Genomic DNA, 56494 nt, shown 5'->3' on the forward strand with positions numbered 1-56494 from the left:
CGGCAGCGGCACCACCGCGTCGCACATGGCCGAGGATCTGGGCAAGAGCTCGCTCCGTTCGGAAGACCTCAAGGATGAATCAAAGAAGCGGCTGAAGGTCCTCAGCCTGACCGACAACCTCGGCTGGATCATGGCCGTTGGCAACGACGTTTCGTATGACCAGATCTTTGTGCAACAGCTGATGAACTACGGCCGCCCCGGCGACGTCGTGCTCGCCATCAGCGGCAGCGGCAACAGCCCGAACATCCTCACCGCCGTCGATTGGGCCAATCGCCACGGGCTCATCACGTACGGCCTCACCGGCTACGGCGGCGGCAAACTGAAAGCCATGCAACAGCACGGCATCCACGTCGACCTCAACGACATGGGCATGGTGGAAAGCCTGCACCTCTGCGTCTTCCACTGGGTGCTAAACGACGTCTTCGCCCGCATTAACAGCGAAGGCCGTTACGCCAAGAAGTCGTCAGGTGCGTAGCACGAACCCCTTGGTTCGTGCGAGCGGATGGATACCAGTTTTACAACACCTCTGCGCGCTTTCGAGATTCTCTCTAAGCCTAGACCGTGACAAGGCTTGCGCGGAATTTTTGCTCAAATCTGGCATTTTCTCACAACAGTCGGGTTCCGCTCGTTTTTAGAACTTGCGCGTTTATCTCTCTGCTGAAGATAATTCTAGGGAACGAGTTGCGGCCAGTCGCTCGTCCCTAAATCGACAATTGGCCTGCCGAGATCCCACAACAGTTTCGCGACGGTCTAACAACATACGGATAAAACAGCGCCAGCCCGCCCGCAAAGTACCGACTGAACTGCACCGGACCACTGCCAATGGGCTCGGCTTTTACTCTCACGAGGCAAGTTTTGCTGTAGCGATCGCGCAGCGACTGCCGGTCTTCATCGATACCGCTCCAGACCAGATCCCAGGAGATGTAAAACGGCATGATCGCGCGCATCGTGAGCAGAAACAAAGAAGGCCGTTCGCCTCGCAGGTTCACGATTTTGCAGCCCATCAACCAATAGCCCGGCGTGCGAAATCGCGACCGTTTTAGCGGCACTTCAAACACCCAAATAAAAACGATCGCCAGGAGCGAATACAGGGGTGGAAAGATCAGCTGCGACACCATCCCGACCATTATCAGGCCGATCGTCAACGCCAGGCCATCGACTAGCAAGATCACAATCCGCGGCCAAAAGCCGATGTAGTCGCCGGGCGCATAAAACACGCCGTCGCCAAGAGAACGATCGACATAGGCAGGCATGCTAGTCTCGTCGTTGAACTTACGAAGTTGACCTCGCGATTATACATACAATCTATTTGCTTAGCATTTCGTGATGATTGCAGGTAGATTGCACCTCAGGGCTATCGGCGAGAGCTATTCATGCGAACGATGCTAGTTGGGCAGTGCGGCCGCCTAGTGCTCGCCTTTCTGGGGATTCTCCCGGCGATTTGCGCCGCGCAGCAAACAGCTCCTACGATTGTTTGTCCAGCCTTGAGTGACGAGGACCGGACGAGTAGCCGGCCGGTGGCGCTGATGGTGCACGGCACGCTGCAGCCGGCCGCGGCGGGAACTGGCCTGGAATTGCGCGTCCACGAAGTGTTGTTCGGTAACGATCCGGGGCCGGTCATTCCTTTTCCCAAGTTGAGCGAGTTGCTCGAGCGCGGTGAGCCTGGTTTTTCGGAACGGGGATTCTCGAAGCAGCAGCCAAGTGGCGTGTTCAGTTTGCAGAGCACGCTCGACAGCAAGCAGTTGGGCTTTGGTTTTGATCGCTACGCGCACAGGCATCAGTTTCTGCCACCGGAAGAGCTGGCTACGGCGCGGGTGATTGCGACAGTTCGCCTGGACCGGCTGGTGCTGGGCTCGCGCGCGATCGTCGTCGCCAGGCCCCGCGATCCGCCGGACGGCAAAATCGCGAACGCGGGCCCGCTCAGCGTTATTCCGCAATGGACTCCGGTGAAGGAGACCGATGCTCCTCCCGAAATCGCTAGCCGAAAGCAAACGATCGTCGTCGAGCGCATCCTCTCGGGTGGCCTGGAACCCGGGCAAGAAATCAAGACGACCTTGGCCGCCAAAAGCTCCCCCGTACCGCTGAGTGGAGCGGGGCCGTTCATCTATTTCATCATGGACAACAAGCTGGGCGTGCATGACCTCGCCGCCGTCTGGGATCTTGCGCGCGAGCCGCAAGTTGTCGCGGCGCTCGCTCGGCGGGAACAATATCCGCGGTCGCGCGAAACTGTCGCGGGCCAAAAAATCGATTGCCGCGAAGTGCAATTTATGGGAACGCCGGCCGAGGCAATTGCCCTGCTCGGCTCGTCGTCTAACATCGCGCGCCGGTTAGCCAACGCCCGTTTGCTGAACGGACAAGCCGATATCAAAGCAGAGGTCATTCGCGCGATCGAATCGCATCTGCTGAGCGATGATTGGGATGTCGCCGATCCTTACTTTCAGCAATGGCGTTTGCTGCGGATTCTACAGTTGCTCGAAGGCGAAGAACCGCTCGAACATATTCGCCTCGCTGACTTGATGCTCGAGCGCGCCTTTGCGGGTGATTCGTTTCCGCAGCCCGTTTCCGCCAAGGTTGCGCGGGCTGTGGTACAGCCGCAACAGGAACCCAGCGACCCGTATGCAAAATTCGACGCAGGCCAAAATCACAGTCTGGCCTGGCTGCTCCTCGCGCTTCCTCCCGAGCAAGTTGCCTCGCGATATTTGGACCGCTTGAAGCGCTTGCGCGAGATGGCTTCATATGGCTGGGGGCAAGAGGCGCAAGGCATTATCGATCGACAACAGTTGAACGACTACGTCGCCTTGCCCGCTGCGCTCGCGCGGACCGAGCACTTGAAACCGCTGGCAACGTGGAAGTCCTCCGAAATAAAATTGACGCAACACGACCTGCGCGAGCTCCGCTTCGCGCCGAACAATCGCACGCTGGGCCTCCGCTCCGAGCGCGACGAACGGCTGATTTGGGATTCGACCACCGGTCAACTCGAGCAGCACACCAAGCCGGTGCGCGAGTACCAACAGCCGGTCCCTGCGAATGGAGCCGCTCGCAACACCACGTTCGCAACCGCGGAGAATGGCGAACGCTGGACGTTTAAGAAGATGGGCTTCGAACCAGCCCATGGCCGATACAAACAAGATTATGTCCCCAGGTCTGCCTGGATCGAGGTTCAGGCGAATGCCCCCACCGAGACAGGGGCGCGGATTCAAACCAAGGTGCCCATGCGGCCGTCCGAATCCAATCCCCTCTGCGGCTTGGTGCCGGGGGGCAAGTTCATTCACTTGCGAACCAACATCTACGACGGCCGCAATCTGCAGTTGATTTCGGCTGCCGACGTGCTGGGAGGCGTGACTTGCATTCAATTCAGCGCGACCGGCGACCGCTTCGCCATCTGCGCCCAGGGCGCGCCTGTGTCGCAAGTTTTTTTCCCACGCTCGATCGATCCCGATGAAACGTTCTTTCGTTCCCAGCCTGATTGGCGCAGGCTATCACCCGCCAAGATCATCCGCGTACACGACACGCAAACCGGCGACACGCTATTCGCCGTGAAGTCGCCCTACGACGTCACGCACATCGCCCTCTCCCCCGACGGCAACCGCGTCGCGGCGATGAGCAAAGACCTGGAGCTTTCGGTTTGGCAGTTGGTGAAGTAGTGAGTCTGCCACTCACCACTGCAGTCCTGGATTCAACTGTCGATAGATCGTCCGATACTCATCAGCTGCTGAACCCAAATGTTCATCGATTGAACCAGGAACAATTGAGTACTCATCGCCGAACCGTTGCACGCGCGCGAGCCAAGCGTCGATGGATGGCCCCAAGTAGATAATGTTTTCGATCCAGGCTGGATTGGGATGAATCGGCCCCGCGACATCCGGGCCATGCATGTAGAGTGCAGTACCCACATGCAAAGGTGAGTTATCTGTAACGATGATTTGATCACCCCAGCGCGAACTGGCAATCCAGGTGTATCGCAACTCGCGCCATTCCGGGAGATTCTCGATGTAATCGTCCCAAAAGTAGGCACCGCTGGTGCGCCATTCATTCCGTGGGAAAAGCTCGAAAACGAGATCATCTTCACGGGACTTCATCAAATTGTCTCCATACGCAAAAAAGGCCCGCGAACTTCATTCGCGGGCCTTCGATTTTCTTCAACGGATACTAAGCAAATCGCTTAGTACATGTCGTGGTCGCCGCCGTGACCCTTCTTCTTGCCGTGGTCGTCTTTCGGCTTTTCGGCGATCAGGGCGTCGCTGGTGAGGAGCAGCGTGGCCACGCTCGCGGCGTTGGCCAGAGCGGTGCGGGTCACCTTCGTCGGGTCGATCACGCCGGCCTTGACCAGGTCTTCGTAGACGTTGGTCAGGGCGTTGTAGCCTTGGTTGCCCTTGCTTTCGACGACGCGTTCGCACACGATGCCGCCGTCTTGGCCGGCGTTGGTGGCGATCATCATCAGCGGAGCGCGGCAAGCACGCAGCACGATGTTGTAGCCGACGAGTTCATCGGTGGCCAAATCATCGCCGGCCTTCACTTGCGAAGCAGCGCGGAGCAGAGCCACACCACCGCCCGGCAGGATGCCTTCTTGAACTGCAGCGCGGGTGGCGTGCAGGGCGTCTTCGACGCGAGCCTTCTTTTCCTTGACTTCGCTTTCGGTCGCACCGCCAACGTTGACCTTGGCAACACCGCCCGAGAGCTTGGCCAGGCGTTCTTCCAGCTTTTCGCGATCGTAATCGCTGGTGCTGTTGCCGATTTCGCGGCGGATCTGATCGATGCGGGCCTTGATGTCGTCGCTCTTGCCGGCGCCTTCGATGATCGTCGTGTTGTCCTTGTCGATGATCACCTTCTTGGCACGGCCGAGGTCCGTGATCGGCAGGTTTTCGAGCTTCACGCCGAGGGCTTCGAAGATCGGCTGAGCACCGGTGAGGATGGCCACGTCTTCGAGCATCGCCTTACGACGATCGCCGTAACCGGGGGCCTTCACGGCGGCGATCTGGAACGTGCCACGGAGGCGATTGATGACGAGCGTCGCGAGGGCTTCGCCTTCGACGTCTTCAGCAATGATCAACAGCGGGCGGCCTTGCTGCACGACTTGTTCGAGAACCGGGATCAGTTCCTTGATGTTCGTGAGCTTCTTTTCGTACACGAGGATGTAGGGGTTCTCGAGAACCGCTTGCATCGTGTTCGGATCGGTCACGAAGTAAGGAGACAAGTAACCACGGTCGAACTGCATGCCCTCGACCCATTCGGTCTCGGTCTGCAGGCTCTTGCCTTCGTCGACGGTGATGACGCCGTCCTTGCCGACCTTTTCCATCGCATCGGCGAGGAGCTTGCCGATTTCGCGATCGTTGTTGGCGGCGATCGAGGCCACATTGGCCATCTCGCTCTTTTCCTTGATCTTGATCGAAGCCTTTTGCAGCTTCTCGGTGATGTCGGCCACGGCCTTTTCGATGCCGATCTTGAGCTGCACCGGATTTACACCAGCGACGACGGCCTTCAGGCCTTCGTTGAAGATGGCTTCGGCCAGCACGGTGGCGGTGGTGGTGCCGTCGCCGGCGACGTCGCTGGTCTTGCTCGCGACTTCGCGAACCATGCGAGCGCCCATGTTTTCATAGACGTCTTCCAGGTCGATTTCCTTGGCCACAGTCACGCCGTCCTTGGTGACGGTCGGGCTGCCAAAGCTCCGTTGGACGATGACGTTGCGGCCCTTGGGACCGAGGGTCGTCTTCACGGCCTTGGCCAGCTTGGCAACACCGCGGCGGATAGCTTCGCGGGCTTCCTGATCAAAAGCGATAATCTTGGGCATTGAGAAACTCCAGTAGGATAGGCTTCTAGCCTGTCCGGAAAATGTGCGGGTGTATTGGTAGAAATGAGGCAGGGCGGACAGGCTGGAAGCCTATCCTACGGAACTAGTCTTCCAGAACGGCCAGGATGTCTTCTTCGCGCATCAGCAACAATTCGTCGTCACCAACCTTGAAATTCTCACCGGCCCAAGCCGTGAAGATGACGCGATCGCCAACCTTGACTTGCAGCGCGCCACGCGAGCCGTTGTCGAGCAACTTGCCGTTGCCAACGCTTACGACCACGCCACGCTGGGGCTTTTCCTTGGCAGCGTCCGGCAGCAAGATGCCGCCCGCGGTCTTCGATTCGCCGGCGTCGCGCTCCACCACCACGCGGTCGCCCAGCGGTTGCAGCTTCAGTTGGGCGGGGGCCTTCTTCTTGTCTTTCGTCGCAGTGTCTTTGGTCGCGGCAGCCATTGCTCAAAATCTCCGAATCAATCGTAAGGGAAGACGTATCGGTGAGAATGACAGTCGCCGGCAAACCTTTGCAGCGAGGACGCTGGAAAGGTACAGGCAGACTGCCAGAATTTCGCGGAAAGCGGATAGACCGCGACAGTTAAGCAAAGTGCGCGCCAGATCGCACTTATTTCACGTAACATATTTCACTGCTGGCACTTACAGACTTCTGTCCGAAAAGCCTGGCGCTCCCCAGCAGCGAATTTGGCAGCGACGATCCGGAGGGGAAGATGCCGGCTGTCAGTTTGACAAAGGCAGGAGGGAGCCTCGTCCGTCCGCCTTTTCCCCAGCTTCCAGTCTCTAGCCCCTGCCATCTCACTTCGCCCGCACGTCATACACCCGCAGGCTTTCCTGGTCCCGGATATACATCCGGCCGCCAGTGACGATCGGGTGAGCCCAGGCGGGTTTGCCATGACCATCGAGCTTAAACTTGCCGTGCTCGACGTACTTTTCGGTGTTCACTTCGGCCAGGGCCAGTTCGTGTCCTTCGCCAAGGAGATAGAGCATGCCATCGGCGACGCAGAGCGAGCCCTTGCCACTGGCCCGGTTTTGCCAGGCGATGTCGCCGGTCGCGAAGTTCATGCAGATCAGCGCGCCACCGCCGTTGCTGTACATGAAGTCGCCGACCTTCACGATGCCGCCGTGATGGCAAGCCATTTTCTTCTCGAAGTACACCTCTTCGGCTTGCTGCGTGCTCCCCGCCGAAGTGACCTTGGTCAGGCCGCCACCCGTACCGTACGAACTCGAGGCAAACACCAGGTTGCCATCGATGATCGGCGAGCAGCAGTTGGCCGTGCCGTTGGCCGGCGCGGCGTAACTCCAGAGCGGCTTGCCTTCATTCAGCGTCACGCCGAAGACGCTCTTATTGGCGAACTGCACGATCTGCCGCACGCCGTCGATGGTCGCCACTTCCGGCGATGAATAGTGCGCGCCCTCGGTCACGCCACCACTCTGCCAGATGACTTTGCCGGTGAATTTGTTGAGCGTCAGCAGCGTGCCACCCTTGCCGCCGGGCGTGACGACGACCATGTCGTCGACAATCAGCGGCGATTCGGAATAGCCCCAGCCGGGCGTGCCGCCGCCGAAATCAGCTCGCAGATTGACGTGCCAGATCGTCTTGCCGGTCGCGGCTTCGAGGCAAGCGACGTCGCCATTGCCACCCTCGACATACACGCGATCGCCGTCGACCGTCGGCGTGCCGCGCGGGCCATCGCCCATGCCATTGCGATAACCACCGATCGCGCCGCGGAGCTCTTCTGCCGACAACTCGCCGTCGCCAGCGATCTTGTTTTTCACGTAATAAGCGGTCAATTCTGCAGCCGAAATCACGCCATCGCGGCCCGCTTCGAATTTGATGAACGCCGCCGTCAGTTCTTCGGCCGAGAGGAGATCGCCACCCTTTTGAGTGGCCGGATCCTTCACTTCGATTCGCCCAAAGTGCCGCTCCAGAGCGCTCCCTTTCACTTCATCCTTCGACAGCCGACCGTCGCCGTCCTTATCGAGCGCTTTCAAATGTTCCGCAGTTCGAGCTGTGGCGATGGCATTTTCATCGGCCCCTTTGACCTGAGAATCGATTCGTTCAAACGTATCGCGCAGGGCGTTGCCCGCTTCGGCGTATGTCAGCTGACCGTCGTTGTTCTTGTCGAGTTCCTTCAGCAGTGCCGCCGAGCGTTTGGCGGCAATGGCTTCGAGGTCGCCGCCGGTGGCCCGATCGTATTTGTTCCAATCCCAGCCGAACTTGGCGATGGCTTCGAGTTCGTCGATCTTGCCATCCTTGTTGCGATCGAGTTGCTTCACCTCATTGTCGAGCTTCGTCGTCAGCACGGCAGCGACGGGAGCGGGCTGCACCTGCCACAAGGTTTTGCCATCCTTCGCATCGAGACACATGATGTGCTCGACGCCATTGATATCCCCCTGCGTATAAATCCGGCCACCCTTGATGGCGATCGACGAATAACCGACGCCCACCGTATCGACCTGCCACAGCAGCGGCGGACCATCCTTGGGCCATTCTTTCAGCAGCCCTTTGTCGAGGCTAATGCCATCGCGATTCGGCCCGCGCCACTGCGGCCAATCGCCGGCGGCGTAGGGAACCTGCGCCATTGCGGGAGCAAACGACAAACCAAGAGCGAGCAGTGCCAACGAAGAGCGGAAGAGGCGTTTCATGCGAACAAATCTCCGGGCGGGGTAAGGCTGGCTGGGAGCTGAAGGGTAGGCAGTTGAATTGTGCGGATCAGGCAACGGCGATGCAAGCGAGAATCGTTGCAATCGGCAAAAAGAGAACCAGCCGAGAGTGGGGAAGAATTTGTAGTAGGTTTTCGATGTCCTATTCCATCCGCATTACTCTCTCTCCTCGGTACTCCGGGGAGAGGGAACCGGAATACCCTCATGTGGCTGAACTACTACGAATACTCTCACGAATACGCCAACCGTGATGCCGTGGGAACGATCGAGATCAACGACACCTACGTCACGCGACGGAAGCCGGCATGGCTGGTGCTGCTGAAACTCACCGGCCTGGCCGCGATGATTGCCATGGCCGTGGGCATTGCCTATCCATCGCTGCGACAAGCCTTGCCGGCGGTGCAATCGGCTGCCGTCATCGCGGGTGCGATTCTGATTTACTCCGGCTTGGCGTTTTTCTTTCGCCCCGAGCCGAACACCGACAACCTCGGTTACTGCGGCGGCATGCGCGATAATCCCTGGAAGCTCTCCGACGATTTCAACCGCGGCTTACTCGATCTGCACATGGTTCTCGGGCCAGGCCGTTATGCATCCGAAACGCTGCTCGACCTGTGTGTGCTCGTCGGCATCGCCGGCGGTGAGGAAGTGATCGACGAACAATCCTCGCCGCTCGAATCGAATGAAGCGCGCGAGCCCATGCAGTTGGAGATTGTCACGCTCAAAGCCAATCGCTTTGAGGAATGATCGACAGCGAGGTTACTTGCCTAGTGATTGCGCCACATCAGTGCGATAGGCACTCAGCGCCGGCCAAATGCCGACGATGATCGACAGCACCACCAGCGCCGGCACGATCAGCCATTCGACGGGAAAATAAACCTTCTCGCTCAGCGACGGTAGCACGCGTTCGAACGGATAGAAAAACGGCTCGCCAAAGCCGTGAAAGCCGATCGCAAAGCCGGTTTGGATTTCAATCCACGGGCTCGCAATCAAACACGCCAGGTGGCCAAACAGCCAGCCGATCGCACAGCCGCCGAGTGAGAGCAGCACCGCTTCGTACAAGATCACGCGGCTCACGGTGTAGCGATCGGCGCCGAGCGCCCGCATCACCGCGATCTCATGCCGGCGGTCGTTCATCGAATTGTAGATGCTCACCAGAATACTGATGCCCGAGACGACGCAAATGACCGATGTCAGCGCCAGTAGCGTGAACTGCACGGGCCGCACCAGAAATTCAAACATCCCGACAATCACTGCCACCGGGGCGACGGCTTGAGCGCCGTTCTTCTTGTCTTTGTTAATCGCGCCCTCCAGGTACAAGCCTTGCTTCATTTCGGTCTTGATGAGAAGGGCGGTTACTTCGCGCTGTTCCGTCGGCAGCGGATCTGGATCGGGCTCGCGTTCGAGCATGCCTTTTTTGCGCTGGTTATTGAAGAACTTCTGCCTCTCCTCTTCGTCCGACAGTTGCTCGCGCGGTTCGCCTGGATTCTTGCGAGCTTCACGCGGATCGACCACCGACTTGGCGTGATCCTCCATCAAGTAAAAGCCTTCCATGTTCACATACACGCCCTTGTCGATCGGCGTGCCGCTGCCTTTCAAGATGCCGACGATTGTGAACTTTCGTTCGTGCGAATGGCCATCGACCGCGCCGTGCGCGGGAGAGAACTGATCGCCCACTTTCAGGTCCATCTCGCGGGCTACGTGCGAGCCAACCACGGCTTCGAAGTAACCATGCTCGACACTGCGGTGCTGAAAGTTCCGCCCCTGCGCGAACTCGTATTTGCGGTTGTTTTCCAGGTCCCACACGAGATCGTTGAACATCGCGGGTGTCGTCCCCACCACGCGAAACCGGCCGTAGTAATCGCCGAGGCAAACAGGAATCACCAGATCGCACTGCGAACCATATTCGCCGTTCCGATTCAGGCTGTTCCAGGTCACGTCGATCTGCTTTTCACCGGTCAGCGCACTTTCAATCGCCAACTGCTCGACGCCCGCAGCGATGCCAAAGTTGGCGAGCTCTGCCGTTTGCCACAGCTGTTCGTGACCGCGCAGCTTCAACGAATCCTTGAGCAGCACCGCGCGATCGCCACGTTTGAGAAACTCCATGTAGTAGTCGTATGAAACGTTCTCGACAGGCGCGCTGAGATAAAAAACCGTATTAAGGACGAGTTGCTCTTTGCCACCCTTCGCACCAACGATCAGGTTGTAGCCGAGGCTGGCGTTGCTATAGAACGACTTCGACAGCACGCCGTGAATCGTCAGCACCGCGACCACTAGCATCACGCCCAGCGCCATCGACAGGCAGGTGAGCGCCGATGCCACGCCGCGCTGCAAAATGCTTCGCCAGGCAATGGTGAATAAGCTCATGAGTTTGTTCTCAATTTCGGAATGCAGAATGTAGAACGCAGAATGCAAAATAAAAGGCAAATACAGAGTGCGTTGTTTTTCATTCTGCCTTCTGCATTCTGCCTTCTGCATTCACCCGATTCACATCTTCTAGCTGCACCACGCGGTCAAACTGCTTCGCCACTTCCGGCGAGTGCGTCACCAGCAGCAGCGAAATGTTTTCCTCGCGACAAGTATCGCGAATCAAATCGACAATCATCTGCTGATTGCGCGGATCGATATTCGCCGTCGGCTCATCGGCTAGCAGCAGGCTCGGTTTGTTCGCGAGCGCCCGCGCCACGGCAACGCGTTGTTGCTCACCCACCGACATCGCCCGTGGCTTGTGATGACTCCGATGCTCAAGGCCGACGCGCTTCAGCAGTTGTTTCGCTCGCGCCGGATCCTTGCGGCCGCGGACAAACGTCATCCCCAGCAAAACATTTTCGTAAGCGGTAAAGCCGCCGAGCAGATTGAACGTTTGAAAGACATAGCCGATCTTGTCGGCTCGCACTTTGTCGACTCCCGCTTCTGACAGCGCGGCGAGGTTGATCTTATCGAGCCAAATTTCGCCACTATCGGCCCGGCTGATACCAGCGATGGTATGCAGCAGCGTCGTCTTGCCGCAGCCGCTCCGGCCGACGATGACAATTTGCTCCGCCGTCTCCACGCGAAAATGCGGGATCTCGAGAATCGGCAGCAGGCCGCCTCCCGGTTCAGAAAACGCTTTTTTGACGTTGCGAAGTTCAAGCATGATGCAGACAGCAAAAGAGACCGGCAGGCGGAAACCTAGTCAGTTATTGATATACGATAGCAAAAGCAATCCATTTTCGAAACACCGGCAACGACCTACGTGTTGACCGACGCCACCTTTTTTCCTCGCCGATTCCAGAACTCACTCAGGTGGAAAAAGAACATCTGCACGCCGAATAAGCAGTCATTTGCCAGCGGCAGGCGGTCAAAATCGCCGGCCTCCATCGCTGCCATCAGCGTGGTTCTGAAAAAGCGAAAAAACGGTTCGTCCATCGTTTTGCACATGGCCCGCGTGGTCTGATTCGCCGGCTTCTTGCCGCCGTAGCGAATCGTCACGCGATTGTTCACTGCATAGATTTTCTTCCACTGTGGATAGTCACGACGTGCCAAGCCAGCGAACGAAACATCGGCGCCACAGTCGGGTTTCTGAGGATCGAAGCTTCCCGTCTCGAAGCCGATTTCGACAAAGCCTTGGTAGCCCGAACCAAGCAGCGCCACGGCAGTGACTTGGCCTTCTATCTTACGCGCGAGCAACTCGCGAACTCCTTTTTTCATCAGCGAACGAATGGCTTTCTCTTCTTTGACAAGATCGATTTCAAAGGAGTCCTTTGGCCGCCGGTGATTATGAAAAGGGATTCGGTGTTTCGCAGGATGGCCGAGGAGCAACTCCACGCACTTGGCACGACCACGCTTTTGGGCGGCCTCCAGCGGGATCACCTTGCCGAAGCTTTCGATGCCGGTATCGGCGCCGGCGGCCAGCAGAATGCTGAGCAACTTGTCGTTCCCGGCATCTGCCACGACGTGGAGCGGAGTTTCGTAACGATCGACCTTCTTACCATTGGGATCGCAACCTGCATCGAGCAGCGCCCGCAACGTATCCTCTCTTCCCGCCCGACAAGCCGTCACCACAGGGTCAGCCTCCGCGGCAAATTCGTCCGTCACCAGCGATAGCAAAAACTGCAACAACTCGCCCGTCGGGTTGGCACACGTCGCGAAAAAATCGAGCGGTTGCCTGGCGTCGCCCCGTTCCCAGCGCAGCAGCTTGGGATTGGCTGCGACTAGTTTGCGAACGGTCTTGAGATCTCCTCGCTCGAGCGCTTTCCAGAACGCCTCCATCTCCGGCACGGTCGCCCACAGTGAATTCCAGTGCATCGGGCAACTCGTGAAGGAAGTGGGTGGAATTATCTCGACCTTATTTTACCTCAGTCGATGCTGCGAAGTTCTTCAGTCGCCCGGCAAACTCCTCGGGAATCGCCGCTGCGCGCATCGGCTGCCCCGGTGATGCCGCAATACAAGCCAACCGCAGCGCGCCTCGCGCCACGAGTTGCGATTGGTGAAAAACTTCAAACACGAGGCGCACACTGGTGTGCCTGATGCGTTCGACCTGGACTGCAATCTCGAGCTCTGCCGCCAGCGGAATCGGCGCGAGCAGATCGCACTCAGCCGACACGCGCGGCCAGCCATGCGACAAGCCATCGTCGCTCTGCCACAACATTGGAATCTGCAAGTGGCGAAACAGCGCTTGCTCGGCTTCTTCGAAATAGCGCAGCAGTTGAGCAAAGTGCAAACCGCCGCTCAGATCGGTTTCCGAAAAGGCGACGCGACGGCGGTGATGGAAAACAGAAGCCGATTCGGTATTCAACGTTATTCCATTTCGCTGTTGTCAAAGATGAGCTTGCGGCCGGCTTCGCGCAGTTCGTTGAACTGCGGGCGATCGTTCTCAAACATGTCGGCAATGTGCCCGAGTTCATAGCGACGCAAAATCGTCGTGAAGGCCGTCGCTTTCGCCTTGTCAAACAGTTCACTGTCCTCGCTGCTCGGCTCTCCACTGTGCGATTCCTCTTGTGCGAGCGCCGCCGCTTGTTCGGCGATGTGCTCGGTCGGCATCACCGCATACATGAGCCTGACCTCGACTGGAATTTCGTCACGCAACTGCAGCACCTTCGCCCGCACCATCTGCTTATGAAAACTTTCGGCAATCACCAGCGGATCAATGCTACCTCGCGCGGCCTGATGGGCGGCAAACGCCTCCTCCAACAGTCCCTCGAGATCGCGCTCGCCCGCCACAATCTCTTCGTGAATCCGCGCATGCGAGATCGCGAAGAAAATTCGGAGCATTTCGGAGGAGTCGAGAAACATTAGTGGCCTCGGCGAATTTCGGAGTTGAGCTACGACAAGTCTCGTGCAAACGCTACCAGATCAACGCGCTCTCGCCAGCCGTGGTTCAGCCAGAAGGTCTTCCCCATTTCGTTATCGGCAATGAGAAAGATCGTACAGCGCTGGATGCCTTCCGCCGTGAGCAACTGCAGGCAGTGATCGACGATCGCCCGGGCCAGGCCGCGGCGGCGAAACTGTTCGGCAACGGCCAGATGATAGAGATAGCCGCGCCGGCCGTCGTGGCAGCAGAGAACCGCCCCGGCCAGTTCACTGCCGATCCACGCTGCCGTGCCGAGGCCAGGGTTGCGGCGCAGAATGCGTTCGTACTCTTCTCGAGGTTCATTCGTCCGCACACCCGGCGCGCTGTTCCAAAGCTGCATCACGGCGTCGTAATCGCCCGCCGTAAGCTCGCGCAATTCAAACGGCAAAACATTTTCAGCGGCCTGTGGCATGCGTTTCGCTTTCAGCGGCGAAGTCCCGTAGGCGAGTTACTCCGTAACTCGCAACAGCCTCGGGGCGAGTAATGGCCATATCTCGTTTTCAGCCTGTTTTCAGGCCGAAAACCGATTCGAACGTCGCTCGTCCAACGCCTGTTGCAAGTCACGGAGTGACTCGCCTAAGGTTTCCAACCAAGTTGATCTTGTAACTTTTTCAATTCTGACACACATTGCTTTTATCGCAATTGGCTGAGGAACCTGCGGCCCCGCAAATCCGCTCGTTACTAGTCACTTGCTCAGCGAATCCACGGCAGCGACTGCAAAGGAATTGTGCTCGCCTGTCGAGAGTCGGTTGTACCCAGCAAGGAAGCTTACAGGACAAGCAGCATGCTGCTTGGTTCGCGCTGATTGTTTGTCAGTTGCGCGACCTTGGCTTCCGCTTTCAAGGAGGAAAGCCATGTCCGCGTTTCCCGCGCTCATTCTTCTGGCCCTGTGCTCTGCCGATGCTGACACCGTGCTGGTGCAGTTTCATTCGACCAAGTGCGGTCCCTGCCGCGCCATGCATCCCGTCGTCGAGCAACTCAACGCCGCCGGCTATCCGCTGCAAAAAGTCGACGTCGACGAGCAGCCGCAGTACGCCGAGCAATTCAAGATTCGCAGCCTGCCGACGTTCGCCCTCTTCAGCCGCGGCCGCGAAGTCAATCGCGTCGAAGGCTCGTCGAATTTCAACGAACTGAGCGGCCTGTTCCACTCAGTCGGCTATCGGCCCAGCGGCGCGACGCAACAAGTCGCAGCCCAACCACCAGCCGCGCAACAACCGCTCACTAATTCGGAAGTGCAATACACCAGCGCTCCTGCTGGACCGGTTCAACAGCAACCGTCGCAGATGGCGCAAATGCAACCGGCGCCTGCCAACTACAACGCTCCCGTCGCGCAACCGGCCGCTCGCGGAGCAGCCGGCATTTCGCCGCAACAACGGGCCGGCTGGGCCACGGTGCGATTGAAGGTCGAAGATAGCCGCTACAGCGATTTCGCCACCGGCACGATCATCGATTGCCACGAAGACGAAGCCCTCGTCCTCACCTGCGGCCACGTCTTTCGCGACTCGAAAGGCCAGGCCAAGATCACCGTCGACCTCTTCGCACCCGGCGCGACACGCCCCGTCGAAGGAACGCTGCTGACCTACGAAGCCGAAGACCGCGACATCGCCCTCGTGAGCATTCATCCGGGCGTCGCCATCGAGCCGGCGCCGATCGCCCCAGCCGGTTACGCGGTGCAACCGCGCGATCGGGTCTTCACCATCGGTTGCGATAAAGGCGCTGCCCCCAGCCTTCGCAACAGCTTCATCACGCCCAATCGTTACATGGGTGCACCGCGGTTCACTGCCGATGGTGCTCCCGTCGAAGGTCGCAGCGGCGGCGGGCTCTTCACCGAAAGTGGTCTCTTGATCGGCGTGTGCAACAGCGCCAATGCGAAAGAAAATCACGGCTTGTATGCCGCGCTCGCCACGGTTCACGGTCAGCTCGATCAAATGAATCTCTCGGCGATCTATCAAAAGGATGCCGGAAAAGTTGCTGCCGCGAGCTTCGAACAATCGATTGCTCCACCAGCACCCGCGCCGCTCCCGAACATGCCGGCCACGATGCCGAATAGCTTGTCAGCGACCATGCCGCGCAATAACGTCGCTACCATGCCGCGCAATAACGTCGCTACCATGCCGCGCAATAACGTCGCTACGATGCCGCCAGCCAACTACGCCGCACCGACCGCGCCGCCGTCGCTTGCGGGGCAGGATGACTCGGAAGTGATCGTCATCGTCCGCTCGAAATCGAACCCGGCGAAGCAGAGCGAGATCTTCATGCTCGATCGCCCGCCAGCCGAAGTGATCCGCATTCTGCAAACCGACGCCCGCCTCGCCCCGCGCGGTTCGTCGCAGGATCTGCTCCGCTCGGCTAGTCGCTTGGGTCAACCCGGCGGAATGGAGAACCAACCGGTTGTACGCGGCCAATCGCAGTAGTCGCCTGCGGGACTAATCTTCCAGATAAAATTCGACGCCGCGCTCTTTAAGCACGGCGCAGTCGGCGGCGGTGAAACCGATACCTTTGGCAACAAAGGTCTTCAGGTTTGGCATCTTCTCTGCAGTGGCAATACTTTGCCTAGTAATCTTGGTGTTGGATACTTCGATCCACTGCAGGCAAGGAATCTTGGCCAGCTTGTCGAAGCCGGCGTCATCCAAAGAAGAGTCGCTCGCCACAACAACCTTCAATCTCGGCCAATGGCGCGGTTCAACGAACGATGAACCAGTGACGAAGGTGCCCTTGAATGCGAGCGACTTTAGCCCAGTGCAATGCTGAATAGTTAGAGTCCGCAAATCCTCGTCTGAGATCAGGCACCCCGAGAAATCTATTCTTTCAAGATGCCGTAACGGCCGCATCTGCGCTAACAAGTCCTGCAGGCTGTCGTCCTTGGTAAAATGAGGGTGAACGCTCCTGCAGCCATGCAACATCGATTCCTGATGAGGATTGATTCCACCCTGCAGTCGCGCTAACCAAATAGGACCGATGTACTTAATCTCGACTTGATGACCTTGCTTCCGCAGTTTCGCCATGGCCGACCGCTCATTGCGCGATTGGGCCAAAGAGTAACCGATATTACCTAGCAGCAGGCAGCAAATCGTTACCGCTACAAACAGGCTAAAGAGTGAGAACACCGCGCCGCGATGCTGGGCGCGTGAGCGCCGCCGAAACCAGTACGGAACAATAATCAACACGCCAAGAATCGCCGCAAAGACTGAGGTGTCCAGCAACAGCGTCCACGGACGAAATTCATCAACATCCACCCAAAAGGAATAACGTGCAGACGTGCTGTAGCCGCCCCGAGTGAGAAACACGCCAGGCCAGCCATGCTCCCAAGTCTCGAACCAGCCGAAATAATTGCCGTCGTAGTACACCCGTGTGCCGCCGAAACAGATCACCACCAGCAGCGCGCCGATGCTGATCACGAACAGCGGCCAGGCGATCTTAGGGATGAGTGACGACATCGTGCGGAGTAGAAACATGCGAGGGAATGCCCTTTGCAATCAGTCCGCACTTAACCCGGGCGGCCGCCTATAATTTGAATAGGCCGTTTCATGTCGAGCAACGAGAGGGCGATCTGATGAAGGCGAAAAAAATCCTACTGCCGGTCGATTTTTCAACGGCAGGCGAAGCCGCGTTGCAGATGGCGACGATGTTGGCACGCGATAGCGGCGCGACGCTCATCGTGCTGCACGTCGAAGAGCCGCCGATGGCCTATGGCGGCGGCGAAATGTATTACGGCCTCGTCGAGCCCGATCAGAAAGAGCTGATGCGGATGCTGCACGAGGTGAAGCCCGCCGATCCGGCGATCCCGGTGATCTATCGTCTGGTGACCGGCGATCCGGCCACCTCGGTGGTGCAAGCCGCCGAAGAAGAAAACGCCGACTTCATCGTGGTCGGTTCGCACGGCCGTACGGGCCTCGGTCGCCTACTGATGGGAAGCGTGGCCGAATCGATTGTGCGAAAAGCTCAGTGTCCAGTCGTGACTGTGAAAGCGCCGCACAAAGCACCGGCGAAATAATTTCGCAGTGCAGTTGCCACACTCCGTGTGGCGATTCCCCGCGCGGAGCGTGAGGGCCACACTGATTTTCTGCACTGAGTTACGTTTGCCGCGCAATCAGCCAGCACGAATCATGCGGCTGCATACCGATGTGCGGATAGTAACTGCGAGCCTTCGGCGCTGAGAGCAGGATCAGCGTCGTGTTCAATCCAGCCGCTTCGTGAGTGCGGCGAATCAGCTCTTTGCCGATCCCTCGCTTTTGAAACCGCTCATCCACGGCAAGGTCGGAAAGGTAAGTGCAGTAAGCAAAGTCAGTAATCGCCCGCGAAACGCCGACGAGCAAACTGTTTTCATCACGGGCCGTGAGAATTACTTGCGCGTTCTTCAGCATCGCCTCCATGCACTCTGCGTCATCGACGGGCCGTCGCTCCGCGAGCGTGGAACGCCGGAGTACGTCGATAAACTCGGCGGGCGTGAGTTGGGGTTCGAGTTGGTAGACGATCACTAAGACTTCTCGCAGAATAGCTGGCCGGGCCAATTTGCATTGCGATTATGAACTAGAACAGCGAACTGCCAAAGCATCTGCCGGATATTTTGCGAATTCTGTTTGAGTTGTCTCGTTTAGTTCCAGGAGTAACGATGGACGCGGATGAATTTGTCACACGGCTCCGAGCCGCAATGCCCTCAGGCGAGGAGCTTGAGGAGTATGGGCTTGATGAAGAGGAAATCCGTGATATCCAAGCAACGTTCATCGTTAAGAAAAATGACACCGGCCAAGCCTGGAAAGGTGGTTGCGAAGTCGAGCGATTGATCCGCGAGTATGACTGTTCGCAACTAGAAATTGGCGGATTGCGATTCGCTGGTGTCGCATCTGAGTATCCGACAGGCGGCCAAATACTTGGCGATTTTGACAACAATCCGTTGGTTTTGAATGCAGCCGGAGAAGTCATCGTCTGCGAGCGTGTGGCACCCGCGTCGGTTTTCATGAAATGTGCGGTTGACTGCGATCGGTTTCTAGATGCGCTGGCGAACTTTGTCTGTATCCGGAAGGACAAGTCGAACTGGAAAGGCCGTGCCACGGAGGCCGCAACCCGATGTGCTCAATTGGCTGGTGGAAATGACTGTTTGAAGTTCTACCAAGTGCTATGCGGCTTTATTGACTAACTTGCGGTAATGCACTTGGCGTCGGCAACGGGCCGTCAGTCTGCAAGCGTGGAACGGTGGAGCGCGTCGATCAACTCGGCGGGCGTGAGTTGGGATTCGAGTTGGTAAGTAATCATTCGAGTCTCACGTTCCGGCTTCAGGGCGACCGTGTCCACATTCGAGTTCGACGCCATTCGCAATCACTCGCGGGTGGTCTGGATGGTGAAGCTCAAGTGTTGCGGACGGCGCAATCCGGTAGTCTTCACCCCAAGGCTCAAGCCAAAAGCAAAGCGGTCTATCCGTTAGGTTATCGAAGTTCGTCGATTTCACCAGAACATCAGAAAGCGAATCAAATGCCCTTACTCGGCGCCCACATGTCGATCGCCGGCGGTTACTACAAAGCCCTCGATGCCGCCGGCGCGCTCGGCATGGAGACTTGCCAGGTCTTCACCAAGAATAACAACCAATGGCGAGCCAAGGAAATCACGCCGGCAGAAGTGCAGCAGTTTGTTGCGTCGCGCGAGAAGCATCACATTCAGCACGTGCTCTCGCATGCGTCGTATCTGATCAACCTCGCCGCCGAAGCCGATGAGTTGTGGCAGAAGTCGATCGAGGGAATGGTGGCCGAACTGCAGCGGGCCGCGGCGCTCGGCATTCCGTATGTCGTGGTGCATCCGGGAGCGGGCGTGAATCAAACCGAAGAAGTCGCCGTCGCGCGAGTTTCTGTGGGAATCAACCGCGTGCATGAATTGGCCGGTGAAGTCGGCGCGCAGATCTTGCTTGAAAATACGGCTGGTCAAGGAACGACATTGGGTCGCCGCTTCGAGCAACTCGCGGCGATCATTGCCGGTGTGAAGCACGAGCAGCGGGTCGGCGTGTGCATCGATACGTGTCACGCGCTCGCGGCCGGCTATCCTTTCGGCACGCCCGCCGAGTATGAAGCCATGTGGTAGGAGTTCGACCAGCACCTCGGCTTTCGCCGGCTGCAAGGAATGCATCTGAACGACAGCAAAAAGCCGCTCGGCTCGCGCGTTGATCGCCACGAGCACATCGGCCAAGGCGCTCTCGGCCTGGAACCGTTCCGCATGCTACTGAACGATCCGCGTCTGGCCACGGTTCCCATGTATCTGGAAACCGAGAAAGGCGAAAACGAAGACGGCGAGCCGTACGATGCCGTGAATCTGCGCACGCTGCGGTCGCTGGTGGCGAAGAGCTGAGACGGTTCGCGGCTAAGAGCGAACTACTTCCGCTCGAAGATCTGCACGCGTTTGCCGTTCACTTCGCTGACGTAAAGACGGCCGCGACTATCTTGCGCCATGAGATGGGGCAGCAGCAGTTCCTTGGGATTGCCCCAAGTCGCGACTGTCTTGCCGGTCGTGTCGAGGTGGTAGATCTGATGCTGATCGCCTTCGCTGGCGAGCAACTCCTGGCCGATTACGATCAGGCCGAACGCGTTGCCGCCGAAGGTCCAGCTGTCGACGTACTTGCCCGCCGCATCGAAGATCTGCACCCGCTTGTTGCCGCGATCGGCGACATAGATGCGATCCTTGCTATCGATGGCCAGGCCGTGCGCGGTGGCAAATTCGCCTTCGCCTTTCCCCTTCTTGCCCCACGCCGAGAGGAACTTTCCTTCGGGCGAGAGCTTCACGATTCGCGAGTTGCCGGCATCGGCGACATAAAAGTTGCCAGCCGAATCGAACACGAGATCATCGGGGGCTTTGAAACCAGTTTCGCCACCGACTCCTTTTCCTTCCTGACCAAGTGTACCAACGAGTTTCCCCTCGCGAGTGAACTGCCGCAGCACGTGGTTAGCGTTGTCGGTCGTCCAGATGTTCCCCTCGCGATCGACTCGCAGGCCATGCGGCAACTTGAACAGTCCTTGACCCCAGCCGCGCAGAAATTTTCCCTCTTTGTCGAAAGCCAGCAGCGGCACTTCGCCGCGCTGCAGTACATAGATCTCATCATCCTTGCCGATGGCGACGGCAGAGACGGCGCCGATTTCAATGTCCTTTGGGAATTCAACAAAGCCAACGGATTGATAGGGTTTCGTATCACAGAGGGAGGGCGACGCTCCCGCGGAGCCGTGGTTGAAGGCAACTGCCGCCTGGGCTGGCGATTCCACCATTAGCGGCTCGGCGGGAGCCTCGCCCTCCCGTTGCAAACGTGCCATAGGCGGCGTGACAGGTTTGGCTTCCACGGTCGGAATCGCTTGCTTCAACAACCGCTGACTTTCGCCGAGCAGGAATTTCGCGTCCTTGAACGGTTCGTAGCTGATGTCTTGCCAGCGAACGAGGCCTTGGCCATCGATCAGGAACGCGCCGTGAAGCGGCAGGTTTTCGAAATCGTCGAAGCAACGATACGCATGAAACGCGTCGAACTTGGCATCGGTGAGGAGCTGAAACGGCAGCGGCTCATTGCCGTAGTTGTCGATCGAGGTCTTTAGCCCGGCTTCGTCGTCGCTGCTGATGCCGACAATATTAATGCCCGCCGCCGCGAACTGCGAATTCAGCTTGCCGAACTCCTTGATCTGCTCGGCGCAGTGCAGGCAGCCCGAGCCGAGAAAGAACAGTACGACCACCGGCTTGCCTCGATAATCGGCGAGCGCGTGCTCTTTGCCGTTTGCGTCTTTCAAGTGCCAGTCGAGCGCCGGCGAAGGAGACCAGCGAAATGGGCCGAGCGAATCGAGCGAAGGCCGATTGCCGGTGTCGGCCTTTGGCGCTTTCACGATTCGCCAATCCCCCTCCTGACCGAGGGCCTTAGCCGTCGCAGCAAAACGCTGAAAGACCGGCGCGCTGGCATCGATCTGACCTGAAATTCCGCGCAGCTCGGCGAACGTCTTCTTGGCGTCTTCGATCTTGTCAGCCGCTTGCTGAATTTCGCAAAGCTGCATCAGCGGCAACACTTCATTCTTGTGGCTACTGACGTTGGCCACAGCGGCCTTGATGGCTTCGTCGGCGTTGCCCGCCTTGAGTTGCAGCCAGGCGATGTAAGCAGCGTCTTGATTGCCGGCCTTCTTCAGCAGTTCGAGCCCCGCTTTGAAATCCCCCGCCGCAACCGCTTGATGCCCCTGAAACTCTTCGACCATCTTCTTCAGCGGATTGATCTTGTTGTCGAGGCCTTTCTTGGCACCTTCGACGACCTTCTTGATATCGGCCTCCGACTTCTTCTCGTCCTTCGCCTTCGTTTCGGCATCAGCGGCGGCCTTAGTTTGGTCTTCGAGCAAATCATCGAGCTGCTGCTGAATGGCGACATGCAACGCATCGGCGTGAGCGATCTGGCCGGTTCGATACAGCGCGGTGATGATCATCCGCTGCCGCTTTTGCTGTTCGGCTTCCTTATCGGTCGCGTCGAGGTATGGCGTTTCGGTGAGGGCGAGCAATTCGTCCCACAACTCAAACTTGGTCAGCGCGTCCCACAGTCGAGCGCGCCCGAGGGCCGAGCTTCCCTTGTCGACCGTGTTGTACTTGGGATGCCGCGGTAGCGAGACCATATTTTGCGCGAGGTCGACCGCGTCACGCATGCGGCCGGTGTGAATCAAGTTGCGGATCAGCCATTCGTTGTTATGGGCGAAATTGTGAATCTGATCGGGCAACACGCGGTCGCGCATCATGTGAGCGTGATCGACGCGGGCCGAGGCTTCTTGCTGATAACAAGCATCGTCGTAGCGACGAACCTTGCTGTAGATATGCCCCGGCATGTGCCACATGTGGGCGATGCCCGGCGACGATTGACCGCAGAGGGCCGCCGAGGCGAGAGCGTTTTCCGAGCGTTCGTTGTCCCACAGGTGAATGCGATAGTGGTGCGCGGGATGAAGTGGGTTCTTCAAAAAGACCTGATCGTTGAGCGCGTCGACCGCCAGGAAGCTGCTGATCGGCAGGCCGGAGTCGCGGTTCTTCCAGAGTTGTAGCGCGAGAAAACTGCGGGCCTCGAGATCGTCTGGATACTTGTAGAGGATCTTTTCGAGCGCGCGAGTATACGACTCGTTCCGTTCTTTCTTTTTGTTGTTGTCGGCTTTGAACCAGGCATCGAGAGCATCGATATACATCAGCTCGTGCTCGCTCACGCCCGCTTTGTGCTTGACGCACTCGGCCATGAACTTCTTGGCGCGGGTGGAGTTGTCGATGTTCGCCATGGCCAGGCCCCAGTAGGCGATGGCGCAGTCCTTATCGAGGAACGCCGCCTGGCGGAAAGAACGCTCGGCTTCGTAGTACCAAAAGCCGTGTACCTGTCCGATGCCCTGCAGCACGAAGGCCGCGGCTTCGGGATTTTTGGTCGTCACCGGAAAGACGATCTTCGGCATGCCCGGCATCAAATAGGCTTTTTGCCGCGGCCCTTCGTTGAAGACTTCGCCATGGTGTGATTGCCCCGGCAGCGGACCATTCGGCGCGGGCTTTTCCTCGGCCTTCTTTTCGTCCGACTTTTCTTCCGGTTTGGAATCGTCTTTTTTCTCTTCAGGTTTCTTTTCGTCCGACTTTTTCTCGTCGTCCTTCTTCTCCTCTGGCTTCTTTTCTTCGGCCTTGGCTTCTTCCGGTTTCTTTTCTTCCGCCTTCACTCCAGCGGGCTTGTCGGTTGGTTCTTGCGCGCGGAGCGAACCATCAAGGGCCAGCGCCAGGGAACAAGTCGTCAGCAGCGACCAACGCAGAAATAGAGCGCGGTTCATGCACGCATCCAGAAGCAAAAGTTTGAGGAGCGACCGATGCGCGAAAACGCCGCGCAGCCGCCAGCAGGAGGGAACTTCGATTTTAGGCTGAAAGAGCGATCCCTCGCAAATAGATAGCCCGCCGCCGTGGCGATTTTGCGGGCTGTGCGGAAGTTGCTGCCGTTATTTCGGCTACTTCTTTTCTGCGATCGCCTTTTGAGCTTCGTCGATCAGCTTTTCGAGCGCGTCTTTATCGAGCGGCTGCGACGGCACGCCGTCCTTGGGGATCTCGAGTTTCGTAACCCAAGCGCAGCCGTTGAGCAGCAACGTGCGGAAGTTGTTATCGCCGAGATTCGAGTGGTTGTGCATGCCGGTGAAGCCGAAGCCGCGGCCGCCGTCCTCGCGCTCATACGCCCAGGCCATAACCTGCGGTTTGCCGGCCGAAACTTCTTCGAACACGGCCGCGTTGCCGCCGCGATCGCTCGGTTCCTTGCGCACGGTGCTGAGCGGAGCCACGGCCGAGAGAATCGGCGTAACGCCGGCCATGCCGTCTTTGTAACGCATGTGGTAGTACCATTCGTCCTTCACGCTGAAGGGCTTCACGCCGCGCGTTAGTGCGTGCTCGGGGATCTCCTTGAACTCTGGCGTCCACCACGGATTCACCGACCAGAACGTTTCGAAGTAACCACCCATCCAGCGCGTGTAGTTATCGCCGGCGTCTCCCTTGTTCACCTCGACGCCGAAGTGAATCGCCATGAAGCCAGCGCCCTTGCGCACCGCCGCGGCAATGTTCGGATCGGTCGCGGCCTTTTGACCATGGTTGAGCGAAACCACAAATGCATCGGCATGCGCGACATCGGTCGGCCAGTTGCGCGTCGAATGCACAACCGCATGCACGTCGGGATAAACCTCGTTGAGCGTACGGGCAAACAAAATCGACGCGGCCATGAACTCATGATTGCCGCGCGGCCCATGCGTGCCGGCGTCGGCGATGAAGATGATTTTCTTCACCTTCTCGCCAGCGGCTTTTTGGCCTTCGTAATCGAAGATCCCTTTTTCGGCGGCGAACGCTGTTGTGGCGAAGAGGCAAAGAGCCAGGAAGGAAAGTAGCGATCTCATGGAGAGCCTTCGGGTAGAAGTGCAGCAGGGAAGGAGGCGAAATGCCGGCGCGACGTAACAGGAGGCACGACGGCAACAAGCAGTTTATAATTCAAGCCGACTCACTTCGCCAAAGTCTGGAACGATTTGTATGACGAATGTCACTTTGCAGCTCTCCGATGACTTGCAGCAGTTCGTAGCGAGCGAAACTCAAGCAGGACAGTTCGCTGGTCCGGCTGCTTACATTCAGGCGCTGATCGAGCGCGCTAAGCTCGGCAAGGCGAAGTTGGCAGACTTGCTGATCGAAGGCCTGGACAGCGGCGAGCCAATTCCCCTCAACACGGCTGAATGGCAACGGATCCGCGCTGAAGTCGAGCAGCGACGTGGCTAAATCTGTTTCGATTCGACCCGGTGCACGAATCGACATCGTGGACCAAGCCCTTTACCTTGACCAGCGAAGCGCAGCCGCAGCTCTGCGATTTTTGGACGAGTGCGACGCAACCATTCAAATGTTGCAAAATTCGCCCGGCATCGGTGGTCTATATCTCACGAGCGTACAGCGACTGGCTGGCATTCGCGTCTTTCCGATACGCGGGTTTCCCAATCATTTGATTTTCTATTTCGATCATTCCACCAACATCGAAATCGTGCGCGTGTTGCACGGCGCCCGAGACTTGGACGCAGCGCTAGTTGACTTTTAGGCCCAACCGGCAGTTCCGGGTAGTGACTACTTCGACTTCTCCAATTGCGCCAAAGTCTGCTTCAGCGCCTCAAGCTGTTCCTTCGCTGCGTTCAGCGCGTCGCGTTCGGTTTGCACGACGTTGGCTGGCGCTTTGTCGACGAAGGCGGCGTTGCTGAGCTTGCCTTCTTTGCCTTTGATCAAGGCTTCGAGCTTGGGAATCTGCTGCTTCGCTTTCGCGATTTCGGCGTCCTTGTCGATGAAGTCCTTGAGGTCGACGTAAATCTCCATGCCGCTCAGCGCGTTCTTGGCGTGCGTTGCCGGCGGAGTGGCCGAAGGGCCGAGCACGACCGATTGCGCATTGGCCATGGCTTGGAAGTAAGGCGTCATCGGCTTGAGCAGAGCCGCTGTTTCGTCGCTGCACTTCACGCTGAACTCGATCGGGCTCTTCATCGCGATGTTCTGCCGACTGCGGATTTCGCGAATGGCGCCGAGCGCCGCTTGGAACGTGGCGAAGCGAGCTTCGGTCGCGGCATCTTGATGTGCCTTCGTCGCCGTCGGCCAAGGCGCGGTAATGCACAGCGGCGCAGCTTGTTCCGGCTTGGCCAGGCCGCGCACGGGCGCGATCTTGCCGAGCAGCTGCCAGATCTCTTCGGTGACAAACGGCATGAGGGGATGCAGCAACCGCAGGAGCACGTCGAGCGTGTGCGCAAGGACTCGCTGCGCGACGGGCCGTTCGGCCGGATCGCTCATGCGGGCCTTCGTGATTTCGACGTAGAAGCTGCAGAAGTCATCCCAGGCAAAGTCGTACAGCGCCTTCGTCGCGTCGGCGTAGTGATACGTCTTGAACGCAGTTGTGACTTGCTCGGTGACCGTGGCGAGGCGCGAAATCAGCCAGCGATCTTCGGTGGCGAGTTTGCTCACGTCGACCGGGGCTGCAGAGTACTCGCTGAGATTGATCAGCGAGAAGCGGGCCGCGTTCCACAGCTTGTTCATGAAGTTGCGGGCCACTTCAAACCGCTCGCTCACGACCGGAGCGCGCGGCACGGCCTTGTCCTCATCCTTGTTCGCCCATTGCGTCGAGAATTCCTTCCCACACTTGGTGCAAGCCACGCGCGGCAGGATGCGGTTCTTCGTCGTTTGATCGACCAAGGCTTGGCAGTGCGGGCATTCGAACTGCACCGGCATGCGGACGTCTTGCGTTTCGGTCGTGAGCGCCGCGAGACCGAAGCGGAGCGAATCGGCGCCGAACTTTTCGATGACGTCGAGCGGGTCGACGCCGTTGCCTTTGCTCTTGCTCATCGTCTCGCCGTAGCCATCGAGAATCTTCGGATGGATGAAGACCTCATGGAACGGGATCTCGCCGAGATTCGACAAGCCAGTGAGCACCATCCGCGCGACCCACAGCGTGATGATGTCGCGACTGGTGATCAGCGTGCTGGTGGGATAGTAATACTCGAGCTCGCGCGTTTGCTGCGGCCAACCGAGCGTGCTGTGCGGCCAAAGGGCGGAGGAGAACCAAGTGTCGAGCACGTCGGGATCTTCGACGTAACCCATCTTCGTGATGGTCTCGCGAATCTTTTCGACGAGCGCGGCATCGGCCAGGCAGATGTGCAATTGCTCGCCAGAGTAGCTGCAGGCGAAACCTTGCATCGCGGCTTTGGTCTTTTCCGCATCGTCACCGCAGGCGGGGCCGATGACGAACTTCTGAAAGTAAGCCCGAACGGCAGCTTCCGAATAGTCTTCGCCGTCCCATTTCGCACGGCTCCAAATCGGAATGCGATGTCCCCACCACAATTGTCGGCTGACGGGCCAATCGCGCTTTTCGCCCAGCCAATCGAGATAGCTCTTGGCGTAACGCTCGGGATAGATCTTCACCTTGCTCGAGGTGACGGCATCCATGGCCATTTGCGCGAGACCGGCCTTGCCGCCGTCGTCGTCGCTCATTTTCACGAACCATTGATCGGCGAGATACGGCTCGATCGGCGTCTTGCTGCGGTCGCTATGCGGCAGTTCGATCTCGCGATCTTCCACATCACCGAGCAGGCCGAGCGTTTCCAGATCGGCAACAACCTTCGTGCGCGCCTTCTGGATCGTGAGGCCTTGATAAGGCCCGGCTTCGGCGTTCAGCGTGCCATCGGGATTAAGAATGTTGATCAGCGGCAGCTTTTGACGCTGACCGACCATATAGTCGTTCGGGTCATGCGCGGGCGTAATCTTCACGCAGCCGGTGCCGAGCTCGGGCTTGGCCCAGTCGTCGGCCACGAGTGGGATTTCGCGATTCAGCAGCGGCAACATCAACTTGCGACCGGCCTTGGCCATATCGCGCAAGATGATCAACTGCGGCAACAACTCCGTCCGTCGCGCGGCGATGTTATCGAGCTGCGCTTGAATCGGCTCTTGGTCTTTGCCGCTGGCTTTGGCCAGACGTTCGCGCAATTCGGCTTCTGCTTTGTCGAGCGCGCGGGCCGGGTTGGGATGAACGGCGACCGCGGTGTCGCCCAGCATAGTCTCGGGCCGCGTGGTCGCAATCGTGACGAACTCAGGCTCGCCTTTTTGCGGCGCGATGACGGCATAGCGGAAGTGCCAGAACTTGCCTTTGACGGTCACTTGTTCGACTTCGTCGTCGCTGACCGCCGTTTGCAGGAAGGTGTCCCAATTGACGAGCTTCTTGCCGCGATAGACTTTGCCCTGGCTGAAGAGATTGAAGAACGTCTGGCGAACTGCCGTGGCACACTGCTCGTCGAGCGTGAAACGCAGCCGCTCCCAATCGCAGCTGCAGCCCATCCCTTTTAATTGGCTGATGATTCGCTGCTCCGACTTGTCTTTCCATTCCCAAATGCGCCGCACCAGTTCTTCGCGGCCCAGATCGTGGCGGCTCTTTCCTTCCTCCTCGCGAATGCGGCGCTCGACCACGGCCTGCGTGGCGATGCCCGCGTGATCGGTGCCGGGCATCCAGAGGGTGTTGTAACCCTGCATCCGATGCATGCGGATCTGCGAATCTTGCAACGTGTTGTTCAGCGCATGCCCCAGGTGCAGCGCGCCGGTGACGTTCGGCGGCGGAATGACAATGCAAAACGGCCCTTTCGAAGGATCGGCCTCGCCCGACTTCGGCGGCTCGGCATGAAAGGCACCGCTGGCCTCCCACTGGGCAAAGAGACGGCTTTGCGTTTCGGCGAAATCAAAGCGGCTGGAGATCGATTCAGGGGAAAAAGTGGACATGCGAGCCAGCGGGCTGGGAGGAGCGTTAGGAACGAATTGACGCGACGTAAGCAGACTATCTTAGCGAATTTACGCCAGTCCGCGCGAGGGCAGTTAGCGTCGGGATTTACTCGCCGGGTGTGCCAATAAAGAGGCGGGTTGACGCGACAGGTTCGGGATCGCGGATCTGAGAGTTGGCTTAGGGTTCCCAATCTTCACAAGTGAGACCAGGAACGCGGCGAAATTCTTGACCATTGTGAGTGACAAGAATTAGTTGATGCTGCAAGGCAGTTGCGGCGATTTGCAGGTCATGTGGCCCAATTACTTGGCCAGACCTTTCGAGCTGACACCGAATCGTTGCGCAGTGCTGTCCCGTCAAATCATCAAAGGGAAGTGAGGCGTAGGGCGCAAGGAACTTGTCAAGTTTTGCATGTTCGCGCGCAGGATCAGCGCTTCGTTCCGCCCCATAGCGAAGCTCGTAGACGATCACAGAACTCAACACAATGTTCTGCGCGGGCGTGGCTTGCCAGCGACCGATGAGTTTCAGACTGCGTCGACGTAGAAAGGCAACGCAAACATTTGTATCTGGAAGGTAGATCATTCGAACGGCAACCGGCGTTCAAATTCGCCCTGCGGCGGTCGCTGCAAATCCGGCATCGACCCCGGAACTTGTTCAAAGTAGCCTCGCGGCCAGCCATTCTCATCGAGATCGGTTGATACCCGGAGAGCTTTCACTTGCAGCACTACGGCCACATCCACATCGGCGAGTCCCACAGGAACGCTGAGATTCAACACACCATCTGGCGTGGTATGGGCCTGTGCCTGAATGATCGTCGGGGGTGATCCCAGCGAATCGGTATTAGAGTCGTTTGCTGCCATGATTGTATGTTATCCCGGCGGAATGCTAATTCCAAGTTTAGCTTGCCAGCAAACGCATACTCTGATCAAGTTCAAAACCACAACCGCACGCCGGCGATCAGCGAGTTGCTTTGGAACTTGCCGACGTCGATCAGGTCGTAGCCGACGTAGGCTTCGAGCCCTTTCACTTGCACGCCGGTGGTGATTCGGGCGTGCAGCAGCGTTTCGTCGCCGAGCCGGCCCCAGTCGAACTCGCCGGAGATGACCCAGGGCTTGGTCGAATAGAAATCGGCAGCGTAGGTGAAGTTGAAACCGACGTCGGTATGCAGCCGATCGCTGAGCCAGTTCACGCCCAGGCCAGTGCGAAACTGCATGAATTCGTTCTGGGCAAAGCGATAAAAAACATTGGCGTCGCCCAGCCAAGCCGTGTCGTGCGCGGCATTTTGCGGCGGGTTGAAAAAATCCTGCTGATAAAAGCGGAAATCGCTCTCCAGACCAAACCGCGTCGAGAACTCGGCCAGCACCTGCCCGCCGACCCAGTTCAGGCCCGTGAAATTCGTGCCGTAATCGCTGCGGGCCCGCACGGCATAGGTGAATGGATCGCGCGTGCCAGTGTTTCCCTCGTACACATTCGGCGGAATCAGCATGTAGCCGACGTCGTACTGATACGGAAACGCTGGAAAGTATCCCGGCCGGCTCAGCTCATCGTCGGCAAATTTCATTGGCACCCAAACGGGCGCCGTGATGGCAACAGCGCTCAGCAGCCCAATGAACTTGATGGTGTCGGATTCATACGAATCACTGTCGTCGCAGTCATCATCATCGTCATGCTGATTATCTTGACTGCGATCGGGCTCGCGAGGCGGCGCAGGATCCTTCACGCGCACTTCGCTGCGCAGTTGCCCCAGCGACTGAGCCTGAGCTGTGGATGCCAGCATGGCAAACAGGCACAGGAAAACGCAGAGCCGCCAGCCAAAATTGCGAGCAGGCAGCATGAGAGGAGCTCCTGCCATGGCGGAAGACACGAAAGCGCTAGCGGGTTGCCAAAATACGGAAGTTTGGGGGTAATCGCAAAATGACTAACTGCCGTCAAGATCGATCACGGCGAGCCCGGCTCCTCGTCGCCAGCGTCGCTCAACACCGGCTCACCCATTCGCAGCGAACGCAAGAACGCCAACAATTGCTCGCGATTCTCGGCCGGCAGATCGACGGGAACGCGAAAGCCGACTGTCAGCCTTCGCGACCAGCCCGAAACTCGCCTGCCAGCCGCGAACAGGATCACAAAGCGATAAGTCGGGCCGTTGGTTTGGTAATTTCCCCACGACTGCCGAACCAACGATTCGCGTTGCTCGGTGGGCATCTCGGTTTGCGACCAGTGTTCAATTTCACGTAACAGCTGAACACGCTGATGGTCAGTGGAGTCGATCTCCGCATCCGTAAAAAACTGCTGCAGTAGACGAAGCACCTTCGACGGTTCAAACGCGCCGACGAAGTCATCCCAATAGTCGAACCGGATTTGCAGATACTCATCTTCCATCTGCGGTTGCTCCAGTATCGTCAGATCTTCAAATAAATCCGCCGCCGATCCATCCACAGCAGAATCAGCCAGAGGATGAACAGCACCAGGCCGCCGCTGACGAGTGGTTCGTAAGCCGGGCCGAAGACTAGAAATACGTCTGGCCCGATATGGATTTGCAGCGACTTGCGAAAGAATTGGTCAGGGCCGTGCGCGAGAACGTACGCGGCGATGCTGTTCACGCCGATGACGCGTAGTGGATAGGACCACGATTTGAAATTTGCGACGTCGATGATCGTGTAGAAACCAGCGAGCAGAACGAAACACCAGCCGCCGCTGTAGAGAGTCCACGAGGGAGTCCAGATTCGTTTAACGGCCGGGCAAATGCCGGTTTCGTGAGCAATCAAACCGAGGGCGAGCAGCACGCCGCCGGCGATCAACATCGCGCCGATCTTGCGCGAGGTGGGCCAATCGCGTCGCAGCCAGTTGCCGGCGAGGAGCCCAAGAATCATCGTGCCGAGCGTCGGAATGAAGCTGAGCGTGGCATAACCGCCGGGATGAAACGCGAACGGCTTTTCGCGCGGGAACAAGTTCAGCCACCACCGCTCGAAACCCATCGCGAGGTTCGTGTTCTTATTCCAATGCGCCGCGAGTCCGTCGTAGTGAAAACGCCAATCCGGATTGACGCCGACCGTCGTGTAATCGAAATCCGCCGGCGGCAGCGGATACAAAACAAACGCCAGCCAATAGCCCACAACGATGACGACGAGTGCAACCCACTGCCAACGCTCGCGCGCAAAGGCCAGCAGGAACAGCGGCACGTAACCGAGCCCGATCTGCGAGAGCGTGTCCTCGAAGGTCCAGTAGGTCTGCGATTTGTTCATCGAGCGGAGAAACACGCCGAGCAAAATGAGCAGCAGCGCTCGCCACACGGCGTGGCCAAACATTCGACCGGTCGTATCGCCCTTCAGTTGTCGGGCTGCGATGGAAAAGGGCATCGCCACGCCGACGAGGAATGAGAATGACGGCTGAATCAAATCGTGCAGCGTGCAACCAGCCCACGGCACGTGCGTTTGATGCCAGGCGAGAAACTTCCAGAACTGGCTGTCCGGCAAAGCCGCGGCAATTTTGGAAAGGTGAAGAACCTCGGCCATCATTAGCAGCATGACGAAGCCGCGATACGCATCGATCGACGCCAGCCGCGGGCTTGTGGGTAGTGAGCTCGCCGGCAGTGGTTCAGCGATGGTCTTCATAGGGAATTTGCCACGCGGTGGTAACTCCACAGCATTACCTGCCAGGTGATCCAGAACAGCAAGGAAGTGTAAGCCAACACCACCACGGTCAGCAGCACTTTTGCCAGCGGCGAAAACGCTCGACTTCGCCACAGCAGCGGCAGGCCGAGCGCTGCCGTCACGAAGAACAGCGTGCTGAGGAGCAAGCCGCGATTCTCTTGGATCTCCTGCCACGATGCTCCGCGACGCTGATCGTCGAGGCGCGACTCGAGCGGCAGTGGATCAACGGCTGGCTCGGCGCCAGGTTCTTCCACGGCAGCGTCGAGCACTTTGTCGAGTTGGGCGGAGGCAGTCATGGTTGGCCGCGGAATGAAAGGCGACTTTACTTCACCACAAAATTCACCAGTTTGCCGGGGACCACGATCGACTTGACGATCGTTTTGCCCGTCAGCAATTCGGCGATGCGTGGATCGGCCTGCGCTGCGGCCAGGATCGTATCTTGATCGCTGCCGGCCGGAACGACCACTTTGCCGCGGAGCTTGCCCAGGATTTGCACTGGGATTTCGATCTCGGCGTCCTTGGTCAGGGCTTCGTCGAAAGTCGGCCAAGGTTCGTAGGCCAGCGTTGTTTTGCCGCCCAGCAGTTGCCACAGTTCTTCGGCGATGTGCGGCGCGAAAGGACTCAGGATCAGCACGAAGCTCTTCATCACCGAGCGCGGCCGAACCGTTTGCTTCGTAAAGAAGTTGGTGAACTCCATCATCCGCGCGATGGCGGTGTTGAAGTCCTTGTTGTCGATGTCGCGAGTCACTTGCTTGATCGTCTTGTGCAGTGTGCGGGCTTGCTCCTCGGTCGGCTCGACGTCTTGCAGCGTCGACGACAGCACCAGATCATCCGCGCGGTCTTCAACAATCAATCGCCAGGCGCGATCCAGGAAGCCGCGCACACCGCTCACGCCGGCCATGCTCCAGGGTTTGGTCGCCGGCAGCGGGCCCATGAACATTTCATAGAGGCGCAGCGAATCGGCGCCGTGGCCTTTGACCACATCGTCGGGATTGATCACGTTGCCGCGGCTCTTCGACATCTTGAAGGCCCGGCTTTCGATCCGAATGCTCGGATCAGCCTTCAGGACAAATGAATCGCCCTTCTTCTCGACGTCATCTGCATTGATTTTCTGCGGCGTGACTGCTTCGCCGCTCACTTTGACGATGGCGTTTCCTTCGTCGTCATCCGTCACCTCCGCAGCGCTCACAAACGCGCCGCCTGCCCGAACGTAGCCGGTGAACTCGACCTCGCCCAGGATCATCCCCTGGTTGATCAAGCTCTTGAACGGCTCGGCTGTGCTGACGTGTCCGCGGTCGAACAGCACCTTGTGCCAGAACCGCGAGTAGAGCAGGTGCAGCACCGCGTGCTCGGCGCCGCCGACGTACAGATCGACGGGCATCCAGGCCTTTTCTTTTTCGCGATCGATAAAGACCTGGCCGTTCCTCACGTCAATGAACCGCAGGTAATACCAACAGCTGCCGGCCCACTGCGGCATGGTGTTCGTCTCGCGCACGTAGCGCTGGCCGTTGATTTCGGGATACAGCCAGCTGATCGGCGCTTTGCTCAACGGCGGCTCGGGGGTGCCGGTGGGTTTGAATTCTTCGATGTGCGGCAGATCGACGGGCAGATCGACTTGCGAAACCGCGCGAATCACCCCGGTCGGTTTGTCGGCAGCGTCGACCTCATGCAGGATCGGAAACGGCTCGCCCCAAAAACGCTGCCGGCTGAACAGCCAATCGCGCAGCTTGTAGTTGACGGCTTCGCGCCCCAAACCTGCGCCGGACAGATCGGCAGTGATGCGGCGCTTGAATTCGCCGGTCATCAAGCCGTTGTACGGGCCACTATTGCACGACACGCCATCGATGGTGCTGCAAACCTTACCGGCCAGCACTTCGCGGCGATCCACTTCATCGTTGTCGCCTGGATCGACGACCGCGATCACCGGCAGATCGAACGTCTGTGCAAATTCAAAGTCCCGCTCATCATGCGCAGGAACGGCCATGATCGCGCCAGTGCCATAACCCCACAGCACGTAATCGGCGACCCAAATCGGCACGGGTTGGCCGTTCACGGGATTAATGGCGGTGGAACCGGTGAAGACGCCGGTCTTCTTTTTCGTGTCTTCCTGCCGCTCGCGATCGCTTTTGCTGGCGGCCTTTTCGCAGTAGGCAGTCACGGCAGCCTGTTGGGCTGGCGTGGTCAGATGAGCGACGAAGGGATGCTCCGGCGCGATGACCATGTAGGTCGCACCGAACAGCGTGTCGGGGCGAGTCGTGTAAATCCGCAGCACATTGTCGTCGGGCTTGCGCGGAAATTTGGTCTTCGAGCGCGAGCAGCCCCAATTACTAAATTCAGCAGCTGGCCCGATGTAGAAATCGACTTCCGCGCCGACGCTGCGGCCGATCCAATCGCGCTGCAGTTTCTTGATCCCTTCGGGCCAGTTGACCTGATCCAGATCCTTCTCCAGCCGATCGGCATAAGCGGTGATTCGCAGCATCCACTGTCGCAGCGGGAGACGGATGACCGGATGGCCGCCGACTTCGCTCTTGCCGTCGATCACTTCTTCGTTGGCCAGCACCGTGCCCAGCTTCGGGCACCAATTGACCGGCGCATAAGACTGATAGGCTAGGCGATGCTCGTCCTGATACTGCTGAACGGCCCGCTCGCCCTCGGCTTTCACTTCGACCGGGATCGGCAGCTCCGCAATCGGCCGGCCCTTGCCCGTTTCGTGATCGAACCACGTATCGAACAGTTCCAGAAAGATCCACTGCGTCCATTTGAAGTATTCGACGTCGGTCGTCGACAGCACGCGGCTCCAGTCGTAGCTGAAGCCCAGCATCTTCAACTGCTTCGTGAACGTGGCGACGTTTTCCTCGGTCGTCAGTCGCGGGTGCTTGTTCGTGCGAATCGCATGCTCTTCGGCGGGGAGACCGAACGCATCGAAGCCCATCGGATGGAGCACGCTCTTGCCGCGCATCCGCTCGAACCGGCACACGATATCGGTCGCCGTGTAACCCTCAGGATGGCCAACGTGCAGACCGCTGCCGCTCGGGTACGGGAACATGTCGAGCACATACAGCTTCTCCCCCACAGGCATGTCCGGGGTTTTGAAGGTCTGGTGCTGGTCCCAATATTGCTGCCACTTGGGTTCGATGGTGGCTGGGTTGTAACGAGGCATGGCTGTCTTCTTGCTGAGCGCACGCAGGGTGGTGCGCGTTGCGGGCGGAAAGGTGTCGTTCTGGCAAAGACAGGCATTTTAGCAACAAGTTCGCGCCGGTGTCCCCGGTGCGACAAGGCATAGCCGTTGCTGGCAGAAAGCCAACAAAGCATCCCAAGAACTCCCTCTCCTCGGTATTCCGGGGAGAGGGTTGGGGTGAGGGGCTGAAGCTCAGATTACTTCAGCCTTCAGAAGACGCACATTTTCGCTGGAGCGAAAGCGACTTGCTTACTCGGCCAATTGCATTTGATCGCCCGACACCAGCTTGTTCAGCCGAGTCTGGCCGTGTGGGCGAACGATGGCGAAGCCGGGCGTGCTTTGGATCACCACGAACTCACCCACCGGCTGACGGCCCGTGAACGCGTAGTTGTGATAAGCCCGCAGCACGGTACCGACGCGGATTTGTTCGCCTTGGGTGAAGTTAACCATGGCTTGGTTGTTCCGCACGTCGACGCTGGCCGTGACGGCAGCACCGAGTTGTTCCGCTGGGCGAGCAACTGGCTGTTGCTGCTGCGAGTGCGCCATTGGTTGCTTCGAATAGGTGGCGGGCTGCCGGGCGGGTTGAGCAATCACTTGGCGTGCTTGTTCCACCAGCGTGCTGCTCGGGGCGGGAGCTGGATCAGCATCGTAGCCGAGCTCCGGCGGTGCGACTTCCGCGGGGAAGGTAGCGCCCGTTTGCATGATCTTCGGCTGACCGTTATAGACGCCAGCCGTACGGCGGCTCGAGCGTTGGCCAGGGACCGGAGCAGCACCCGTTTCATCTTGAATGCGCGGGGCCGGATCCTGGCCGCGATTGCGGGCCGGGGTCGGAGCTGGCGGACCAGGCACCGGGCCGAGCTCAGGAGCGGGTGTCGGCTGCGGCGGCGGAATGCTAGGGCGTTCGCCGGTACCGGGATTCTGAATTTCGGGGCGTTCGCCTTGCGGAATCACTTCGCCGGTGCCCGTTCCAGGACCATCGGTTTCGTCGAGGATAAAGCCATCCTGCGGGCCACGGCCGGGGCAGCAAGCCCGCAGCGCTTCGGCGGCCGCATTGCGAACCCGTTCCGAAGGTTCGAGGAAGCAGCCGGCGTCATCGCGTTCGTAAGCCATTTCATACAGCTTGTTCGACAGCTCTTCGCTGCAGCAGCTTTTGTTTTTGCAGTTCGCACAGGCTTCGCCGTTGGCGGCTTCGGTGATCGCTTTCACCGTTTGATAGCGCACGTCTTCGGTGCAATCGTCGAGCGCCTTCAGCAGCGCGTCGGTGATGCTGCCGTCGCGGTTGTAGCAGCCGCAACCAATCTTGGTGAGATACTTCACCGCCTTAATCTTCTGCTTGGCGAGATCTTCTTCCTTCTTGATCTCGGCCGCCTTCTTGATGGCGGGATTGGGCGACTCCAAGTTCTTGGGGTCGGCCAGGCGAATGAGGTTAGGCTTACGTTCGGCCTGCGGGCGATTGCCCAGCCGGTTGTCCCAGTTGTCGCGGACCGAGGTGTAGGTCTGCGGAATGCCCAGGAAACTCCACAGCGTGGCTTGCTTCGGCGGAGCAACCGGGGCCTGTGCGGACACAGACATGGGCAAGCTCAGGCCGGTAGCGACAACAGCGATGAGGCAGCGAGTTCGCGGCGACATAGATTACGTCCCTGGCAAATCCGTTTGGGGCATTCAGGCCAATCCGTGACCTGACCGAGCCAGCAAGCTGGCAAGGAGGATGCCAGCTTCCGCGCACGGAAACATAGCTACCTAAGATGGGTCAATCGGCACCCCTGGCATCAGCCGCAAATCAATTTCTGGTCACCCATAAGCCTTACCACGTTTACCGCGGTTGACGATAGCACCGCTGGCACAAACACGCACAGGGCTTCGTTCAATCCTGCGAAGTCTTATTACTGTCGCGATCCGCAGCCATGAGTTCACAGCTCTCGGCAAACTGCAGTGACTTTGCCGGTTACTCCGTTTCTAGCGGACGATGCAAAAGTTCTCGCCGTGCCGGTTGTAACTGATCGATCTGTTGTAACAGTCGGATCAGATATGCCACCGGAGCAACGCTGCGCGCCAGGTCACAACCAGCCGCCAGCCACTCCGGCCATCGCACGGGGGATACTATGAAGTCACTTTGGATTGCACTCGGAATCGTGGGGACGATTCCGCTGCTGGCCACGGCTCAGCAGTCGGCTTACTTTCGGCAACAGCCGGGCTACTCGCAGCAACAAGCTGCTTACTCGGGGCCCGAAATCGCCACTCGTTCGATCATCAAGCCGGTCGGCTATTACCAAGGCGGTTGCGGTTGTCAGGAACCAGCGCCGACTTGTGCAGCGCCCGGCTGCTGCACTCCGGTGCCCGGTCCCTCGGTCGGCAATTGCTGCCCCAAACCGTGCCTGCTCGAACGGCTGCACCGCGGCTTGCGTTCGCTCGATTGCCTGCTGCCCTGCAGCCTCGGCTGCAACTCGATCAATTGCAATTCGAGCTGCTCAAGTTGCTCTAGCTGCTCGGCTGGCTGCGAAACGCGGTCGTCGTGCGGTTCGTGCTGCACCAAGAGCCGGGCTCACTTCTTCGCCTTCTGCAAACCCAAGTGTGGTTTCGGTTGCGGGTCGAGCTGCGGTTCGGCTAGCTGCGTCGGTCCGGTTAGCTGTTGCAGCCCGTGCAAAATGGGTTGCAGCACTCCTTGCCAGGTTGGCTGCAGCGACGGCGTTCCGATGATGCACCCGCCGGTGCCGATGATGGACGATAACCCGTTCAAAGACGACAACCGGCCGATGGACCCGAACTCGCCGGCCCCGGGCCAGAGCACTTACAAACAGTACTACAAGAAGAACAACACCGTCACCGCACGGAACACGATGCCCATGCCGACTCCGGCCAAGCTCGATCCTTATGCTGCGGCCCCGGTTCGCATCAAGGCTCAACCTGCCGCCGCCGCACCTGCGCCGCAACGGCCTGTTGCTCCTCCGGTGAAAATCGCCAGCCGCGAACCAGCGACCATGAAAGTGTCGATCGTGCCAGAGATCGAAACCGTCTCGTTGATGGTGGCCGATGACGTGCCGCCAGCTCCGCCGGCGACGCTCTCGACCGTCAGCACCTCATCGGCTACGCCGATCCGCATTCAACGGTACGATGCTTCGATTCCGGCCAATCCGCTGCGTTAAGAAACGCTGCTGATAAGCCAAGAAACATAGCGAGGGCGCGTCCTTAGGACGATCGCCCTCGCTGACGTTCTTGACTTGCGATTGCCGCGTGAAACGCTGCTCTTACAGCAATTCCTTGATCGTCGTCGAATCGCTGACGAGATGGGTCGGCCGGCCTTGCGGCGTGTAAACAATCTTGCCCGGATCGATGCCGAGCTTGGTGTAAATCGTCGACACGAAATTCTCAGGCGACAAAATCCGATCGTTGGCCGTGTAGCCTTTGCGATCGGTGCTGCCGACAACCACGCCGCCTGGTGTGCCACCGCCGGCGATGAGCACCGACATCGCATTGGCCCAGTGATCGCGGCCTGCCAGTTTTTGTCCGCTCAATGTGCTGATGGCCGGTGTGCGGCCGAATTCGCCGAGGGCCACGACCAGCGTCGATTCGAGCAGCCCCCGCTCGGCCAGATCGGCGATGAGCGTCGCCACCGTGTTGTCCCAATCGGGCAATCGCTTGCGCAGGGCTGGAAAAATATCGCTGTGATGATCCCAACCGCCGTCGTTGATCGTGATGAACGGCACACCCGCTTCGACGAGTCGTCGTGCGAGGAGTGCTCGCTGGCCAAAGCCATTCCGGCCGTAGCGCTCGCGAACGGACTCTTTCTCGCGATGAATGTCGAACGCCGCCTGGGCCGCGGTCGACGTGATCAGGTCATATCCCTGTCGATAATATTCATCGAGTCCACCAACCGGATCGCCAGCGGCTGGATCGTTGATACGCTCGATGCGGTCGACAAGCTTGCGCAGATCGGTGCGGCGATTGAAATGGTCTTCGGTTAGCCCTTGCGGCAGCGCGACATCGCGGACACGAAAATCGGCAGAGTTCGGATCGCCGCCGACGACGAACGGCGCGTATTTGGCGCCGAGAAAATTCGGACCGCCCGAACGGCTCATGCTGGGAATCGAAAAGTAATTCGGCAAGCCGTTGTCCTTGCCGAGCTCATACGCCGCGACCGAGCCCATGCTCGGATGAAAACTGACGAACGCACCGCAGCCGACGGGAATGCGCGGCGGCGCGCCGGTCATCATGTAATGATTCCCCGCGCCGTGGTTTCCTTGATCGTGACGGATCGAGCGAATGACGCTGATCTGATCGAGCATCCCGGCCAGCTTCGTCATGTGCTGCGAAAACTGCACGCCGGCAACCTTGGTGCTGATCGGCTCAAACTCGCCGCGGATTTCGGCGGGCGCATCGGGCTTGGGGTCGAACGTTTCGAAGTGCGTCGGCCCGCCGTCCATCCAAATCAAAATGCAGCTCTTGGCCTTGGCCTGCCGCACCGTCGGCGCCGCGGCTTGGGCTCGCAGTCCCAACATTTGACTCAGCCCCAGTCCGACGGCTGAAGTCAGGCCGAGCTGCAAGCAATCGCGGCGAGAGATGCCAGCGCAATTTCGATAATGGCTCATCAGGCGGGCTCGGCGGGAGGGACGGCGCGGGTAGGAATCAGCAACGATTTATCTTATCGGCAACGGCGGCCGCCGCCAACGATTTTCCAAGAGCGGCACGTCATACGTGGCTCGGCTTATTCAGTTGGCTGGCACAGACTTCGTTCCTGGCGGCGGCGCTGGTCGCTGCATTTCGCGGTTCGAATTCTGAATCGCTTCTTGCCGTCCCTTTTCGATCACGGCGGGGTCTTCGGTTTTCGGCTGCACGGTTTCACCGCAGCCAGCGAGAGACAACGAACACAAGAGCACGGCAGGAATGAGGAAGCGCATGGATGGGACTCAACGAGGGCGAGCGAATATGTAGGACGGACCATTGGTCCGTCCGAGAAGTGTAACTGAACTGGCGATGCTTGAGACGAACCAATGGTTCGTCCTACGGAAGTTACGGCAGTTGTGTCGCTTCGCCGCCGGCCCGCGAGCCAGCTGCTGCCCAGATATCGGCATCGACCGAATTTGTGACGAACCGCACGCTGCCATCGGTCATCGACACGTTCGTGCCATTGGGATGCATGCTCGCCGAAGGAGACACGATCCGCCAGAAGTCGCCACCCGGCACCCAACACGTCGCGTTCGGCGGCGCGATGTGGTTGTACCAATTCCGCCAGGCCGTTCCCTCGGTCCACGGATAACCTCGCCACCGCCAATCGCCGGTCCAGGGAATGCTCGATGTCTCCCAGTTCCCCGCCGCGAACGCCGTGCGGGCCGCGGCCAACGTGCCGGTTGTGGGATTGGTCGAAGTATCGAAGCAGTCGAACTTCGATTTTGGCGGCCGGCTGATATTACCCGAGCCATTCACCACTTCGGCAAAGGCCGCCGTGTTGCTCAGCCCGTCGGTGATGTCGCCCAGCTTCAGCGGGCCGATTGCTTTCGCGCCGCCTGCATCTTCGACCGGCCCGAACACGCCGTCCCAACCGTTGAGCGGCGCCCAAGTGCCGGCGTTCGAGTGGTAGTTGGTCCAGCCCATGTATTCCTTCTTGCCCGGGAAAGGATCGCTGGGGCAGATCAAAAACTTCGGCTGCGTCGCGGCGGCTGCATAATTCTGCGTCGAGAATGGCCCTTGGTTGAGATCGAGCCGGTTGTAGACGCCGCTCTGTTCAAACTGATTGGCAATGAGCGCCAGCGGCGACAGATAACCCGCGCTCGTGGGCTGATGTTCGCCGGCCGGCAGCCGACTGAACGAACTCTCGAAGTTATGCAGGGCCAGCGAGACCTGCTTGAGATGATTGACGCATTGCGTCCGCCGCGCAGCTTCACGAGCCGCTTGCACGGCCGGCAAGAGGAGCGCCACCAGCACGCCGATGATCGCGATCACGACCAGCAATTCCACCAGCGTAAAACCAAACCGAACGCCGCCCTGCCGCATTCCACGCGCGCGCATTGTCGTCTCCAAGGAGAGGACCATTGAATCAAGATGTTGCCCGGGCCGTCGCTCTGTTCAATTTCGAGTTCTAAGCAAACGGAGTGCGCGGATCAAGAATAAATGGAGAATTCGCTAAAAAAGGTAAGAGCTAGGGAGTGGTATCCCCAAAACTGGGAGAACCAGCCGGGCAATTCCGGCACAAATCGCAGTCCCAAGCCCGCTGGCCCGGTGTTATTACAGCAGCCTCTGCCAATGAATCGGGCAGGCTCGGCACGGTCGATTCATCTTGTTCCAATCTCGCCTTCCTTGAACAATACGAATTGCCCTACTACACACTGACGCCGGTTCTGGAGTCTTCCGGATGAATGCTGCCCTGCTGTTGCTCGCTCTCACCCTCGGCCAGGCCGATCCTCTCCGCCCCGCGCCTGCCACCACCAGTGCCGCGTCGAAAGCGGATGCCGAAAAATCGGAAGAGCCCGGTCCCTTCACCCTCAGCGACCTCGCCGCAGGGGCCAAGAACGACGCCTTTGTCGATGAATATCTGAAAGACAAAAAACTGACTCTCTTCGGCACCGTGCAAAGCATCGAACGCTTTGCCGGCGACGAAAGCGTCCCGCCGCGTTATCGCCTGGTGATGAACCGCCTCGGCCGCGATGAGCGGAATGTCGATGTCGAAGTCTACTGCTACTTCGCCGTTGGCAGCCGCAAGGATCTCTCGACGCTCGAGCCCGAAGTTTCGAAGGTCACCGTCGAAGGAAAATGCACGAAGGCCGCGCTGCAAGGTGCCGCCAAAGGCTTTAGCTTTTTGCTCGCCCTCGAAGACTGCAAAATCGTCCCCACCCCAGCCTTCCTGCAAGAACCCGTGCGCGGCCCAGCCCCAGCCATTATTCCCAACGTGGTTGATCCCGCCGCTGCCCCTCCACGTTTGCCAGCCCCGCCGCCACCACCGCTGCCGATGCAGCCCTAGCCCCAAGTCGTCGATCCGCTCCGCGGTCGATGAACCAACTCGGCCACTCAGGGCGAAGAGCAACCAGCCCCCCATTCTGAGCGGCCGCAATATAACAGGTGATGCGACTTCCAAAATTTGCTGCAAAATCAATCAGAAAAACAACTTACGCCGAAAATGCGCTGCAATATCGCAGTGGCGGTATTGCACGATATTGTAGCTAAATCGGGTGGTTGAAAATTCGGCTGAACAGCTCGCCTCACGTCGTCCCTCGACCCAATTTCCAGCATCCAAACGACACGCCCGAGTGGACAACTCGGGTCGGTCGCAATCGCGCCAAAGTAACCACTCAGGCCGGCGCTGATTTCTGGGAAGACCGCGACCACCGGCCTCGTGCCGGTGGGGCGCTCACTGGCCGCTACCGCAGAACCAATCGACACGGCGACCATCGGCCTTGTGCCGATGGGGCCCTCACTGACCAGCTAAGGAAGCGAACAGTGATCGCTCCACGGGGATGAACCCCGTGGTCGCGGAAGTGTTTTTCTAGCGTGACACCGTAGCTGGCTAGTGAGCGCTCCACCGGTACAGGGCCGGTGGTCGCGAGCGTGAATAGTTGCGCGCCAAGCGATCACTCTGGGCGAGCGTGGCTACGGCTCCACATCCACCTGCACTGCCTCACCCTCGACGCGAACGGCAAACGATGGATGCACCAGCGACTTGCTCGCCTGATGCTGCCCCGTTGTCACATCGAACTGAAAGCCATGCCAAGGGCAGGTGATGATGCAGCCCTGCAGCCGGCCTTTGCCGAGCGGGCCACCTTGATGCGGGCACATGCCGTCGAGGGCATAGAACTGCCCGTCGACATTGAAGAGTGCGATAATTCTGCCGCCAGCAATGCATTCGCGCGCAGACCCCGGTGGGCAGTCTTGAACGCTGGCAATTGTTTCCCAGGGCATGTTGGTTTTGTGCGTAAGTGCTAAGCCGCTTTGGCCGATGGCGCGCGATCAGCCGTTTTGGCTCGTCCTCGCTTTGGCGGTTCACGCCAGCGGCGGTGCAGCCACCAGTATTGATCGGGCGCTTTGCGGATCTCTTCCTCGAGCACCCGATTGTACCACTGCGTGAGGGTCTTCACGTCGGTGCAATCCTTGGGCAGCGCTTGCGGATCGGCAATGTCGGCCAGCCCCAGCTCAAAGTGCAGCGGCGCGTGCGACCGTTTGCAAGTCAGCAGAATCATCGGTGCATCGCTGAGCAGCGTGAACAGCGCCAACGCCTTGTGACACGACGCCGGTCGGCCGAAGAAATCGACCCAGCAACCTTTGTCGCCGGCGTGTTGATCGCCCAGCAGCGCCAGGGCGCCTTTGTTCTTCAGCACCGCATCGGCATCGTTGGCCGAGCCCATCTTCGGCAGAATGAACTGCCAATTCAATTCGCGAAAGCGAATGACATAGTCATCGAGGTATTTGTTATCGAGCGTCCGCGTGACGGTGAACGTGCTGATGCCCAGCAACCCGCTCATCAAACCGGCCACTTCAAAATTGCCGAAGTGGGCCGAGACCAGCACCCGCGGTCGATTGAGCAACATCGCCGTGACGAGCTCGCGCGTGCGACCGAGCTTCACATACTTCCGCCAGTTCGTGGCGTGAATCTTCCGCGGCGCGTGAGCGATCTCGCAGATCATCGTCAGCAAGTGCAACCACATGCCGCGACCGATTTTATTCCGCTCGTGCTGCGATAGCTCGGGAAACGCCTGCTGGATGTTATCGTCCACCAATTTCCGCCGCATCCGTACGACGTCGTACATCAGCCAAGCCGCCCCGTGCGCCCAACCGACGCAAGTCTCGATGCTAATCGCCTGCACGACGGCAATGATCACCCGCACGAGCAGATAAAGAGGCAAGTCGAAACAACGGCGGATGCTCACGCTGGCGGTCCTTCGCACACAAAACCCGAATCCCTTGGGGAAGCGATTCTGCCAACTTCCCGCCGTCCGGCAAATAGCAGCTTGTCTCCAGCCGGATGTTGCTAGCAGTGTCGATGCTAGGTCGTAGTTCGTGGTTCGTAGTTCTTAGTTAGAAACCTCAAACTACGAACTAAGAACTACGAACCACGAACTAAGAACTCTTCCCACCCGCTTACCGCAGGCGAATTCATCTGGCCCCGTCTTCGCCCGGCTCCTATACTCCGCCGCCCTTACCACAGGACCTTGCCTTATGACTTTGCTCACGACGAGGCCGCCGCCGCACAACAACAGCGCCCGCTGGTTGATCGCGGCCAGCGCGCTTGGCTTGCTTCTCTTTCCAGCGCTCGTCGCTGCGCAAGTGACGTCGCCCGCGCAGCCGCTCGATGCCATTCGCAATCTCCTGCCGGGCACTCCCGCCGCCGGCGATAGCAAGTTCGGCCTCAAGGTCACCAAGGGAAACGGCACCCTGCCGAATCAGCATGGCCAGGTGTGGCGCGAATACGATCTGACTCCTTACACCTCGCGCATCACCGGCGTCGCTCGCCCCGAGCAAGCCATCGTCGATTGGATCCTCCGCGAGACCGGCACCGAGACCTGGTTCGGCACGCCCCTGGGCATCCTCAGCGCCGATGCCAATACGCTGCGGGTCTATCACACGCCCGAAGTGCAAAACACCGTCCGCGATATCGTCGAGCGATTCGTCGCCTACGATCCCACGGCTCACACCCTCACGCTGCGCATCGTCACCGTCAGCAATCCGGCCTGGCGAACGCGGGCCACCGCGCTGCTCAAGCCCGTCGATGTGCAATCGTCGGGCGTCGATGCCTGGCTCGTCTCGCACGAAAATTCCGCGATGCTGCAGGACGAACTGAAGCGCCGCGCCGATTTCAAAGAACTCGCCGCCGTCTCGCAACCCGTGCTGCACGGCCAAACGCTGCCGCTGTCGCAAGTGCAGCCGAAGACCTACATCCGCTGGCTGAAGACGCGACCCGATGGCTGGTCGGGCACCGAACCGATCAGCGGCACGATCGAAGAAGGTTTCACGCTGAAGCTCAGCCCACTGATGTCAGCCGACAGTAAAACCGTCGAAGCGAATTTTCAATGCACGATCGACCAGATCGAAAAACTGGTCAACGTGCCGTTCGACACCACCGTCGGCGGTCAACCACAACGCGCGCAAATTCAAGTGCCGCAGGTCGTCAGTTGGCGTCTGACCGAACGCTTCCGCTGGCCCACCGATCAGGTGCTGCTCCTCTCCTGCGGCGTGATCGCCAGCCCCACCGGAGAAGCCGGCGGCGCGCTTTCGCTCCTCAAAAAGATCGACACTCGCGCCACCAACGGCAGCCGCAGCGACGCCCTGGTATTCGTCGAATTCAAACGCAACACGCCCGGCGCAGCCGAAGCCATCAAAAAAGCCGACGCCACGATCTCCACGAATCCAGTCTCGCGAGGAAGGTACTAGGACTTGCGACCACTGGGCCAGTGGAGCACTCACTGGACAGCTACACACAAACCGCACAATGACTTCCCAGCCCATCACCCGCCGATCATTCTTCGCCGCTGCTGCCGCAGCCGTGGCGACGGCCTGCGGTTTGACGGGTTGCCGGGGCATTTTGCGCGGTGTCGATGGCTCGGCCTTATATGGAGCAGCGCCGACGGGACCGGTCGACAATCCACTCTTTGTGCCGCCGCTCGATCCGGAGTTCGTTTGGAACAATCTGGTCGATGCAGTCGACGATCATTTTCTGATTGAGCGCGAAGAGCGCGTCCGGCTGATTGGCGGCATTCTCACCGAAGGTCGGATCGACACTTATCCGCGCATCGGTTCAACATTGCTCGAGCCGTGGCGCGGCGACAGCACGCCCGGTTATGAAAAATTGCACGCCACGCTCCAATCGATTCGCCGGAAGGCCACGGTGCGGCTCATTCCGACCGAAGGAGGCGCGCTGGTCGACGTCGTCGTGCAGAAGGAACTCGAGGATCTCGACAAACCCGAGAACGCCACGGCAGGCAACGCGACGCTCCGTCACGATGGCACGCTGGTCCGCAACGAAGGTCCACCGGGCCGTTTCAGTGTGACGCTTGGCTGGATTCCAATCGGCCGCGATTGCTCCCTCGAACAAAAAATCCTCCGCGACATTCAATGCCGCCTCAACGTTCCCGGCACCGGCGCATCGCCGACGAGCGTTCCACCAGAACAAATGGAAAGCTCCGCCGAAACGATCGCCCCTGGTGAAATGCGCCCAGGTGGTCCAAGCAATTCCGGCCCCTCCGGCTGGCAACCACGCCCCGGCTTAGAATCACTCCCCGCCCCGCGAGGGCCAGGCCAACCGCAGGGCAATATCCTGCTGCCCAGCCAGCTGCCCCCCTAACGTCGTCGAACCGCTCCGCGGTCGATGAATGGAAGTATACCAGCCGCGCACCGCCGAAAGAGCCCCGCGACTTTCGGCACTTCGGCGAGTGGAGCTGGCAGCGGAGAATCTTCGTTCGAGACGAGAGCGAACCTAACCTCGATCCGCCTAACCCGGAACTTCGCGGAGCTCGTTCCTTGGCGCACTTCAGTTCAACCTCAACCCATCGTTTTCGGAGAAAACGACGACATTGTCGTCGATCACTCCGTGCTCGGTGGGTTAAGGCAAACCAACCGCGCGCCGCCGAAAGAGCCCCGCGACTTTCGGCACTTCGGCGAGTGAAGCTGGCAGCGGAGAATCTTTCGTTTGAAGCGAGAGCGAACCTAACCTCAATGCGCCTAACCCGGAACTTCGCGGGGCTCGTTCCTTGGCGCACTTCAGCTCAACCTAAGCCCATCGTTTTCGGAGAAAACGACGACATTGGTTACTCTTTTCCTTTTCGTTCGTTCCACTCGCGTTCGAACTTGGCGTCGCATTCGGCGCAGTCTTCGCCGGTGTCGTAGTGGCGCGTATAGCCCGTTGGCCCGAGTCGCGGATGCACGCATTCTTCGGGGAGCAAATCATCGACCAGCCAGCGATAGGTCTCGCGCGCGGTAGAGTGCTCGCACATATGCACCGCCACGCAATGCCATGCCAGGCGAGCGAGCAGCTTGCGAAGTTCCTCCACAGCATCCTCTTCGCTGACGATGTCGACGGACTTTTTCAAGACGAGTGGCGGATCAAATAACTCCGTGAACGGCACATCCTTGGTGCCGTCGAGCACTTCATCCATTTGCTCGTATAACTGTTTCGTTTCCGGATCGATGCCGGGAATGACTTCATCCCAGGGAAGCTTCTGCCCTGATTCGGCCGCTGCATTTTCCACCTCGCTTTCCTCTATTTCGCCGTCGCCTTTCTCTTCGGCATTTGCCGCGTGCAACTGCTCGTCGAGGTTCTCCGGAAACAGCTGATAGGGATCGGCATCGTCTGCCGTCGGCTCGGACTCTCCCAACAAGTCGCCGCTCTGCAGTTCCTTCCACTCTTCTAGCGAAGGCGGGGGAAGATCGGGAGGATCGAACACAATCGTCGGCGAAAAAACCTCGGCTACGATGGGCCCATCCTGGCTGAACCATTCCAAGTAAATCGACGTGCGACCATCGGCGAGCGTGCGGAGTTCGATCTGCCCGGTCACGCCGTTCTGAAAATTGGCCAGATCATCGACCACCTTTCGCGGACAGTCAGCGTCGCTGCTCGGCGCGGGCGAAGCAAAACGCAAATGCTTGCCGGCCAGTTCGCCCGACAAGTTGCCGGTCAGTTCCAGCCGCACGCCATAGTCGACCGCAAAATCAATCCAGCCGCAGACGGAATTCCGTCGCTTGTTCGTCAGTTCGCCGGCCGTAATCTGGCTGCCAATGCGGGTCGTCATGTGGCTTGCTTGAGAAGGGCAATCGATTGCTAAAACCAATGCTTTTTGATGCCGAGTACAATACCAAGGATTGGCAGCAATGCAATATTCTGCAACTGTTGTTAGTTGTTGGATTGGCAGCTTCAAGCCATGATGATTTATGCTCCTTCTGGGCCTTTGGCGCGGCGAAGCTAAATCAAAACAGCTTCCGGCTGATAACGAGTGCCACTGCCAAAGTCAATAACGTGCCCAGCCAAGCTGCCCACGCGATGAGTAGAAACAGCGTGCCGCCAACAGGCTTGGGCCGCATCTTACGCCACGCGTGCAACCACGAAGCGAGAACGTAGCCAGGGCACAACACCCACAAAAATCCGCCATAAGCGAAAAAATAGTAGACCAGAATCCGATCGGCCACATGCGGCATTCCTGGGAATATTGCTTTGGGAATCGGCAACGCCATCGTTAGTTCGGCTATCGTCACCGCGACTGCAATAAAGGTGAGAAACAACCGGCAAGCGCTGCGCACGAACGGATCAACACGATTGTTGACCAGAATGAGGCAGGCGATTGCGGGCGGAACAAAGAACATCAAAACTGTCCGGTCGACATTCGGCAGCCAGGCAAGCTGGACGACGGCTGTAGTCAACGCACCGAACGCGAAGAGGTCGTGAAGCAGCAACAGCCAACGAATCAACCTGCGCTGTCCGCCCTGTTGATCACCGCGATGGATCGCTTCCGACGAATACTGATTGCCGAGGGGAGTCCACCTACTCATCACTTCACCGGCAATAACTTCACCTCGCGCACATCCATCACGGCCGGTCCTGGTTTCGTTTGCGGGCGGATTTCGACCGTGTAACGGCCCGGCTTGTCGAGTTTGATTTGGCCGATCTTGCGCGGCACGAAGTTTTGAAAGCCGCCGGTCTGCTCGACGGTGAAGTTCAGTTTTTGTTCGTCGACGACGACCTGCACTTCGCTGCCGCCGCTGCCATTGCCGCAGCCGACGAGGAGTTCCACTTCGTAAGTGCCGGGCGTTTCGAGGGTGAATTCGAAGCTGGCCCATTCTTTTGGGTTCGTCCAAAAGCCGAGGGTGTTTTTATGTGGCAGGGGTTCATAGCGCAGCGTTTCGCCGTACACCGTCGCCCACTTGGCCGGCATGGTCACGATACCGTCGGCGGCTTGCGGATTGGGTTTGTAGTCGGGATTGGGCTCCATCATTTTCGCGCCGACATTCTTCCGCCAGGCTTCCAGTTTCTCGGCGAGCTCGGCGACAACTTGCGGATGCTGCGTGACTAGATTGCGATTCTCGCGCATATCGCTAGTCAGATCGAAGAGCTCACGGTGGCCATCCTCGAAGAATTCGATGAGCTTCCAACGTCCCGACCGAATCGCGCTGCTTGGCTTGCCGCCCTGATTCGCATAGTGCGGATAATGCCAGAACAAATCACGAGTGACGGGCCGTTCTTCCTCCTGCATCGCCGCGCGAATGCTCACGCCATCGACTTCGGTCGTCGCGGATAGGCTGCAAACGTCGAGTAGCGTCGGCAACAAATCGACGCTACTCGTCAGCGTGCCGTTGATTCCGGTGCGGATATTTTTCGGCCAGTGCATAATCAGCGGCACGCGAATGCCCCCTTCATACAGATAACCTTTCCCCTCGCGCAGCGGCGCGTTGCTCGTCGCTGGTGTGTGCGGCCCTTCTGGTGTCGCCAGGCCGCCGTTGTCGCTGGTGAAAATGACGAGCGTGTTCTCGGTGAGCTTCAGTTCGTCGAGCTTGGCCATGATTCGCCCCACGCCATCGTCGACACTCTCGAGCATGGCTGCGTAGACGCTGCTGTTTTGCTTGCCGCTGAATTTGGGATCGGCGGGATATTTTTTGATAACCTCTTCCTTGGCTTGCAGCGGCGTGTGCACGGCGTAATGCGGCAGATAAAGAAAGAACGGCTCGGCGCGGTTCTTCTCGATGAAGTTCACGGCGGCATCGGTGAGCAGGTCGGTGAGATAGCCGCCGTCCGGAGCCGCTTCGAGTCCCTTCAAGTTGCGACCAGCCGCTTTCCCCTTGGCATTCTCACGCACGAATGGCGCGAAGTATCCCGGCGGACTGCCGCCTTGATCGCCGCCGATGTTCACCTCAAAGCCTTGCGTCTCTGGACCGAAGCCCGCGCCGCCGAGATGCCATTTGCCGATGCTCGCCGTGCGATAACCGGCTTCGCGTAGACGTTCGGCAATCGTCACTTCGGCGAGCGGCAGTTGCTGTTCGATCTTCGGCCGCAGCAACTTTTGCGAAGGCATGTCGCCGCGGCCCGGCAACCAATCGGTGATGTTCAATCGCGCCGGATATTTGCCGGTCATGATCGCAGCCCGCGTTGGCGTACAAACGGGGCACGCTGCATATGCATCGGTGAATCGCATCCCTTGCTTGGCCAACTTGTCGAGCTGCGGCGTTTTATGAAACGTACTCCCGTAGCAACCGAGATCGGCCCAGCCCAGGTCGTCGATCACGATCAGCACGACATTCGGTCGCGGTTTCTTCTCCGCTTCTTGCGAGTGGGCAATTGCAGAAATCCAAAGCACCGTCAGGAAACCCGCAGCATGAGCGAGGCGTGGGAAAAGGTTGCGATTCGTCATGATAGTTCGCGTGTTGATCTTGATTGATGTCGAGAATCGGCCCCACAGAGCTTGCTCGGTGGAGCCTTGATTTTGCACTAGACGCCGCAGCATTTGCCTTCGCCCCCGCCGACCTCGTGTCGGTGGAGCGAGTGATTGGAAACCGCGAAATCATTCGCTCCACTGAGGCGAACTCAGTGGGGGCGAGAAAACTGAGAAACGATTCTGGTGCAGAATCGTTTCACCACCGAGCAAGCTCGGTGGAGTCCAAGGCGTCCCTGTTGTATCACATGCTCGCGCACTCCGCGATTTTCTCCTCATCTCCCGCTCGCCCCATCTCCAGTTGAGCTGGTATTGTGAGCGCATGCCGCCTACTCGAACTTCGCCGGTCATTCCCTGGCGAGTACCGCTAACGTTCTTCATTATCCATCACGTGCTCGTGGTGATGTTTGCCTTGCAAAATCCTCCGATGGTAGGTCCTAGCGCACATGACGGTTCGATGGTATGGCTGACCTGGGTTTGGATTGATTTTCCTCTGGGAATTGCGGCCATGTATGCAAGTGAAATGACAGAATCTAATTCGGTTGCCGTGACCCTGGTCGCCGTGATCGGCGGCTTGCAGTGGGTGTTGTGGGGAATGTTAATCGAGGCCGCCGGCAGATTTCTCCGCTGGGTTTCAACGAAAAAATAGGCCGCGAAATAGTTATGACCGTTTTCGCCCCATCTCCTTCATTCAGCTCGGCGCTGGTATCGTGAACATTCCGTAATCGTCTCGCCATTCCTGCAGCATTCCGCCGTGCCAGAGCCCGCCACCGTGACCACCGAGCAGCCCTTCGACGTGCCCGCCGAGCGCCGGCCGCGTCATGTGGCCGTCATCATGGATGGCAACGGCCGGTGGGCGCAGCGGCGAAATTTGCCACGCATCGAAGGTCACCGCCGTGGCGTGAATAGCGTCCGCAACACGGTCGAAGAAGCCGCCCGACTCCACCTGGCTCAGCTCACGCTGTTTTGCTTGTCGAGCGAAAACTGGAAACGGCCGCAGCGGGAGCTCGATTTTTTGATGCACCTGCTCGAGCAGTACATGATCGAAGAGCGGTCGACGATTCTGAAACAGAATATCGTTGTCTCGATCATCGGCCGCCGCGACGGCATCCCGGCGGCGACGCTGCGCGAGATGGATGAAACAGTCCGCCTGAGTGCGGCGAACAACGGCACGCGGTTGTGCCTGGCGATCAACTATGGCAGTCGCGGCGAAATCGTCGATGCGACGCGAGCCATCGCGCAGCAAGTGAAGGACGGCTTGCTGTCGCCGGAACAGATCGATGAAAAAACGATCTCCGATAATCTGTATACCCAGAACATGCCCGACCCCGACCTGCTGATTCGCACCGCGGGCGAAATGCGGATCAGCAATTTTCTGCTCTGGCAAATCAGCTATGCGGAGCTGTGGGTCACCGAGCGCTGCTGGCCGGAGTTTGAAATCGCCGATCTGCATCAGGCCATTCGCGACTTCGCCGGCCGCGATCGCCGCTTCGGCGGTCTGTCTCAGATCTGAAAGGGCCGGTGCTCGTGCTTCGTTGGCGATTGGTTTCTTCGTTTGTGATCATCGCGTTGATGGTCGCGCTCGTCACGCTCGATCATCTGCGCCTGGGCGTGGGAATCGACGGCGTGTGGCTTGCGCCGGTGCTGATCGTGGTAACGATCCTCGCCGCCGAAGAAACGATCTCGCTGCTGCGAAATCAAAAGCATGATCCGCTGGCCTGGACCGTTTACGCTGGCAGTTTGCTGCTCGTCCTTTCCGGCTGCGATTTGCTCATCAAACAACTGCTCGTCCGGTTCGGCTATCCCAGCTATCCACCGTGGGAAGGTTGGCCGGCGCTGGCGCTGGCTGCCGGTGTGATCCTCGCCTTCGGCGGCGAAATGGCCCGCTTCAAAAAGGCGGGCGAGAGCTCGATCGTCAACGCCGCGCTCGCCATCTTTGCGATGGCTTACGTCGGCGGGCTGATGCTGTTTCTCGCCTGGCAACGGCTGCATCACGGGACGTTCGCGTTTCTCACGATTCCGATCATCGTGAAGTGCGGCGACACTGGCGCTTACTTCACCGGGCGCTTTACCGGTCGCCACAAGATGACGCCGCTCCTCAGCCCCGGCAAAACCTGGGAAGGCGCCGTTGGTGGCGTTGTCGCAGGTTGCCTGGCGAGTTGGTTTTGCTTCGCCGTTCTGCAACCGAAGTATTTCCCCGACGCCACGCCGACCGTGCATCCACCGCTGGTCGCGGTGTTGATCTACGGCCTCGCGATGACCCTCGCTGGCATGCACGGCGACCTTGCCGAGTCGCTGCTGAAGCGCGACATGCAACGTAAGGACAGCAGCACCTGGTTGCCGGGGCTCGGCGGGGTGCTCGATGTGGTCGATAGCATGCTGATGGCGGCGCCGGTGGCGTATCTGTTTTGGAACACCGGCTGGCTGGGGTAGGGATCATCTTGCTCGTCTCTTCGGAAGAGGCAACGAGGCAATTTCAGGTCAGTGCGTGAAATACCAGTGGAATGACGCCCTTGCCCCGCATGGTGGACATGCATGCAGTTCCAGCTGGCAACAACGTACGCCTCGCTCATTAGCAAACTGGTGAACCTGAAATGCGACCGAGGAGATGTACGTTTCGAGCTAACTGCGCACTATTTCGGCAGCGAGTTATCGGGATGTTATACTTGATTACAACGGAGGTTATGCGCTGTTATAATCGAAATCGCACCGAATAAGGGTTTGAGATTGCCTGCTGCGTCGCAAATGCTTGGCATGTCGCAGGTAGTGCGTTGGCCGGGTGACATAAGCTCCAAAAGGGGCGCTGTTATAAACTTGTTATAGGCTTTTGCCGCCCTTTTGCGCAACTACTGAACTGGCCAGTGCTTCGCTAGTTCGAAAAAAGCGTGCGAGGTGTTATAGGCTCGCCTGCGAAGCATCCTTAAGGGCGAGGGGGCTGGATTCTCAGCTTAGGAATCGACCGTCGGCCGAAAGAGCCAATCGCGGACACGATCGTAGAGCCAGTATTGCAAGAAGAGGAGCAGCAGCGGGCCGATGATGAGCACCGTCTGCGCGATGCGCGGATCGGGCCGGCTGTGGCCGTTGAATTCCAGCCACGAACGATAAGCGATCGTCACGGCAAACGTATCGGCGACAAGCAGTACGCTCGTCGCCGCGAGCAGCACGATGAGGTGTGCGCAGCCGAGTTGCAGTAGCGCCGGCACACGGCGTGTTCGCTGCTTCTCGGGGGTTGCCATTAACGATCGGCCCAATAGTCGAAGACGACAACTTTCTCGCGGCGGTCTTTCACGACCTTCACATAGTCATCGTGGGCCGGATGCTTGAGATAAGCATCGCGAGCGGCTTCGTCTTTGAACGACACCACGAAGCAATAAGTCAGCCCTTCCGATTTGCCTTCGGGGCTGACATTCGGACCGTGCTCGAACGCGACAATGCCGTCGATCTTCTTCGGCAGACCGGCAAAGGCGTCGATCACTTCCTGGATCTGCGGCTTGGCGATTTCGTCCTTGAACTTATACATCACGACGTGCCGCAGCACTTTGCTCTTGGCTTCCGGGCCCTTCGATTCTTGACTAGCGCCCATCTGCCACACCGCAAGTGAAAAGAGAACGGCCGCAAAAATCACGGCGGCGATCGATTTGGAATTCATGGATAGCTCCTGAGTAGGGACGGGAGGCGAGAGGCGGGAGTGGGAAGCGTGTCTTTCTGATTTTCCCCGCCTCCCGCCTCTCGCCCCTCGTCTCTTTCTAAAATTCAATCTGCTGCAGATCAAACCCAATCGAAACCGGCAAGCCCGGATCACTCACCAAGCCGAGGCCCATCGGATCGGCGTCGTCAGCAATCGGGTTCACATGCGTGAGGATCAGCCGTTTCACCTGCGCCGCGCGAGCAACTTCCAGCACCGGCGTGAGGCAGCTGTGCCCGGTCTTTTCGGCAAGCTCTTCCCAACCGTCGCCGAAGTTGCACTCATGCACGAGCAAATCGACGCCGCGAATACTTTCGATGTAGGGGGCATCGGGCCGGGCCGTGGTATCGGTGACGTAGGCGAAGGAGCGATCGGGCCAGTCGATGCGATAGCCGAGCGAACCGCCCGGATGAACCAGCGGAAAATAAGTCAGCAGGCCGTCGCCGCCAACCTCGGTCGGGCCATTCAGCGGCTGAAAGGTTAGCGGCGGCAAGACTGGGAAGAGCGCCGGCGCGAAGAGGTGATCCTGCACGCCGCGCAGATGGACTTCGTCGCCGTGCACGCGCGTGGTCTTCAAGCCGGTCTCGTACGCAACATCGAACAGGAACGTGAGCCCCGCAACGTGATCGAGATGAGCGTGCGTGAGAAACACGTCGAGCTCACTCGTTCGCAGCCAATCGCGAACACGGAAGAAGCCGGTGCCCGCATCAAGGGCTAGGCCGATCTCTGGAAACAGCAAACACGCGGTATGCCGCCGCGGGCTGGGGTGATAACCGGTAGTGCCAAGCAGGAGGAGTTGCATGGCGACTAGTATAGTCATCGCTCGCGGCGCATTCGACGACTACGACAAAATCCCGCGCACGATCTTGCCATGCACATCGGTCAGCCGGTAATCGCGCCCCGCATGGCGATAAGTCAGCCGTGTGTGATCGATCCCTAGCTGATGCAGAATCGTCGCGTGCAGATCATGCACGTCGACTTTGTCGCGCACGATGTGCTTGCCGATCTCGTCGGTCTCGCCGTAGATCATGCCCGGCCGAATGCCGCCGCCGGCCAGCCAGATCGAAAAGCATTCGCCGTGATGGCCGCGGCCGTGGCTACCTTCCTTCGCGGGCGTGCGTCCAAATTCCGTGGCCCAGACCACGAGCGTTTCATCGAGCAAGCCGCGCTGCTTCAAATCCTGAATCAAACCCGCCATCGGCTGATCGACCGCTTTGGCAAGCGGAGCATGCTCTTTCATCTCGCCGTGCGAATCCCAGTTCGGCCGCGAACCGGTATCGATCAATTCAATAAACCGCACGCCGCGCTCAGCAAGCCGTCGAGCGACGAGGCATTGCCAGCCGAAGCTCGCGGTGTCGCCGCGCTTCAAGCCATACATCTGATGCGTGGCATCGGTCTCTTGATTGACGTCAAAGGCTTCCGGCCCAGCCGTTTGCATTTGAAAGGCTGTTTCGAATGACTTGATTCGCGCCGCGAGCGCGCTGTCGTCTTGCCGGGGCTGCAAATGTGATTGATTGAGCTGCGAGAGAAGATTCAACTCGAGCTGTTGCACGCTTTGCTCGCGCGTGCGTGGCACCAGGTTTTCGATCGGCTGTTGGCCGGGGATGACGCGCGTCCCTTGATGATAGGCGGGCAAAAAATCGCTGGCATACACCTGCGTTCCGCCGTAGGGCAAGTGTGGCGCGATGACCATGAACGACGGCAAGTTTTGATTAAGTGTGCCGAGGCCATAGCTGATCCAAGAGCCCATGCTGGGCCGCGTGAAGGTCGCACTGCCGGTGTGCATGCCGACGGCGGCTTCGGTGTGATCGAAGTGGGCGCTCTTCATCGACCGGATCAGGCAGATGTCGTCCATCTGCTCGCGCAAATGCGGAAACAAATCGCTGACGACCGTGCCGCAGCGTTTGTTCGCGCTGTAGGGAAAGACGCTTCCCATCAGCTTGTCTTTGCCGCTGCCGTCGCGACCTTTTTCGGACGACTTGGGATCGAACGTATCGATGTGCGACACGCCGCCGGTGGCGAAGAGAAAAATTACCCGCTTCGCGCGCGGCGAATAGTGCGGTGGTTTTTCCAGCAGTGCACCATCGGCGCTCGGCGAAGATTTTA

At 59.0% G+C, this 56494-nt stretch carries 51 protein-coding genes and 1 pseudogene (2 of these 52 only partly in view); 16 read left to right on the forward strand and 36 right to left on the reverse strand.

What is annotated here, in order from left to right:
* Nucleotides 1-475 carry the 3' portion of an SIS domain-containing protein gene (locus M9Q49_RS25870; RefSeq protein WP_254512186.1) on the forward strand. 149 nt of this gene lie to the left of the window's left edge, so only the last 475 of its 624 coding nucleotides appear in the window; the start codon falls outside the window, past its left edge; its stop codon occupies nucleotides 473-475.
* Nucleotides 476-701: 226 nt separating this feature from the next.
* Here the strand turns inward: M9Q49_RS25870 and M9Q49_RS25875 are convergent, their stop codons facing one another.
* Nucleotides 702-1253 (reverse strand): RDD family protein, encoded by a 552-nt coding sequence (locus M9Q49_RS25875; RefSeq protein WP_254512187.1) that lies wholly within the window; start codon nucleotides 1251-1253, stop codon nucleotides 702-704.
* A gap of 120 nt (nucleotides 1254-1373) precedes the next feature.
* Between M9Q49_RS25875 and M9Q49_RS25880 the strand changes: the two genes are divergently transcribed.
* Nucleotides 1374-3644, forward strand: coding sequence for a hypothetical protein (locus M9Q49_RS25880; RefSeq protein ID WP_254512188.1), 2271 nt, complete (start codon nucleotides 1374-1376; stop codon nucleotides 3642-3644).
* 12 nt (nucleotides 3645-3656) lie between these two features.
* Here the strand turns inward: M9Q49_RS25880 and M9Q49_RS25885 are convergent, their stop codons facing one another.
* From M9Q49_RS25885 to M9Q49_RS25900, 4 genes are all read right to left on the reverse strand, one after another.
* Nucleotides 3657-4079, reverse strand: a complete 423-nt coding sequence (locus tag M9Q49_RS25885) for a hypothetical protein (RefSeq protein ID WP_254512189.1) — start codon at nucleotides 4077-4079, stop codon at nucleotides 3657-3659.
* An 83-nt stretch (nucleotides 4080-4162) separates the two neighbouring features.
* Nucleotides 4163-5788: a chaperonin GroEL gene (gene groL / locus M9Q49_RS25890; protein ID WP_254512190.1), complete on the reverse strand. Its 1626-nt coding sequence runs from the start codon at nucleotides 5786-5788 to the stop codon at nucleotides 4163-4165.
* Between the two features lie 103 nt (nucleotides 5789-5891).
* Nucleotides 5892-6239, reverse strand: coding sequence for a co-chaperone GroES (locus M9Q49_RS25895; protein ID WP_254512191.1), 348 nt, complete (start codon nucleotides 6237-6239; stop codon nucleotides 5892-5894).
* Nucleotides 6240-6593: 354 nt separating this feature from the next.
* Nucleotides 6594-8444 carry an outer membrane protein assembly factor BamB family protein gene (locus M9Q49_RS25900; protein ID WP_254512192.1) on the reverse strand — a complete coding sequence of 617 codons (1851 nt, stop codon included), beginning with the start codon at nucleotides 8442-8444 and terminating at the stop codon, nucleotides 6594-6596.
* A gap of 222 nt (nucleotides 8445-8666) precedes the next feature.
* Here M9Q49_RS25900 and M9Q49_RS25905 point away from each other — a divergent pair, with 222 nt between their 5' ends.
* The gene (locus tag M9Q49_RS25905) at nucleotides 8667-9206 is read left to right on the forward strand and encodes a hypothetical protein (protein WP_254512193.1); all 540 of its coding nucleotides are present in this window, start codon (nucleotides 8667-8669) and stop codon (nucleotides 9204-9206) included.
* Between the two features lie 12 nt (nucleotides 9207-9218).
* Here the strand turns inward: M9Q49_RS25905 and M9Q49_RS25910 are convergent, their stop codons facing one another.
* From M9Q49_RS25910 to M9Q49_RS25935, 6 genes are all read right to left on the reverse strand, one after another.
* Nucleotides 9219-10826, reverse strand: a complete 1608-nt coding sequence (locus M9Q49_RS25910) for an ABC transporter permease (protein WP_254512194.1) — start codon at nucleotides 10824-10826, stop codon at nucleotides 9219-9221.
* A 79-nt stretch (nucleotides 10827-10905) separates the two neighbouring features.
* On the reverse strand, nucleotides 10906-11595 hold the full coding sequence (locus M9Q49_RS25915; protein WP_254512195.1) for an ABC transporter ATP-binding protein: 690 nt from the start codon (nucleotides 11593-11595) through the stop codon (nucleotides 10906-10908).
* A gap of 95 nt (nucleotides 11596-11690) precedes the next feature.
* Nucleotides 11691-12746 carry an ankyrin repeat domain-containing protein gene (locus M9Q49_RS25920; protein WP_254512196.1) on the reverse strand — a complete coding sequence of 352 codons (1056 nt, stop codon included), beginning with the start codon at nucleotides 12744-12746 and terminating at the stop codon, nucleotides 11691-11693.
* 40 nt (nucleotides 12747-12786) lie between these two features.
* Nucleotides 12787-13236 carry an acyl-CoA thioesterase gene (locus tag M9Q49_RS25925; RefSeq protein ID WP_254512197.1) on the reverse strand — a complete coding sequence of 150 codons (450 nt, stop codon included), beginning with the start codon at nucleotides 13234-13236 and terminating at the stop codon, nucleotides 12787-12789.
* A gap of 2 nt (nucleotides 13237-13238) precedes the next feature.
* Nucleotides 13239-13733, reverse strand: a complete 495-nt coding sequence (locus tag M9Q49_RS25930) for a hypothetical protein (RefSeq protein ID WP_254512198.1) — start codon at nucleotides 13731-13733, stop codon at nucleotides 13239-13241.
* A 29-nt stretch (nucleotides 13734-13762) separates the two neighbouring features.
* A complete protein-coding gene (locus tag M9Q49_RS25935) occupies nucleotides 13763-14203 on the reverse strand; it encodes a GNAT family N-acetyltransferase (protein WP_254512199.1) in 441 nt (146 codons plus the stop codon).
* A gap of 442 nt (nucleotides 14204-14645) precedes the next feature.
* On the opposite strand from M9Q49_RS25935, the gene M9Q49_RS25940 reads away from it, so the two are divergent.
* Nucleotides 14646-16205 carry a trypsin-like peptidase domain-containing protein gene (locus M9Q49_RS25940; RefSeq protein WP_254512200.1) on the forward strand — a complete coding sequence of 520 codons (1560 nt, stop codon included), beginning with the start codon at nucleotides 14646-14648 and terminating at the stop codon, nucleotides 16203-16205.
* Nucleotides 16206-16217: 12 nt separating this feature from the next.
* Here the strand turns inward: M9Q49_RS25940 and M9Q49_RS25945 are convergent, their stop codons facing one another.
* A complete protein-coding gene (locus M9Q49_RS25945) occupies nucleotides 16218-17228 on the reverse strand; it encodes a hypothetical protein (protein ID WP_254512201.1) in 1011 nt (336 codons plus the stop codon).
* A gap of 116 nt (nucleotides 17229-17344) precedes the next feature.
* Between M9Q49_RS25945 and M9Q49_RS25950 the strand changes: the two genes are divergently transcribed.
* On the forward strand, nucleotides 17345-17785 hold the full coding sequence (locus M9Q49_RS25950) for a universal stress protein (RefSeq protein WP_254512202.1): 441 nt from the start codon (nucleotides 17345-17347) through the stop codon (nucleotides 17783-17785).
* 79 nt (nucleotides 17786-17864) lie between these two features.
* On the opposite strand, the gene M9Q49_RS25955 is transcribed toward M9Q49_RS25950, so the two are convergent.
* Entirely contained in the window at nucleotides 17865-18269 is a 405-nt protein-coding gene (locus M9Q49_RS25955) for a GNAT family N-acetyltransferase (protein ID WP_254512203.1), read from the reverse strand.
* A gap of 134 nt (nucleotides 18270-18403) precedes the next feature.
* Here M9Q49_RS25955 and M9Q49_RS25960 point away from each other — a divergent pair, with 134 nt between their 5' ends.
* Nucleotides 18404-18928: a hypothetical protein gene (locus M9Q49_RS25960; RefSeq protein WP_254512204.1), complete on the forward strand. Its 525-nt coding sequence runs from the start codon at nucleotides 18404-18406 to the stop codon at nucleotides 18926-18928.
* 332 nt (nucleotides 18929-19260) lie between these two features.
* Nucleotides 19261-20124 (forward strand): annotated as a pseudogene (locus M9Q49_RS25965) (deoxyribonuclease IV).
* A 23-nt stretch (nucleotides 20125-20147) separates the two neighbouring features.
* Here the strand turns inward: M9Q49_RS25965 and M9Q49_RS25970 are convergent.
* On the reverse strand, nucleotides 20148-23567 hold the full coding sequence (locus M9Q49_RS25970; RefSeq protein WP_254512205.1) for a redoxin domain-containing protein: 3420 nt from the start codon (nucleotides 23565-23567) through the stop codon (nucleotides 20148-20150).
* Between the two features lie 171 nt (nucleotides 23568-23738).
* Nucleotides 23739-24665, reverse strand: a complete 927-nt coding sequence (locus tag M9Q49_RS25975) for a ThuA domain-containing protein (RefSeq protein WP_254512206.1) — start codon at nucleotides 24663-24665, stop codon at nucleotides 23739-23741.
* A 130-nt stretch (nucleotides 24666-24795) separates the two neighbouring features.
* Between M9Q49_RS25975 and M9Q49_RS25980 the strand changes: the two genes are divergently transcribed.
* Together M9Q49_RS25980 and M9Q49_RS25985 are read left to right on the forward strand one after the other, a co-directional pair.
* The gene (locus M9Q49_RS25980; RefSeq protein ID WP_254512207.1) at nucleotides 24796-25035 is read left to right on the forward strand and encodes a ribbon-helix-helix domain-containing protein; all 240 of its coding nucleotides are present in this window, start codon (nucleotides 24796-24798) and stop codon (nucleotides 25033-25035) included.
* The gene (locus M9Q49_RS25985) at nucleotides 25028-25345 is read left to right on the forward strand and encodes a type II toxin-antitoxin system RelE/ParE family toxin (protein ID WP_315861207.1); all 318 of its coding nucleotides are present in this window, start codon (nucleotides 25028-25030) and stop codon (nucleotides 25343-25345) included. Before M9Q49_RS25980 ends, M9Q49_RS25985 begins: the two co-directional genes overlap by 8 nt.
* A gap of 26 nt (nucleotides 25346-25371) precedes the next feature.
* On the opposite strand, the gene M9Q49_RS25990 is transcribed toward M9Q49_RS25985, so the two are convergent.
* The 9 genes from M9Q49_RS25990 to M9Q49_RS26025 all read right to left on the reverse strand — a co-directional run bounded on the left by M9Q49_RS25990 (nucleotide 25372) and on the right by M9Q49_RS26025 (nucleotide 36940).
* Nucleotides 25372-28545, reverse strand: coding sequence for a valine--tRNA ligase (locus M9Q49_RS25990; protein ID WP_254512209.1), 3174 nt, complete (start codon nucleotides 28543-28545; stop codon nucleotides 25372-25374).
* Between the two features lie 178 nt (nucleotides 28546-28723).
* Entirely contained in the window at nucleotides 28724-29125 is a 402-nt protein-coding gene (locus tag M9Q49_RS36200; protein ID WP_390844992.1) for a type II toxin-antitoxin system VapC family toxin, read from the reverse strand.
* Complete coding sequence (locus M9Q49_RS25995) at nucleotides 29122-29403, reverse strand: hypothetical protein (RefSeq protein WP_254512210.1); 282 nt, start codon at nucleotides 29401-29403, stop codon at nucleotides 29122-29124. The genes M9Q49_RS36200 and M9Q49_RS25995 overlap by 4 nt, the downstream gene beginning before the upstream one ends.
* Before the next feature lie 71 nt (nucleotides 29404-29474).
* Entirely contained in the window at nucleotides 29475-30377 is a 903-nt protein-coding gene (locus M9Q49_RS26000; protein WP_254512211.1) for a hypothetical protein, read from the reverse strand.
* Nucleotides 30378-30481: 104 nt separating this feature from the next.
* The gene (locus M9Q49_RS26005) at nucleotides 30482-30976 is read right to left on the reverse strand and encodes a hypothetical protein (RefSeq protein WP_254512212.1); all 495 of its coding nucleotides are present in this window, start codon (nucleotides 30974-30976) and stop codon (nucleotides 30482-30484) included.
* Entirely contained in the window at nucleotides 30940-32151 is a 1212-nt protein-coding gene (locus M9Q49_RS26010; protein WP_254512213.1) for an acyltransferase family protein, read from the reverse strand. The genes M9Q49_RS26005 and M9Q49_RS26010 overlap by 37 nt, the downstream gene beginning before the upstream one ends.
* Nucleotides 32148-32486 (reverse strand): hypothetical protein, encoded by a 339-nt coding sequence (locus M9Q49_RS26015; RefSeq protein WP_254512214.1) that lies wholly within the window; start codon nucleotides 32484-32486, stop codon nucleotides 32148-32150. Before M9Q49_RS26015 ends, M9Q49_RS26010 begins: the two co-directional genes overlap by 4 nt.
* A 26-nt stretch (nucleotides 32487-32512) precedes the next feature.
* Nucleotides 32513-35350, reverse strand: a complete 2838-nt coding sequence (gene leuS / locus M9Q49_RS26020; protein ID WP_254512215.1) for a leucine--tRNA ligase — start codon at nucleotides 35348-35350, stop codon at nucleotides 32513-32515.
* Between the two features lie 267 nt (nucleotides 35351-35617).
* Nucleotides 35618-36940 (reverse strand): hypothetical protein, encoded by a 1323-nt coding sequence (locus M9Q49_RS26025; protein ID WP_254512216.1) that lies wholly within the window; start codon nucleotides 36938-36940, stop codon nucleotides 35618-35620.
* A 530-nt stretch (nucleotides 36941-37470) separates the two neighbouring features.
* On the opposite strand from M9Q49_RS26025, the gene M9Q49_RS26030 reads away from it, so the two are divergent.
* Nucleotides 37471-38511, forward strand: coding sequence for a hypothetical protein (locus tag M9Q49_RS26030; RefSeq protein ID WP_254512217.1), 1041 nt, complete (start codon nucleotides 37471-37473; stop codon nucleotides 38509-38511).
* A 102-nt stretch (nucleotides 38512-38613) separates the two neighbouring features.
* Here M9Q49_RS26030 and M9Q49_RS26035 read toward each other — a convergent pair whose 3' ends face one another.
* The 3 genes from M9Q49_RS26035 to M9Q49_RS26045 form a co-directional block, all read right to left on the reverse strand.
* Nucleotides 38614-39954, reverse strand: a complete 1341-nt coding sequence (locus tag M9Q49_RS26035; RefSeq protein ID WP_254512218.1) for a DUF1501 domain-containing protein — start codon at nucleotides 39952-39954, stop codon at nucleotides 38614-38616.
* 120 nt (nucleotides 39955-40074) lie between these two features.
* Nucleotides 40075-40263 carry a hypothetical protein gene (locus M9Q49_RS26040; RefSeq protein ID WP_254512219.1) on the reverse strand — a complete coding sequence of 63 codons (189 nt, stop codon included), beginning with the start codon at nucleotides 40261-40263 and terminating at the stop codon, nucleotides 40075-40077.
* 112 nt (nucleotides 40264-40375) lie between these two features.
* Complete coding sequence (locus M9Q49_RS26045) at nucleotides 40376-41371, reverse strand: DUF1559 domain-containing protein (RefSeq protein ID WP_254512220.1); 996 nt, start codon at nucleotides 41369-41371, stop codon at nucleotides 40376-40378.
* Between the two features lie 343 nt (nucleotides 41372-41714).
* On the opposite strand from M9Q49_RS26045, the gene M9Q49_RS26050 reads away from it, so the two are divergent.
* Nucleotides 41715-42320, forward strand: coding sequence for a hypothetical protein (locus M9Q49_RS26050; protein WP_254512221.1), 606 nt, complete (start codon nucleotides 41715-41717; stop codon nucleotides 42318-42320).
* Nucleotides 42321-42946: 626 nt separating this feature from the next.
* Here M9Q49_RS26050 and M9Q49_RS26055 read toward each other — a convergent pair.
* Both M9Q49_RS26055 and M9Q49_RS26060 read right to left on the reverse strand, forming a co-directional pair.
* On the reverse strand, nucleotides 42947-43255 hold the full coding sequence (locus tag M9Q49_RS26055) for a Rieske (2Fe-2S) protein (RefSeq protein WP_254512222.1): 309 nt from the start codon (nucleotides 43253-43255) through the stop codon (nucleotides 42947-42949).
* Nucleotides 43256-43275: 20 nt separating this feature from the next.
* Nucleotides 43276-44220, reverse strand: coding sequence for a lysophospholipid acyltransferase family protein (locus tag M9Q49_RS26060; RefSeq protein ID WP_254512223.1), 945 nt, complete (start codon nucleotides 44218-44220; stop codon nucleotides 43276-43278).
* Between the two features lie 289 nt (nucleotides 44221-44509).
* On the opposite strand from M9Q49_RS26060, the gene M9Q49_RS26065 reads away from it, so the two are divergent.
* Nucleotides 44510-45721, forward strand: a complete 1212-nt coding sequence (locus M9Q49_RS26065) for a hypothetical protein (protein WP_254512224.1) — start codon at nucleotides 44510-44512, stop codon at nucleotides 45719-45721.
* A 58-nt stretch (nucleotides 45722-45779) separates the two neighbouring features.
* Nucleotides 45780-46631, forward strand: coding sequence for a hypothetical protein (locus M9Q49_RS26070; RefSeq protein WP_254512225.1), 852 nt, complete (start codon nucleotides 45780-45782; stop codon nucleotides 46629-46631).
* A gap of 463 nt (nucleotides 46632-47094) precedes the next feature.
* Here the strand turns inward: M9Q49_RS26070 and M9Q49_RS26075 are convergent, their stop codons facing one another.
* The 3 genes from M9Q49_RS26075 to M9Q49_RS26085 all read right to left on the reverse strand — a co-directional run bounded on the left by M9Q49_RS26075 (nucleotide 47095) and on the right by M9Q49_RS26085 (nucleotide 50682).
* Nucleotides 47095-48075, reverse strand: coding sequence for a hypothetical protein (locus tag M9Q49_RS26075; RefSeq protein WP_254512226.1), 981 nt, complete (start codon nucleotides 48073-48075; stop codon nucleotides 47095-47097).
* 175 nt (nucleotides 48076-48250) lie between these two features.
* Nucleotides 48251-48748 (reverse strand): hypothetical protein, encoded by a 498-nt coding sequence (locus tag M9Q49_RS26080; protein WP_254512227.1) that lies wholly within the window; start codon nucleotides 48746-48748, stop codon nucleotides 48251-48253.
* Between the two features lie 80 nt (nucleotides 48749-48828).
* Complete coding sequence (locus M9Q49_RS26085; protein ID WP_254512228.1) at nucleotides 48829-50682, reverse strand: sulfatase-like hydrolase/transferase; 1854 nt, start codon at nucleotides 50680-50682, stop codon at nucleotides 48829-48831.
* A gap of 343 nt (nucleotides 50683-51025) precedes the next feature.
* Between M9Q49_RS26085 and M9Q49_RS26090 the strand changes: the two genes are divergently transcribed.
* The 3 genes from M9Q49_RS26090 to M9Q49_RS26100 all read left to right on the forward strand — a co-directional run bounded on the left by M9Q49_RS26090 (nucleotide 51026) and on the right by M9Q49_RS26100 (nucleotide 53136).
* Complete coding sequence (locus tag M9Q49_RS26090) at nucleotides 51026-51352, forward strand: hypothetical protein (RefSeq protein WP_254512229.1); 327 nt, start codon at nucleotides 51026-51028, stop codon at nucleotides 51350-51352.
* A gap of 105 nt (nucleotides 51353-51457) precedes the next feature.
* Nucleotides 51458-52216, forward strand: a complete 759-nt coding sequence (locus M9Q49_RS26095) for an isoprenyl transferase (protein WP_315861208.1) — start codon at nucleotides 51458-51460, stop codon at nucleotides 52214-52216.
* Between the two features lie 8 nt (nucleotides 52217-52224).
* A complete protein-coding gene (locus M9Q49_RS26100; protein WP_254512230.1) occupies nucleotides 52225-53136 on the forward strand; it encodes a phosphatidate cytidylyltransferase in 912 nt (303 codons plus the stop codon).
* Nucleotides 53137-53651: 515 nt separating this feature from the next.
* On the opposite strand, the gene M9Q49_RS26105 is transcribed toward M9Q49_RS26100, so the two are convergent.
* The 4 genes from M9Q49_RS26105 to M9Q49_RS26120 all read right to left on the reverse strand — a co-directional run.
* Entirely contained in the window at nucleotides 53652-53939 is a 288-nt protein-coding gene (locus M9Q49_RS26105) for a hypothetical protein (protein ID WP_254512231.1), read from the reverse strand.
* Nucleotides 53939-54352 carry a Dabb family protein gene (locus M9Q49_RS26110; RefSeq protein ID WP_254512232.1) on the reverse strand — a complete coding sequence of 138 codons (414 nt, stop codon included), beginning with the start codon at nucleotides 54350-54352 and terminating at the stop codon, nucleotides 53939-53941. Before M9Q49_RS26110 ends, M9Q49_RS26105 begins: the two co-directional genes overlap by 1 nt.
* Before the next feature lie 97 nt (nucleotides 54353-54449).
* Nucleotides 54450-55190, reverse strand: coding sequence for an MBL fold metallo-hydrolase (locus M9Q49_RS26115; RefSeq protein ID WP_254512233.1), 741 nt, complete (start codon nucleotides 55188-55190; stop codon nucleotides 54450-54452).
* A gap of 39 nt (nucleotides 55191-55229) precedes the next feature.
* On the reverse strand, nucleotides 55230-56494 hold the 3' portion of the coding sequence (locus M9Q49_RS26120) for a DUF1501 domain-containing protein (RefSeq protein WP_254512234.1). Its footprint extends 109 nt past the window's final position; the window shows 1265 of its 1374 coding nt (coding positions 110-1374); the start codon falls outside the window, past its right edge; it ends in the stop codon at nucleotides 55230-55232.

This window comes from Anatilimnocola floriformis, from assembly GCF_024256385.1.
GTDB lineage: Bacteria > Planctomycetota > Planctomycetia > Pirellulales > Pirellulaceae > Anatilimnocola > Anatilimnocola floriformis.

Excerpts from the sequence above, each read along its gene's own strand:
- M9Q49_RS25995 (WP_254512210.1), bottom strand. The coding sequence starts at position 29,403 with ATGGCAGCAAACGACTCTAATACCGATTCGCTGGGATCACCCCCGACG.
- M9Q49_RS25950 (WP_254512202.1), top strand. The coding sequence starts at position 17,345 with ATGAAGGCGAAAAAAATCCTACTGCCGGTCGATTTTTCAACGGCAGGC.
- M9Q49_RS26000 (WP_254512211.1), bottom strand. The coding sequence starts at position 30,377 with ATGCTGCCTGCTCGCAATTTTGGCTGGCGGCTCTGCGTTTTCCTGTGC.
- M9Q49_RS26070 (WP_254512225.1), top strand. The coding sequence starts at position 45,780 with ATGACTTCCCAGCCCATCACCCGCCGATCATTCTTCGCCGCTGCTGCC.
- M9Q49_RS25960 (WP_254512204.1), top strand. The coding sequence starts at position 18,404 with ATGGACGCGGATGAATTTGTCACACGGCTCCGAGCCGCAATGCCCTCA.
- M9Q49_RS26040 (WP_254512219.1), bottom strand. The coding sequence starts at position 40,263 with ATGCGCTTCCTCATTCCTGCCGTGCTCTTGTGTTCGTTGTCTCTCGCT.
- M9Q49_RS25880 (WP_254512188.1), top strand. The coding sequence starts at position 1,374 with ATGCGAACGATGCTAGTTGGGCAGTGCGGCCGCCTAGTGCTCGCCTTT.
- M9Q49_RS26015 (WP_254512214.1), bottom strand. The coding sequence starts at position 32,486 with ATGACTGCCTCCGCCCAACTCGACAAAGTGCTCGACGCTGCCGTGGAA.
- M9Q49_RS25935 (WP_254512199.1), bottom strand. The coding sequence starts at position 14,203 with ATGCCACAGGCCGCTGAAAATGTTTTGCCGTTTGAATTGCGCGAGCTT.
- M9Q49_RS26025 (WP_254512216.1), bottom strand. The coding sequence starts at position 36,940 with ATGTCTGTGTCCGCACAGGCCCCGGTTGCTCCGCCGAAGCAAGCCACG.
- groL (WP_254512190.1), bottom strand. The coding sequence starts at position 5,788 with ATGCCCAAGATTATCGCTTTTGATCAGGAAGCCCGCGAAGCTATCCGC.
- M9Q49_RS25975 (WP_254512206.1), bottom strand. The coding sequence starts at position 24,665 with ATGAGATCGCTACTTTCCTTCCTGGCTCTTTGCCTCTTCGCCACAACA.
- leuS (WP_254512215.1), bottom strand. The coding sequence starts at position 35,350 with ATGCCTCGTTACAACCCAGCCACCATCGAACCCAAGTGGCAGCAATAT.
- M9Q49_RS25920 (WP_254512196.1), bottom strand. The coding sequence starts at position 12,746 with ATGCACTGGAATTCACTGTGGGCGACCGTGCCGGAGATGGAGGCGTTC.
- M9Q49_RS26115 (WP_254512233.1), bottom strand. The coding sequence starts at position 55,190 with ATGCAACTCCTCCTGCTTGGCACTACCGGTTATCACCCCAGCCCGCGG.
- M9Q49_RS25895 (WP_254512191.1), bottom strand. The coding sequence starts at position 6,239 with ATGGCTGCCGCGACCAAAGACACTGCGACGAAAGACAAGAAGAAGGCC.
- M9Q49_RS26055 (WP_254512222.1), bottom strand. The coding sequence starts at position 43,255 with ATGCCCTGGGAAACAATTGCCAGCGTTCAAGACTGCCCACCGGGGTCT.
- M9Q49_RS25970 (WP_254512205.1), bottom strand. The coding sequence starts at position 23,567 with ATGAACCGCGCTCTATTTCTGCGTTGGTCGCTGCTGACGACTTGTTCC.
- M9Q49_RS26010 (WP_254512213.1), bottom strand. The coding sequence starts at position 32,151 with ATGAAGACCATCGCTGAACCACTGCCGGCGAGCTCACTACCCACAAGC.
- M9Q49_RS26085 (WP_254512228.1), bottom strand. The coding sequence starts at position 50,682 with ATGACGAATCGCAACCTTTTCCCACGCCTCGCTCATGCTGCGGGTTTC.
- M9Q49_RS26075 (WP_254512226.1), bottom strand. The coding sequence starts at position 48,075 with ATGACGACCCGCATTGGCAGCCAGATTACGGCCGGCGAACTGACGAAC.
- M9Q49_RS26065 (WP_254512224.1), top strand. The coding sequence starts at position 44,510 with ATGACTTTGCTCACGACGAGGCCGCCGCCGCACAACAACAGCGCCCGC.
- M9Q49_RS25945 (WP_254512201.1), bottom strand. The coding sequence starts at position 17,228 with ATGTCGTCACTCATCCCTAAGATCGCCTGGCCGCTGTTCGTGATCAGC.
- M9Q49_RS25910 (WP_254512194.1), bottom strand. The coding sequence starts at position 10,826 with ATGAGCTTATTCACCATTGCCTGGCGAAGCATTTTGCAGCGCGGCGTG.
- M9Q49_RS25900 (WP_254512192.1), bottom strand. The coding sequence starts at position 8,444 with ATGAAACGCCTCTTCCGCTCTTCGTTGGCACTGCTCGCTCTTGGTTTG.
- M9Q49_RS26110 (WP_254512232.1), bottom strand. The coding sequence starts at position 54,352 with ATGAATTCCAAATCGATCGCCGCCGTGATTTTTGCGGCCGTTCTCTTT.
- M9Q49_RS26035 (WP_254512218.1), bottom strand. The coding sequence starts at position 39,954 with ATGAGCCATTATCGAAATTGCGCTGGCATCTCTCGCCGCGATTGCTTG.
- M9Q49_RS36200 (WP_390844992.1), bottom strand. The coding sequence starts at position 29,125 with ATGATCTACCTTCCAGATACAAATGTTTGCGTTGCCTTTCTACGTCGA.
- M9Q49_RS25980 (WP_254512207.1), top strand. The coding sequence starts at position 24,796 with ATGACGAATGTCACTTTGCAGCTCTCCGATGACTTGCAGCAGTTCGTA.
- M9Q49_RS25940 (WP_254512200.1), top strand. The coding sequence starts at position 14,646 with ATGTCCGCGTTTCCCGCGCTCATTCTTCTGGCCCTGTGCTCTGCCGAT.
- M9Q49_RS25875 (WP_254512187.1), bottom strand. The coding sequence starts at position 1,253 with ATGCCTGCCTATGTCGATCGTTCTCTTGGCGACGGCGTGTTTTATGCG.
- M9Q49_RS26050 (WP_254512221.1), top strand. The coding sequence starts at position 41,715 with ATGAATGCTGCCCTGCTGTTGCTCGCTCTCACCCTCGGCCAGGCCGAT.
- M9Q49_RS25885 (WP_254512189.1), bottom strand. The coding sequence starts at position 4,079 with ATGAAGTCCCGTGAAGATGATCTCGTTTTCGAGCTTTTCCCACGGAAT.
- M9Q49_RS26030 (WP_254512217.1), top strand. The coding sequence starts at position 37,471 with ATGAAGTCACTTTGGATTGCACTCGGAATCGTGGGGACGATTCCGCTG.
- M9Q49_RS26090 (WP_254512229.1), top strand. The coding sequence starts at position 51,026 with ATGCCGCCTACTCGAACTTCGCCGGTCATTCCCTGGCGAGTACCGCTA.
- M9Q49_RS26105 (WP_254512231.1), bottom strand. The coding sequence starts at position 53,939 with ATGGCAACCCCCGAGAAGCAGCGAACACGCCGTGTGCCGGCGCTACTG.
- M9Q49_RS25930 (WP_254512198.1), bottom strand. The coding sequence starts at position 13,733 with ATGTTTCTCGACTCCTCCGAAATGCTCCGAATTTTCTTCGCGATCTCG.
- M9Q49_RS25915 (WP_254512195.1), bottom strand. The coding sequence starts at position 11,595 with ATGCTTGAACTTCGCAACGTCAAAAAAGCGTTTTCTGAACCGGGAGGC.
- M9Q49_RS25990 (WP_254512209.1), bottom strand. The coding sequence starts at position 28,545 with ATGTCCACTTTTTCCCCTGAATCGATCTCCAGCCGCTTTGATTTCGCC.
- M9Q49_RS25905 (WP_254512193.1), top strand. The coding sequence starts at position 8,667 with ATGTGGCTGAACTACTACGAATACTCTCACGAATACGCCAACCGTGAT.
- M9Q49_RS26045 (WP_254512220.1), bottom strand. The coding sequence starts at position 41,371 with ATGCGCGCGCGTGGAATGCGGCAGGGCGGCGTTCGGTTTGGTTTTACG.